Below are 56,800 nucleotides of genomic sequence, written 5' to 3' on the forward strand. Positions count from 1 at the left end.
TGTTTCGTGGTCAGACGTGGATGGACATCCGCGAAGGCGTATTCCACGTGATCCACGTGTCGATGCCGTCATTGGCGGTGTTGATCGTGGTCGGCATGATCGTCGGCGTCTGGATCGCGTCGGGCACGGTGCCTACGCTGATCTATTACGGGCTGACCTTGCTGACCCCGTCGATCTTTCTGGCAGCCGCGATGATCCTCTGTGCTGTGGTTTCCCTGTCGTTGGGGACCAGCTGGGGCACAGTCGGCACCATTGGTCTGGCGCTGATGGGGATCGGTGCGGGTTTCGGTATCCCGGCCTATTGGACCGCCGGTGCGGTCGTGTCGGGCGCGTTCTTTGGTGATAAAGTATCGCCGCTGTCGGACACCACGAACCTCGCGCCCGCGGTTACGGGCACGAATGTATTCGACCACATCAAGAACATGCTGCCCACGACCGTGCCTGCGATGATCATCGCGCTGGTGATCTATGTGGTCGTCGGCTTCATGCTGATCGAAGAGGGTGCAGGCGACGTCAGCAGCATCAATCAGATCACAACCGGTCTGGAGGAACGCTTTAGCCTCGGGATCATCCCGTTGACGCCTGCCTTGATCGTGATTGTGCTGGCGCTGATGAAAAAGCCGCCGCTGCCGTCGCTGTTTGCCGGTGTGCTGGCCGGTGGACTGGTGGCGATCTTCTGGCAGGGCGCGGGGCTGCATGACGTGTTCGCCTTTGCGCAGTCGGGCTATTCCATCGACACGGGCATCGCCGACATCGACAGCCTGCTGAACGCGGGCGGCATCCAGTCGATGATGTGGACCATTTCGCTGATGTTGATTGCCTTGGGCTTTGGCGGCGCGCTAGAGCGCACCGGCTGTCTGGAGGCGATCATTCTGGCGATCGTCAGCCGCGTGAAAAGCTTTGGCGCGGTACAAAGCTCGGCCATCGGGACGGCCTTTGCGACCAATATGGTTGCGGGTGATCCTTATATCTCTATCGCGCTGCCGGGCCGTATGTACGCGCCCTTGTACCGCGGGATGGGCTATTCGACCCTGAACCTCAGCCGCGCGGTGGAAGAGGGCGGCACGCTGATGAGCCCGCTGATCCCGTGGAACGCCGGTGGTGCCTTTGTGATCTCGGCCTTGGGGCTGGGGGTCATGGACGGTAATCTGACCAACCTGCTGTATATCCCGCTGGCATTTGCCTGCTGGACGGCACCGCTGATCGGTGTGTTCTATGCGGTGACCGGTCTGTTCTCGCCCAAAGCGACGGACGAAGATCGCGCCGAATGGGACAAATCCGGCGAAGACATCATGGACCTTGGCGACCATGAACTGGCCTACGCGCAACCGGCCGCGACCTGATCGCGCCTGAACCGACACAGATGAAAGCCGCAGCGCCAATGTGCGCTGCGGCTTTTTCATGCCCTCAGGCCTGCGCCTTCAGCCTGTCGCGAAGCGTGTTCTTGACGATCTTCCCATTGGCGTTGCGCGGCAGGGGATCGGGTTCGAACGTCGCGAAATCGGGGGCTTTGTAGTCCGCCATCTTTGTCCGTGCGAAAGCCTTGATCGCATCAAGATCCAGCGCGGTATCCGTGGTGTGGATGAACACGTGCATTTTCTCCCCCAGCACCGGATCAGGGCAGCCGATGGCGGCACATTCGATCACGGAGGGGTGGGCGGTCAGGGCGTTTTCGACCTCGGCGCTGTAGATGTTATAGCCGCCGCGAATGATCATATCCTTGCGGCGGTCGTGCAGACAGATGAACCCTTCGGCATCGCGTGACCCCATGTCGCCGCTTTTCCAGTAGCCATCGTGAAACTCGGAGGCAGTGCGGTCTGGGTTGTCCCAATAGCCGGGCACGGTCATCGCGCCCTTGATCCAAAGCTCCCCATGGGTGCCGTCGGGCACGTCGTTGCCCTGAGGATCGACAATGCGGATGTCGGCGCAAGGCACGGCGATGCCGATGCTATCCGCGCGTTTGGTGCCGAACCCCATCGGCAGGATCGTCACGGCAGAGGTAAGCTCCGTCGCGCCATAGGCGTTCATCAGGCAGAGGTTCGGCAGCTTTTCCGACAGTTCGGTGATGGTGGATTGCGGCATCGGCGCGCCGCCGTAGCCCCCGATCCGCCAGTGTTGCAGGTCGTAATCATCAACGTTGCAGCGCAGCAGGAACAGGTTGTACATTGCTGGCACCATCAGCGTCTGCGTGACCTTTTCGTCGGCGGTCAGCGACAGGAATTCATGGGCACCGAAGACCTCCATCATCACGGTGCAGCCTGCGGTTTGCAGCATAGTAAAGACGGTGGCGACCAGCCCGGTCACATGGCTTGCGGGTACGCACAGCAGCGACCGTTCACCGGCCCCCAGCTCCATACAAAGCTCGAAATGCATCGCGGAATGGACGATGTTCAGATGGGTCAGCGTCGCCCCTTTGGGCTGGCCTGTGGTGCCGGAGGTATAGAGGATCACCGCGATGTCATCCTCGTGCAGCGGCACGGCGTCGGTCAGCGGGGTCTGCGCGGGCAGCGTATCAAAAGCGTCGGCCCCCGCCACTGTGCCGCCAACGCAAAAGCGGTGGGTCAGCCCGGGCAGATCGGCGGGTGCGGGCAGGCGGTCGGCGACATCCATGCCATGCACGGCGATCTTGGCACCGCATTGACGCAGGATATACGCCAGCTCTGGCGTGCCTTCGCGGATGTTGATCGGCACGGCAATCGCGCCGAGCCGCAGACAGCCCATCATGGTCGCGATGAATTCCCAGCGGTTCGACAGCAGCAGCGCAACGCGGTCGCCCCTTTCGACCCCGCGGGCGCGCAGCCCTGCGGCGATGCGGCCCACGTGCTGGTCAAGCTCGGTATAGGTCAGTCTGGTCTCGCCGCTGACCACGGCCTCTTGATCGGGGGCGCGGGCAAGGGCCGCGGCGAGCATGGCGTTCAGGTCGGCGGGGCGATCCTTGAAGCATTTGATCTCGCGACCGTCAAAATGGGTTTCTGTTTGTATGCGATCCGTGATCGCCTGTGACCAATGTGGCATCTGCGCTCCTCCCGTAGCTTGGGGTAGTCATTGCGCAAACAATCAGGGGCTGCAACGGCCAAGCGCCGTGTTAGCGCCCGCATTATGCTCCACCTGTGGGGGGGCCGGTTCGCCCTGCGAAACAAGGCGAACCGGGGCGTTTATCCCAGCACGGTTTTTACCGCATCCGCGGTCGCGGCGACGACGGTATCGACCTCTGCGCGGGTGATGCAGAAGGGCGGGGCAAAGCCGGTGATGTCGCCTTGGGGCATGGCACGGGCGATCACGCCGCGTTCCAGCATCGCGGCAGAGATCGCGGCCCCCACCTTGGCATCAGGATCAAGCGGCGTGGCGTCTGCCTTGTCGGCCACATACTCAACCGCGCACAGCAGCCCTTCGCCACGGATGTCCCCCACATTCGGATGATCGCCAAGCGCCTCTTTCATCGAGGCATTCAGATATCCGCCCACCTCGGCCGCGTTGCTGACAAGGTTCAGGTCGTCGATGAGCTTGAGGTTCGCGACACCCGCCGCGGCACAGATCGGATGCGCCGAATAGGTCCAGCCGTGACCGATGGGGCCGTTCTCGTCCGTGCCCTGTTCCAGCACCTTCCACATCCGGTCCGATACGATCGACCCCGACAGCGGCGCATAGGCCGAGGTCAGACCCTTGGCGATGGTGATCAGATCGGGTTTCAGCCCATAGTGATCCGACCCGAACATCGTCCCCAGACGGCCAAAGCCGGTCACGACCTCATCCGCGATCAGCAGGATGTCGTGGCGGTTTAACACCTCTTGGATCGCGTCCCAATATCCGGCGGGCGGGGGCACGATGCCGCCGGTCCCCAATACGGGTTCCCCGATAAAGGCTGCGATGGTGTCCGGCCCTTCGGCTTGGATCAGCGCCTCAAGCGCGTTGGCGCATTGCGCGGTGAATTCGGCTTCGGACTGGGTGCGGTCCTTGCGACGGTAGTAATAGGGCGCGTCCGTGTGGATCACGGGGTTCATCGGCAGGTCGAATTTGTCGTGGAACAGCGACAGGCCGGTCAGCGATCCGGTCATCAGCCCCGACCCGTGGTAGCCGCGCCAGCGCGAGATGATTTTCTTTTTCTGCGGGCGACCAAGGATGTTGTTGTAGTACCAGACGAGCTTGATGTTCGTTTCGTTCGCGTCCGAGCCGGACAGACCGAAATAGACCTTGGACATATGCGCCGGTGCGCGGTCCATGATCATCTTTGCCAGCGTGATAGACGTCTCGGTGCCGTGGCCCACATAGGAATGGTAATAGGCCAGCTGATGCGCCTGTTCGGCAATGGCGTCGGCGACTTCGGTCCGGCCATAGCCTGCGTTCACGCAATAGAGCCCGGCAAAGGCGTCCAGCATCCGGTTGCCATCGCGGTCCTCGATATGGACGCCCGACGCCCCTGTGATCACCCGCGTCGCGGATTCACCCCGCGCATGCTGTGCTAAATGCGTAGAGGGATGGAAAAAGTTATCGCGGTCCCATGTGGCGAGTTGATCATCATTGCGAAGCATAGGTCAGGCTTTCTGTTTAGGAGAGTTTCAGTTGAGTTCGGTGGCCAGCACGGCAAGGCAATCGCCCGGCTGTGCCAGTCCGGGGTGATGGCGGGCGATCACGATGCCCCCCATCTGGGCGCGGATCTCACGCGGGGGCAGGCCCGTATGCTGGCTGTCCCAGAGACGCGCGATCAGCTCGCCTTCGGCCACTGTGTCGCCGAGGGTGACGTTGAAATCGACCAGCCCACCGTGGTTGGTGACGTGGAAACAACGGTCGTCGTCTTGCGACAGCATACGCGATGGCGCGGTGACGGGCTGGCCTTGCAGGATACCGGCGTGGATCAGCAGATTGCGCACGCCTTTGCGGGCGATCTGCGCGGTTTCAGGCGTGGCAGTGCCGCCGCCGCCCAATTCGGTGGTGATGAATGTCTTGCCCATCGTCTCTGCTGCGTCGTCATACATGCCAAGCGCGTCGATCTCGCGCATCTCGACACTGAAAGGCGCGTTGAACGCATCGCGCGCGGCGCGGCAGCGGGCCTGCTGGTCCGCATCCTCCAGCGTGTGACAGGCGGCGAAGGGCAGAAAATCCAGCGTCTTGCCGCCCGAATGGAAATCAAGCACGACATCCGCCATCGGCAGCAGCACCCGTTGAAAGTAATCCGCGATCTTCTGGGTAGGGGTGCCATCGGGGCGGCCGGGGAAGCTGCGGTTCATGTTCACCCCGTCCAACGGAGACACCCGCGTCCCCGCCATAAAGGCGGGGTGGTTCATGAAGGGGAGGATGATCGCGCGCCCCGTGACATCCTTGGCCTCCAAGGTCTGGGCAAGCTCGACCAAGGCCAGCGGCCCTTCGTATTCGTCGCCGTGGTTGCCCCCGGTCAGCAAGGCAGAGGGGCCGTCGCCGTTTTTCACTTGGGTCACCGGAATCTGGATCGCCCCCCAAGCGCTGTCATTGCGGCTATAGGGCAGGCGCAGATAGCCGTGCTGCACGCCGTCGCACTCGAAATCGATGGTGGCCGAGATAGGATTGTCCCGCATGGCGCTATTCCTTGATCACAAGCGCACGCGGGGTGGTGCACAGGCATTCGACACCGGTTTGCGTGATGACAATCGGCTCTGTGATCTCGATCCCGCCGTCGTCAAGCCAAAGGGCGGGCATAAAGTGGAAGGTCATGCCGGGTTCCAGCACGGTGGTATCCCCTGCGCGGAACGACATGGTGCGTTCGCCCCAGTCCGGAGGGTAGGACAGGCCGATCGCATAGCCGCAGCGGCTGTCTTTCTCGAACCCGCGATTGCGCAGGGTGGTGTTGAAGGCGCGGGCGATGTCTTCGCAGCGGTTGCCGGGTTTGGCCTGCTCCAGCCCGGCATCAATCGCTTCGAGCACGGCATTCTCTGCATGCAGATACTTCTGCGGAGGCTTGCCCAAGAACAAGGTACGCGACTGTGGACATTGATAGCGTCGGTGTGCGCCCGCGATTTCAAAGAATGTGCCTTCGTTGTTGCGCAGGGGAGCATCGTCCCATGTGATATGCGGCGCGGTTGCATCCAGACCCGAGGGCGTCATGGGCACGCAGGCGGGGTAGTCGCCCCAATGCCCTTCAGCCCCGCTGACGGAGGCGTGATAGATATCCGCGATCAGATCGTTCTTGCGCATCCCGACCTCGGCCTTTTCGCGGATCACCTCGTGCATCCGTTCCACGATCCGCGCGGCGCGGCGCATATATTCAAGCTCGGTCGGGGATTTCACCGCACGTTGCCAGTTCACCAGCGCCGTGGCGTTCTGGATATTGACGCCCGGCAGCCGCGTTTGCAGCGTCAGAAACGCCGAAGCGGTAAAGTAATAGTTGTCCAGCTCGAACCCGATGCGTGCATTCTCTAGACCGCGGTCCGCGATGAGACGGGCGAGATCCTCCATCGGGTGTTTGTCGGGGTTCTGGACGTAGGTGTCATCGTAGCCGACGATATTGTCATCATCCAGATAGGTGGTGCGCTGGGCACCGGCGCTGTCCATGGCGCGGCCCCACCAGACGGGCTGGCCTTCGTGGGTCAACAGCACGCCTTGATGCACGTAAAACGACCACCCGTCATAGCCCGCCAACCACGCCATATTGGACGGATCGGTGACAAACAGCGCGTCCAGCCCGCGGTTGGCCATTTCGGCGCGTGTTTTCGCCAGACGTGCTGCATATTCGTGCTGTGTAAAAGAATGGTCGATCATGTGGGGATTCCTGCCAGGGTATTGTGCGAGTTTAGCTTTTTCGCGCTGTGCATTTATGCGAATAATGCGGCTACGCGGGTAAAAGCTGCAAACTTTTGTAAGATATGGGGAATTTAGGATGATTGACGCGATAGACCGGAAAATCCTGCATCACGTGCAGCGCGACAATCTGCTTACCAGCGCGCGCCTTTCCGAACTGGTCGGGCTGTCGCAAACCTCGGTCCAGCGGCGCCTTGCGCGGTTGCGTGCGACCAAGGCGATCGAGGCCGATATCGCCGTCGTCTCGCCCGAGGCCGTGGGCCGTCCCCTGACCATGTTGATCGCGGTGGAACTGGCGCGGGAACGGTCCGATATCATCGACCGTTTCAAGCGAGCGGTGCGGGAGCGGGCAGAAGTGATGAGCGCCTACTACGTGACCGGAGAGACCGACTTTATGCTGATCGTCAGCGCCAAGGACATGCAGGATTACGAGGCGTTCACCCGCGATTTTTTCTACAACAACCCCGATATCAAAGGGTTCAAAACCACCGTGGTGATGGACCGGATCAAGGCGTCATTCACCTTGCCGGTCTGATCACCACAATGGGTTGATGAGCTAGGCGCTTTCCGCCTGCTTTTGCGACCATTCGGGTAGCGGAAAAAGCGTGTCGTAGATCAGGTTAAACACATAGGAATAAACGAGGTAGAATGCCGCCAGTGCGATATCCAGCACGAAGGCATCCCACAGGCTGATCGCCAGATACCACGCGATGAAGGGCAGCAGAACCATCAGCAGCCCCGCCTCGAACACCAGCGCGTGCAGCACCCGGACGATGCGCGATTTCAGGGTGGTTCCAGTCAGCCGTTGTAGGGCTAAGTCGAAAAGCACGTTATAGCCAAGGTTCCAAAGCGTCGCGAGCGTGGCGCTGACAATGCCCACGACACCAAAGTCATGTAGGGGCACGTCAAACAGGATCGCGCCAGCGGGGATCACAAGGATCAGCGCGATAACTTCAAAACTGATGGCGTGGCGAAGACGGTCAAATGCAGAGCGCATGTTATACCTCATTGAAGGGCCGGGTCGTCCCGACAGTTTTCCATTCAGGGGAGGTCGTCCTCACACTGCCATAGGTGGCAAAACCGCACGCGTTTTTCAAGAGCAATCGGGCCGCCGCCCCTTTACCGAACAGTCCCGCGGGGCATCCGGCACTCTGGCGTTCCATCGATACAAATCGATTTGCTTGAATATTCATCATTGAGTAAAATACGGCGGATACATGGGCCCACTGCTGGAGTAAGGGCACCGTAAGAGTATGATACGAGTGGGGTGCAAGTAATGGGCGATCGTACCACTGGGGCGGCGCAGAGGCGGCTGTCGACAGGGACGTCTGGTTTGGATGATGTGCTGTGTGGCGGGTTGACCCCGCATCGGCTGTATCTTGTCGAAGGGACGCCGGGGTCCGGCAAAACAACGCTCGCGTTGAAGTTCCTCATGAATGGTCGCGAAAATGGTGAGCACGGTCTTTATATCACGCTTTCCGAAACGGTTGATGAGCTCACGGCTGTCGCACAGTCCCACTCCTGGACGCTAGACGATATTGATCTGTACGAGCTGGTCGCGGAAGATGAGTACAGCTCTGATCGGGAGCAATCCTTGCTGCACCCAAGCGAAGTCGAACTTGGGGAGACCGTACGGGGTATCATTAATCTGGTGGAAGAGAATAATCCGACCCGTGTCGTTCTCGACAGCCTGTCAGAGCTGCGCTTGCTGGCGCAGAACCCGCTACGCTACCGTCGGCAAATCCTGGCGCTAAAGCATTTCTTTGCGCGGCGTAATTGCACGGTCTTGATGCTGGACGACCGCACGGCTGAACCGGGGGATCTACAGCTTCACTCTATCGCGCATGGCGTCGTCTCGCTTGAACAATTGGCCAATGATTTCGGGTCGGAACGGCGCCGGTTGCGTGTGATCAAGATGCGCGGCTTGAAGTATCACGGCGGCTACCACGATTTTACCATCGAAAAGGGCGGGTTGTGCGTCTACCCGCGCCTGATCGCGGCGGATCACGCGCGCGATTTTTCGGCTGATGCGGTGACAACGGGGCTGGACGCGCTCGACGCTTTGCTGGGCGGGGGGCTTGTGCCCGGCACCAATGCGCTGCTGGCCGGTCCTGCTGGCGTGGGCAAGACAACGACGGCGGTGCGCTGCATGCTGGCCGCGTTGAACCGAGGCGAGAAAGCCGCGTATTTCCTGTTCGACGAGCGACTGTCAACGTTGCTTACCCGCTCGCGGGCGCTTGGCATGGACGTGCAGCCGTTCATCGACAACGGGCAGTTGGAAATCCGGCAGATCGATCCGGCGGAACTGTCGCCCGGTGAATTCGCCAGCGCGGTGCGCACCTCGGTTGAAAAAGACGGGGTAAATGTTGTCGCGATCGACAGCCTCAACGCGTATTTGCACGCGATGCCAAGTGATAATTTCCTTGTGCTACAGATGCATGAGCTGCTCAGCTATCTCGCGCAGCAGGGCGTGGTGTCGCTGATGATCCTTGGGCAACATGGTGTCACAGGGGAACTGCGGACCGACATCGATATCAGCTATCTTGCCGATACCGTCATGATGCTGCGGTTTTTCGAGGCCGAAGGCGAAGTGCGCAAATCCATCGCGGTGATCAAGACCCGTACGTCTGACCATGAGCGCAGCATCCGTGAATTCAAGATCGACGCGACTGGTATCGTGATCGGCGAACCTATCCGCAGTTTCTCGGGCGTGTTGTCAGGGACGCCGGTGTTCACGCAGCGCACAGACGCGCTTTTGCAGCTCGACCCTCAAACCAGCGACGGTGCCAAGTGACACCACAAATGGCATCGTCATCCGAACCAGAGACCCCGGATGATGCGCTTTTGGTCTCTGTCGGTATTCTCGCGCCACGCGGACGGGATGCGGCTGTCGCCGGGCAGTTGCTCGACCAGCATGATATTGCATCGACATCCGTCGCCTCCCTTGGGGAACTTGCGGGCCTCGTCGGGCGGCAAATCGGCGCGATTCTGGTGACCGAAGAGGCGCTGGCAGGCGTCGGGGTCGATACCTTGCAAGAGGCGCTTGCCGCGCAGCCCCCGTGGTCGGATGTCCCGTTTATCGTGCTGGCCAATGGCACGTCCTCCAGCCGCAGCAACGACGCAGCTGCAAGGATTGACCAGCTGAGCAACGCGGTGCTCTTGTCGCGCCCTTTGCACGCAGAGGAACTGGTACGCTCGGTGCGCTCCGCGCTCAAGGCGCGGCGGCGGCAGCATGAGGCGCGCAAACATCTGGAGCAACTTGAACTGCGGGAACGTCAGCTGTTCGAGAGTGAGGCCAAGTTCCACGCGATTGCGAATTCGGTCGATCAGATGATCTGGTCCACTTTGCCGGACGGCTTTCACGATTATTACAACGACCGCTGGTATGAATTCACCGGTGTGCCCGAAGGATCGACCGACGGCGAGGGCTGGAACGGCATGTTCCACCCCGACGATCAGGAAAAAGCCTGGGCGCGTTGGGGTCACAGTCTTGAGACCGGCGAGCACTATGAAATCGAATATCGCCTGCGGCACCGCACGGGGCAGTATCGGTGGGTGCTGGGGCGTGCCCAGCCTGTGCGCGACGAGGCCGGACGGATCACGCGCTGGTACGGCACCTGCACGGATATACACGAGATCAAGGTCGCCGAAGAACAGCGGCAGCTGATGCTGGGCGAGATGAACCATCGGGTGAAAAATACCCTTGCGATGGTCAATGTCATGGTGTCGCAGACGCTGCGTCAGTCCGAAAACCTGAAGGATGCACAGGTCGCTATCCAGTCGCGTATCGGCATGATGGCGCAGGCGCATGACCGTTTGATCAAGGCCGCATGGGCACAGACCCGTATCCTCGAGGTGATCGAGGCCGCGTTGGCCCCTCATCGGACGGGTGAGGGACGGTTCGCGATAGAGGGGCCGGATGTGCCGATCGGGTCCAAACAGGCGCTGGCCTTGACGATGGCGCTGCACGAACTGTCGACCAACGCCACGAAATACGGCGCTTTGTCCGGTGACGGGGACGACGGCAAGATTGCGGTGCGGTGGAAGGTCGCTCGGGCAAGCGATAGCGCAGAGGTGTTTCACCTCAGCTGGACCGAAAGCGGCGGCCCATTGGTCACACCGCCAAGCCGCAAGGGCTTTGGCAGCCGGATGATAGAACAAGCGCTCGCCGGATATTTTAACGGATCGGCGGAACTAAATTACGCGCCAGAGGGTTTGAGCTTTATGCTACAAGCTCCACTGGCAGGTTTGACGATCTAAGAATGGTGCTCTGCAAGCCCATTGATCATTAATGAAAGCTGTCCAAACGTGGATTATCAGAACCTACCCGCCGTGCTGATCGTAGAAGATGAACCGCTGATCCGTATGGGGGCCGTCGATATGATCGAAGAGGCCGGCTTTAAGACCTATGAAGCCGGATCGGCCGACGAAGCCATCGAAGTGATGCAGACGCATTCTGATATTGGCATCCTATTTACCGATATTGATATGCCCGGCACCATGAACGGGCTCAAACTGGCGGCCTATGTGCGCACAACCTGGCCTCCGGTGGTGATCATGATCGCATCGGGCGTGATCGAGCTTGACGAAGCGGACGTGCCAAGCGGGGCTGCCTTTGTGCCCAAGCCCTATGCCACGAACCATGTGACCAAGATGTTGCACGAAGCCACAGGGCAGGTGGGGGCCTGATCTTGCGGTCAGGCGCGTCTGGCGGCACGAATTCCCCGGATCAAAACTGGTAGAATGCGATAGCTGCGCTAGCTCAGTCACAACACCGACATGTCACGTGATTTCGTGACGCCGGAATGGAGAGTGATTTGAGCAAACTACGATACCTCGCGGGTCTGATGGCCACCCTTTTGATCTTTGCGGCACCGCTTTGGGCGCAGGAGGAAGAGGAAGCCTGCGATACCGCCCGCTGGTATTGCGTCGAGGCATTGAACAGCGGTCTGCCCGCGGTCACGCCAGAAATCGACCGCGAAACACCCCGTGCGACGATGGAAAGCCTTGTGCGGGCCGTGCGCCGCGATGATTGGGTCGGTGCCGCGCATCTGCTTGACCTGTCCGATATCCAGCAGGATCGCCAGCAGGACGTGGGGACATCGCTGATCCGACAGCTTGAAACCGTGATCAGCCGGAAAACTGTGATCAACTGGGACAACCTGCTGGACCGGCCCGACGCGCTGGATGCGGCATCCACCTCTGACAAGGCGATGGCGGGCACGCCGCGCAAATCGCTGTTGCTGTGGACGCTTGATATGGACGACTACCCCGCGTCCATCCGCCTAAACCGGATCAAGCCCGAAGGGGGCGACCCTGTCTGGGTGTTCTCGCGCCACACGGTGCAGAATATTCCGCGGCTCTACACCCGCTACGGGCCCGGTCGGCTTGAAACCATGCTGCCCGATGTGCTGACAGAAAACACGGTCGTTGATCTTGCGCTGTGGGAACTCATCGGCCTGCCGGTGCTGATCGCGCTGGCGATCTACGTGGCGCGACTGGTCTGGTTGCTGACGGGGTGGATCGCGGAGCGTGTGCCGTCGCAGCTGGCACGGCAGATATTCCGATCGGTGCGCGGGCCCGCCTGCGTGGGCGTGTCGACCCTGTTCGTCATGGTGGTCGAGGCCAAGATTTTCTCTTTCTCGGCAGAGCTTACGACAGTGCTGGTCCCGACCGCATGGCTGGGGCTGATCGGGGCGGGGCTGTGGTTTGTGGTCAATTGCGTCGAGGTTATCCTGGATCACCTGACGCAGGTCGAGGAAACCGATCTGACCCTCAAAGAAGAGGTGCACAAACGTACCACCGCAACGCGCATCTCGGCGGCGCGTCGGGTCTTTGTTGTGGCTGTCGTGCTGGTTGGCGGCGGTATATTCCTGTCGCAGACCAATGTGTTTCAGAACCTCGGGCTGACATTGCTGGGGACGGCTGGGGCGGTCACCCTTGTCTTGGGCTTCGCCGCGCGCAGCATTTTAAGCAATATCATGTCGTCGTTGCAGATCGCCTTGAACGGATCAGCCAAGATCGGCGACCGTATCGTGTTCAACGACGCGCTATGCCACGTGGAGCGGATCCATTTCACCTATGTGCAACTACGCGACTGGGATGGCACGCGGCTGGTCGTGCCGGTGACCGAATTCGTCTCTACCCCGTTCAAGAACTGGACCATGCAGGAGCCGGAAATGTTGCGCATCGTTAAGATCAAACTGTCTCACACCGCAGATGTGGATGCGTTGCGCGACGCTTTCGACAAGGTGATCGACGCGCTGGACGAGAAATACGTGGGCAATCGAGATGACGTATGCGTGCGGGTCGCGGGGCAGGACGTACTGGGCAAGGACGTCTGGTTCCTCGTGCCCTGTGCCGATCCCAACACCTCGTGGGAGGCCGCCTGCGATGCGCGTGAAGGCATCATGGCAGAGATCCACAAGCTCGCCGAGAAAGAGGGGGTCGATTACTTCCCCCAAGCGACCGCGGCAGAGGCGAGTTAAGCCGCGTAACGTTTGCCGAGGTAGGCAGACATGAGAAAAGCCCCGCTGATCCAGCGGGGCTTTTGTACATTGGTTGGGGGCTACGCCCCAACTGTCGCAGACTCAGGCGGCGGCTTTGTTCACGCCACCTGTCGCGATATCAGTCATGCGGCGGTCACCGTCATAGGTCTGATCCAGACATTCCTGCAGGATGGCACCGTCTTCGTCTTTGCCCAGACGGTTGGCAAAGGCGACAAGGCAGCCGTATCCGGCCAGCGCGTAATGGACCATACGCTGGTACTGCGTGATGATCATGGCGTCGCGTACGTCGTCGTCTCCGAAGTCCTCTTCCAGCGCGTGGGCCTTCGCCTCGGCCACAAGCCCTTCCATCCCTTTGCAGTGTTCACCCGTGGGCGAAATACCGTGGGCGTTGCAAATCTCGGCAATCTTTTCCATGCCGTCGCTGATGCCGTTCGATCCGGCGATCAGGGCTTCGGAAAGCTCTTTATCCTTGGCGGCACGGCCTAGGGCGACGACCACATCCAGCGATTGTTTGTTCGCGCTGTACAGGTCTTGGAGTTGGTCATGGTACACGTCTTTAAGGCTGTTCATCGGCATATCGATCTCCTTTGCGATGTGATTTGTATTCCCTGTCCAACGCGGCGATGCGCCAATGCGTTCCACGCTGTCTGCGTGCGCGGCGGCTTCGCGCGTGCCTTTATATGCACCCCAAAATCACACCTGTTCCGACGCGAGTTTTATCGCCCCCAACGTCGGAAGCGGGGAACGAAATTCAACTCTGACGGTTGGGTCTTCAATAACAGGAACGTGACAAAAAAGGAGAAATTGAATGCATGGAATTTTCTACCTCATCGGCCTGATCGTGGTCGTTCTCGCCGTTCTCAACCTCATCGCCTAACAAAAGGAGCGCATCATGACTGATACAAAAAATAGCAATCCTGCCGGCGCGCAGGACCTGAATGAAAAAGTAAAAGCCACCGCCGCCTCCGCTACGGATGAAGCCAAAGCGCGGGCGAAAGACGTGGCCGACACCGTTGCCTCCGATGCTGCACGCTATGCAGACGAAGCCAAAGGTGCCGCCGCGAGTGAAGTCAGAGGCGTGGCCAGCGCATTGCGCACCGCCGCCGACGAACTGCGCAGCGGGTCGCCACAAGAACGCACCTTTAGCCAGCTTGCAGACGGGCTTGCGGATGCTTCTGACTCCATGCGCGACAAGGATCTGGGCGAGATGGTCGGCGCGGTATCTGACTTTGCCAAACGCAACCCCTTCGTCTTTCTGGGCGGGGCTGCCTTGGTCGGCTTTGCCGCGACACGGTTTGCCAAAGCGTCGAACACTGGCGCACGCGGCGAACGCTACGCCTACGAGGGGCGCGAGATGGAACGCCCCGTACCGGCAGAGCGCGCGCATAACCTTGATTCAGGTGATGTCGCCAGCCCCGCCGTAAACACCACACCGAAAGGGAGCACAGTATGACCACCGATCCCAATAAATCCACCGGCAGCCTGCTGAGCGATGCGCTGACCCACGTCAGTTCGCTGGTCCGCAGCGAGGTCGATCTGGCCCGTGCCGAAGTAAACGAAAATCTGAAATCTGCGGGTGCGGCCATCGGTCTGATCGTCGGCGCTGTCCTCGTTGCCCTGACCGCATTGAACGTGTTGTCCGCGGCATTGGTTGCAGCGCTCACCGAAGCAGGCATTCCTGCGGGGTGGTCGGCCCTGATCGTCGGCGTTGCCTTTGCACTGATCGCCTATGTGATGGTCAACAAAGGGACCAATGCGCTCAAGCTCAGCAGCTTGGCACCGACCCGCACCACCAAGAACGTAAAACGTGACGCGCAAGCCGTGAAGGAGGTTTACGATGACAAGTAATAACCGCAGCCCCGAAGAAATCGAACGCGAGATCGAGCGCGAGCGCGCCGGACTGACCAGCACGCTGGACGATCTGCAAGACAAGTTCTCGGTCGAAACCATTGCCCGCCAATTCTCGGATCAGTTCCGCGAGCACGGGGGCGACATTGGCCGCTCTGTCACCGATGCGGTAAAGCGCAATCCGATTGCGCTGGCGCTGACCGGTGTTGGCCTCGCGTGGTTGATGGCCGGCGACAAGATGCCAGGCCGCGACCGCTATGTTTCGCGCGATGATCGCGATTATCGCGACACCCGCGGGCATGCAAACTATTACGGTGTCCGTCACGACGACCACGACCTTCCGGTCAGTGCGCAGCAGCATGGCGTTGTTCCAGTGGGCCAGCGTCGTGATCTGGGGCCACAGCCCGGCGATCCGTCCAAGCCATATTACTCGGGCGATGTTGCGCGGACGGGTGATGTGCCAACTTGGGCGCTTACCGAAGATGATGATCAAGCCGGTATCGCACAGCGTGCAGGCGACGCGGCATCGCGCGCCGGTGACCGTGTCTCGGGCGCGGCGTCCAGCGTAGCGGGGTCCGCACAAAACGCGGGCTCTGCCGTGGCAGACAAAGCCAAGGGCGCAGCAGGTGCGGTATCGGATGCTGGTCATTCCGTCGCATCGGGGGCGCGCGACTTTGCATCCTCCGCTTCCGAGCGCGCAGCGCAGTTGCGCCGCCGTCTGGCCGAGGGCACCGAAGACCTGTCAGAGCAAGCCCGCGAGCGCGTCATCGCCGCCCGTGAAAGCGCCGTTCGTGCCCGTGCGACAGCCGCCTCCTATGGCCGCGAAGGTCGGGATCGTGCCGTCGATATGTACGAAGAACAGCCCCTGATCGCCGGTGCGCTTGCGCTCGCCGTTGGGGCCGCCATCGGCGCCGCACTGCCCCGCAGCCGGACAGAGGACCGCTACATGGGTCAGCATAGCGACCAGTTGATGGCCGACGCTGAACGTATCTTCGCCGAAGAAAAGGCAAAGCTCGGCAAGGTTGCTCAGGCGGCCTCTGACGAGGCGAAGAAGGTGTTGCGCGAAACCAAAGAGGACGCGGACGCTGCGGCCCCGGGTGATACAGCAGCAGATGCGATTGTCGAGAAGGCCAAAGCCTCCGGCCAACGTGTTGTCGACGCTGCCGAAGCCGAGGCGGATAAACAGGGTGTCGGAGACGTCAAGAAGTCCTGATAACGCCGATATAGCTGATAAAAGCCCGCGCTTCATCGTGCGGGCTTTTTTGTGTCGTGTCGCCAGCGGTAAGGGCGAAGGGTACCACAACCGCCCCACGGGTCGGGATTGGTCGATGCGCCACCCCCGTGCCGGATCTCCTGCCGGGAAATGGCCAAACATAGACAAAAGCCCACAAAAAAACCGGCGCAAGCTTACGCCGCGCCGGTTGCTTTGTTTGCGGATGCCGCCGGTTACATCTCTGGCAAACCTGACAGGATCTTGTCCATCGTCGCGGGCAGGTCACGTACCCGCACACCGCAAGCGTCGTAGATCGCGTTGATGATGGATGCGCCTGCGCCGCAGATACCCAGCTCTCCGATGCCTTTGGCCTGCATTGGGTTCGCCCAAGGGTCACGTTCCTGCACGAAGTTCACGGTCAGCTGTGGCACATCAAGGTTTACCGGCACGTGGTATTCAGCCAGATCGTTGTTCACCAGATGGCCGTCGCGTTTGTCGAACATCAGCTCTTCGGTCAGCGCCATGCCGATGCCAAAGGTCATGCCGCCCAGACATTGCGAGCGCGCTGTCTTGGCGTTCAGGATGCGACCGGCGGCGAAGCTGCCGTGCATCCGGCGCACGCGTGTCTCGCCGGTCACGCTGTTCACGCCAACCTCGGCAAAGAAAGCACCGAAAGTGGCTTGGCGGCGGTCGGTCTGGGTGTCACCCTTTTTGATCGTGCCCTTGACCGTGAGCGGGCCATCCTTGGTGAATTCCGGCAAATCGGCGCGACGGTTGTTGGCGGTGGCGACGCCATCTTGCAGGGTCAGGTCGCGTTCCTCTACGCCCATAGCTTCGGCGATCTTTTTGCGCAGGGCTTCGCAGGCGACAAAAACCGACCCGCCCGAGGATGCGGCCCCCCAGCTGCCACCGGATCCGGCGGCTTTGGGCAGGCTGCTGTCGCCCAAACGCACGGTCACACGGTCCGAAGGAATGCCCAGCATCTCGCCCGCAATCTGGGTGAGGATCGCATAGGTGCCCGTGCCGATGTCGGTCATATCGGTTTCAACCAGCAGGCTACCGTCCTGATTCAGCGTCACGCGGGCGTGGCTTTCGCCAAGCATATTGACGCGAGTGGCAGAGGCCATGCCGTAGCCGACCAGCCATTCACCGTCCGTCTTGCCGACCTCGCGGCTGTCCCAGCCAAAGGTCTTCGCACCATCATCCAACGCCTCGGCAAGTTTGTGGGACGAGAATGCGCGCCCGTCTGACGGGTCAACATCCGGAATGTTGCGTTTGCGCAATTCGACAGGGTCGATGCCACTTGCGACCGCGAGTTCGTCCATCGCGATTTCAAGCGCGGTGATCCCGACCGCTTCCCCCGGCGCGCGGACAGAGCCTGCACACATGCGGTTGATCCGCTTGATGTGCATCCCGATCTCGCGGTTCTCACCACGGTAAAGAAATGGCGTGGCCTGGGCTACCGGCTCTGCAAAGCTTTCGTCCATCAGTTGCGACACGGTGGAATCGTGCCCGATGCCGGTCATGCGCCCGTCTGCATCCGCGGCGAGCTTGATGTGCTGCACGGTCTCGGATCGACGCATTGTCGCCTCTAGCACCTGCTGGCGCGTCAATACGACAGCCACCGGTGCCCCCAGCTCGCGCGCGGCGAGCGCCGCGGCCACAGCCTCGTGGCTGATCCCCAGTTTGGAGCCGAAGCCACCCCCCACGAACGGTGCCAGAAGATGCACATTCTCTGGGTCGATCCCAAGGGCGTCGGCCAGTTCATTCACATTGTATTTGAGCATCTGGTACGACCCGCGCAGGGTCAGCTTTTCGCCGTCCCATTGCGCGATTGCGGCGTGGGGTTCCATCGCCGACGAACTATGCCCGCCGGTGCGATAGGTTTCGTCCACGGTATAGGCGGCTTGCGACAGGGCGGCGTCCAGATCACCTTGGGACGATTGCTTTTCCTTCGGTGTCTCGATCTCTGCCGTTTCCAGGTCGGTGACCGCATCGTCGGGCGTGATCTGAAGCTCGACCATATGGGCCGCATGGCGGGCCTGCTCGAACGTATCGGCAACCACCAAACCCACGGGCTGACCGACATAGGAGATCTTGCCGTCCGGCTGCACCGGTGCTTCGTTCGCGGTGCCTTGGGCGGGATTACGCAGGAAAGTCTTGCCGTGGAACACACCGCGCACCCCATCCAGCTTGCGGATCGCCTCGGCGTTCAGGCCGGTGACCTGACCGCCCGCGACAGGGGCGCGCACCAAAACGCCGGTCATCATGCCCGTGGGCTGATCCTCATGCGCATAGGTGGCGCGGCCTGATACTTTCAGCGGGCCGTCAGGGCGGTCCATGCCAGTGTGGATCAACCCCTGAACCGTGGCATCCAGCCGGTTGCGGTCATCGGGTTCATCCATCGTCAGTTCGGCGGTCGAAATATTGCTACCGTCGGTCATTGCTGTACCCCCGTGAGTTCCTTGAGTGTGGCGATAAGCGTGCGTCGGGCCAGCGGCACCTTGAACGCATTGCCTTCTTTCGGTGCGGCCTCCGCGACCAGAATATCAGCGGCTTTGCCAAACACCTCGCGCGCGGGTTCGTGCCCGATCAACGCGTCCTCGACCGCCGGATCGCGCCAAGGCATTGAGCCGATACCGCCGCAGGCAATCGCGGCTTGGGTGATCTTGCCATCCGTCACCTTGATCCGCGCCGCGACCGATACCATCGCAAAGGCGTAGGACGCGCGGTCGCGTACCTTGCGGTAGGTCTGGCGACCCTCGGCGGGGGCGGGGAGGATCACGGCGGTGATCAACTCTCCCGGTTGCAAGACGGTTTCGACGGCGGGGTCGGTGGGGATCAGATAGAAGTCGGACAGCGGCACGGTGCGGGTCACACCATCGGTGGTCTCGATCTCGACCTCGGCCCCTAACATCTGCATGGCCACCGCCATATCGCTGGGGTGGCTGGCGATACATCTGTCGGTCACACCAAGGATCGCGTGCAGACGGTTCGCCCCCTCCATCGCACCACAGCCTGAGCCGGGGTCGCGTTTGTTACAGGGCTGATCGGTGTCGTAGAAATAGTAGCAACGGGTGCGTTGCAGAAGGTTGCCACCCGTGGTCGCCTTGTTGCGCAACTGACCGGACGCGCCCGCCAGCAGGGCGGAGGAGAGTGCGGCATAATCCGACCGTACGGTCATATCCGCCGCCAGATCAGAGTTGGTGACCAAAGCACCGATGCGTAGCCCGCCATCGCGGGTTGGGGTGATCTGTTTGAGGTCCAATCGCGAGATGTCGACCAGCCGGTCGGGGGTCATCACCTCTAGTTTCATAAGGTCCAGTAGATTGGTGCCCCCGGCGATAATCGTGGCATCTGGGGTGCCGGTGACATCGCTATTGGCGCCGGCGCGGATGTAATCGAACTGTTTCATGACTGCCCCTTCGCCGTTTCGCGGATCGCATCGACAATGTTGGGGTAGGCGGCACAGCGACAGATATTGCCGGACATCCGCTCTGATATCTCGTCGTCGGTCAGCTCGGGCGAGGCGGTCAGGCTGCCGGATACGTTAGAAGGCCAGCCGGCTTTGAACTCTTCGAGCATGGCGGTGGCTGAGCAGATCTGACCCGGTGTGCAATAGCCGCACTGGAAACCGTCGTGTTTGACAAAGTTCTGCTGCATGTCGGACAGGTTGCGTTCGTCGCCCAGACCCTCGATCGTGGTGATCTCGTCGCTGTCGTGCATACAGGCGAGCGTCAGGCAGGAATTGATGCGGCGGCCGTTGACCATGACGGTGCAGGCACCGCATTGGCCGTGGTCGCAGCCCTTTTTGGTGCCGGTGAGGTTCAGGTGATTGCGCAGCGCATCCAGCAGCGACGTGCGGGTGTCGGCGTCTAGACTATAGTCTTCGCCGTTAACGGTCAGTGTCGTCTTCATGAGAAGGGGGCCCTTTGTCTTGTGACATCTATGAAGAAGAACCCCCGCCAGCGGGTCAGGGTTCCGCTATGGGAAGGTTGCTTTCGTCGTTTGGGGTTAGGGCGGCCTCTGCCACGTCGTCGCGGGCGCGGCCCAGTAGCCAGTCGCGGACATGGGCGGCACCGCTTGGGGAGCCTTGCCGTGGGGACAAAAGGTAAAACCCGCTACCACCGCTCAATGCGCCTTCGATCGGTTGCACCAGCCGTTTCGCACGCAGATCACGCTGGACAAGAAACCGGTTGGCAAGGGCGATCCCCTGACCGGCAAGCGCCGCATCAAGGCTAAGCGTCGTTTGGTTGAACCGCAGACCGCGCGCCGTCGGGAGATCGCGCCCAAACACCGTTTTGATGAACTGCGGCCAAAGATCGTGCGTGTCATGCAGCAGTGTCGCCTCCGCGATACCTGCCGCGTCCATCGGCGTGTTCAGCGCTTCTGCCAAATGGGGGGCGCAGACGGCGACGATCTGCTGCTCGAACAACAGATCAGCGCGCAGGCTCGCCCCGAACGGCGGATTGCCCTGCCGCACGGCAAGGTCGATCCCATCCGCGTGGAAGCTGGACACTCTTTCGGTCGCGGTGATGCGCAGATCGATGCCGGGGTGGGCTTGGGTAAAGGCTGCCAGTCGGGGGATCAGCCATTTCGACGCAAAGGTGGGGGTGACACTGATCGTGACGTGGGACGGGGCCGTGCGCAGCGCATCTGTTGCCTCGGCCATTTGATCGAAGGCGCGGGAAATCGCGATGTGATAGGCGCGCCCTTCTTCGGTAAAGGCCAACCCGCGCGGCTCTCTGAGGAAGAGACGCAGGTTCAGGTGGTCTTCTAGCCCGCGCACCTGTTGGGCCACGGCACCTTGGGTCACGCCCAATTCATCAGCTGCGGCGCGAAAGGTAAGATGGCGGCCCGCCGCTGCAAAGGCGCGCAGCCCGTTCAGAGGGGGGATGTCGTTCGAGGTCGGCACAGTAGAAATCCTATGGTCATGCAGCAGTATGTCTGGCTGGTCGAAGCGTTGCAAAGCGCTTACCTGCGTTGAAGCAGACGCGATAGCGCTGTTTAACACATAAAGGAGGCAAACGTCATGAGTGTAGAAAAAGTAGCGTTAATCACAGCGGGCGGTAGCGGCATGGGGGCAGGGGCTGCCAAAAAGCTTGCCGCCGATGGGTTCAAGGTCGCGATCCTGTCGTCCTCTGGCAAAGGCGAAGCACTGGCCAAAGAGCTTGGCGGCTTCGGTGTCACCGGCACCAACCAGTCGGTTGATGATCTGGCGCGATTGGTCGATGGCGCTATGGAGCGATGGGGGCGCGTGGATGTGCTGGTGAACTCGGCCGGTCACGGACCCAAGGGCGACATTTTGGAGATGACGGATGACGACTGGCATCAGGGCATGGACGTTTACCTGATGAACGTGATCCGCCCCACGCGACTGGTGACCCCGATCATGGCAGCACAGGGCGGCGGCGCGATCATCAACATCTCTACCTTCGCGGCGTTCGAGCCCGACCCTCTGTTCCCCACATCAGGGATTTTCCGCGCGGGGCTTGCAGGGTTCGCCAAGCTTTACGCCGATCAATACGCAGACAAGAACATCCGCATGAACAACGTCCTGCCGGGGTTCATCGACAGCCTGCCCGAAACAGACGACCGCCGCGCGCGCATCCCCATGGGCCGGTATGGCACCGAGGCAGAGGTCTCCTCCCTCATCGGGTGGTTGGCGTCCGACCAAGGCGGCTATGTCACCGGTCAGAACTGGCGCATCGACGGAGGGCTGACCCGTGCCGTCTGATCTGATTGCCTTGCGCAGCAGCACCCGACTTGCGTTCTGGATCAAATGGGCCGCATCGATCGTGCAGATCCTCGGCTACGCCGCAACGGGATTCGGCTGGACGCCGTGGAACCTCTATTTGTTTATCGTCGGCGTCATCGGTTGGTTCATCGTAGGCACCCTGTGGAATGACAGGGCGATCATGCTGATCCACCTTGTGGCACTGGGGTCGATGATGGTTGGCATGGCCAGCCAATAGCGCGTTTGGCATCGCCCCTGCTGCCGCATCGCCACCTGAGTATGTGAAGCCGTTTGGGCCATCCCAGCTACACAGACTTCAGACCCCTCCCCCAGGGTTCTTTATGCTGCCGCTCGGCCACCTTGGGTGGCTGGGTACGGCAGGGTCCTCGAGGGGGGCAGGTGCCCCTGATCTCTCTCGGATGCCTTATCGCGACCAATGCCTATCCCCGGCAGCTCTCATCACCTCTGTCTCCGGTCGAGAACCAAGATTAGCCTGCTTGAGTATCGATCACGCTGGGGCGGAAACGGGGGCAATAATACCGCCACCGGATGGGGCGGGTGCTTACGCTATTCATCTAAAGTGAAGGGGCTGGGATGGCAGGATGTTCTAACATAATATCAGTGCCTTGATAAAATTTGAAAGTTTGTCCGGTTTGTTTTCTTGAGAATAGGTTTGAGTCGAATGTGTGTCACAGTCAAGCATGTTGGCCGTCATCCGCTATCACTCTCGTTGTTAACGGGGTGTTAGATATGCGGTGACGGCGGAACGCTCGAAGTCTGCGTCAGCGAAACCGAGCCTCTCAGGGGGAAAAAGTTTAACAATCTCGGGTAGCGGTTCTCATGAGAAGTGCAATTCTGCCAAACACGATACGCTAAAGTGGGCTTGCCGTATCGCTCAAGGAACCAAGTCAGATATCGCATCATAACAGTAGTCTGAAATAGTACCGCTTGTCGTCAGCCATATCTGGTCTTGGTGCGAAGCGATATGAGACAGTGCCCGGCGTAAGTGTCTAAGCCTATAGGGCTGTCCGACCAAATAGGGATGCAAAGCGATGCCCATGACAAGTGGTTGCCGCGAAGACTGTTCAAGCATTTCGTCGACGTTATCGATGATCATATTCGCGAATTCGGCCGCACCATCCTTGCGTGCGACGATAGAGGGAATGTCGTTGACCTCTTGCGGATAGGGGATCGACAAGAGACGTCCGTGGCGTGTTTTCATCCAAACAGGTTGATCGTCCATGCACCAGTTTAGCGTGTATTTGTACCCGTTCTCTGAAAGTAGATCTGGCGTATTCAAGCTTTCCGAGATCCATGGAGATAGCCAGCCCTTTGGCTGTTTACCTTCGGCATCGTGGAGGACTTTCGTAGCTTCGGAGATCAGCTCGGCTTCTCTCTCCGTCGTCAGGTCGCTTTGACGTTCGGAATTCGTTCGCCCGTGCCCGACGATCTCGTCACCGCGCGCGCTGAAAGAGGCCATGAGGTCTGGTGCGTATTCATACATTTCACTGTTGGCGAGCACACTGGCAGGCAGCCCTAATGCATCAAACAACTCTAACAGCCGCCATGCACCAACGCGGTTGCCATAGTCGCGCCAAGCGTAGTTTAGGACATCTGGTTGCGGGCCCCCAGGTGCCAGTTCGGCACCAAGTCCAGAGCCAAAGGCAAAATGTTCGAGATTGAGTCCTATGTAGACTGCAAGCCGTTTGCCTTCAGGCCAGCTGTAGTCGGCGCGTTTAGAGATTGGAGAGTAGTCGTATCTACCATGATGAGGGAGCATAATTCAGAGTTCCGCTTCCGCTAAGCCAGCCTTGTGCAATATTATCTCGGCACTGTCGTTCCAGACGTCGGTGCTGACAATCTTGCCGTGGCGAACAACGAACTTATCCAAATACCGGTTCGTTTCGAATGTGGTCCCATCCTTCCACGCCCCGTAAAGATAGCCGGTGTTGTAGACATGGACGTCCCCTGTCGCCTCGTCGAGTGCGGCATCGGTGCGTAAGAACTTCTTCTTGACCCAGTCATATCGTTTTGCGTTGAAGGCGGCGCTCTCTGCGGGGCCGGCGAAGATGCGTCCCCCGGTAAACACCAATTTGAAATCGTCACTGACATAGGCTGCGGCCCCTTCAGGATCTGGCACCATCGACCGTTCAAGATAGCTTTCCACAATTGCTTTTGCTGTGGCTACAGGGTCTGTTTGCTGGGTCATGGCGGTAACTTTCATCTTAATTGGGGTAGGGGAGCGCGCAGGTCGCGCGGCAGAAGCTTTGCACGACAGCGGATGCTGCTGCGTTCACTAAACGTGTTTGAGCGTTTGTCTCATCCAGCCGTGTAGCGGCATCCGCGGCGCGTTTAGTAAGGCTTGGTTCGTTGAGGGTCAGCACGCGGTCATTGGCGAATACATACTCACCCGCAATCATCACTTCACGCAAGCCAGCACCGTTTTCTGCAAACACAATCTGGTCGAGCGGGGTACGCAGTGGCGTATAGTGGCAATAGCCCGCATCCAAGAACAGCATGTCCGCGGCCCATCCTTCGGCGATCATACCAACATTCTTGAGCCCCATAATCCGCGCGCTGCCTGTCGTTGCCATGGCAAAAGCATCACGGGTGGATATCCATTCTTCGCTGTTGCTTGTCTGTGACCGACTTAGCGTCGCCGCAAGGCGCATGGATTCGAAATTGGATTGGCCATCACACGTATTCGACGCATCCGTTCCGACCCCCAGGGTCACACCGCTGTCCATAAGCAATCTTACGGGTGCAATGCCAGAACCGAGCCTAAGGTTACTAAGGGGGTTGTGGCAGATACAGGCGTCGTGGGCCGCAAGGAGGTCGGCCTCTGATTGCGATAGCCACACGCCATGCGCGCCGCTGAATTGCGGGCTTAGCATCTGTAGATGATCCAGATGTGCGGTGAGGCTGGTACCATATTTCTGATGTGCGATGACCTGTTGCAGTCGCGTTTCAGCCAAATGGGTTTGCAGCGGTATTTCATGCTGTGCGGCAACGTCTGCGCACGAGGTAAGAAAAGCATCTGAACAGTGCAGCGGGATCGTTGGTCCTATCCCGGGTCGGACACGTCCATCTGGTATGGGCCAAGTCGCGAAAGCCTCATTGCATACTGCGATAATGTCTTGCCAGTCCGGCATCGACAAGGCGACAACGATGTCACGCAGGGGCTGGTCAAATTGCTCCAGCAGCCCGGGCAAGGCCTGATAGATGGTCTTGTCTGCGATCATAGGGGCAACGACTGCGCGTAAGCCTGCACCTTGATACGCCTCGGCAACCGCATGGATACCTTCAACTGTCGGGCCTGATAGTTCTATGAACAGGTCAAAGCAACTTGTGCAGCCTTTGCGGATCAACTCAGCTGCCGAAAGTTCTGCTGCGAGGCGCAGATCATCGGTACTTCGTGACGCATTCAGCCAAGCTGATCCCGCAAGGAACGGTTCAAGCGTCATGTTACCAGCGACGCCACCACGCCCAAGCGCACCGTGTGAGTGGGTGTGGCCGTTCACGAGACCGGGAATAATAAGGCGGTCGCTGACATCAATGCGCTTCGCATCTTCCGGGGCGTCGCCGTCTGCGAGTAGGGCCGTAATTATGCCATCCGTCACAAGGATCGAAACGCGCTCGAAGGTTTCATTCTTAACAAGAACGAGCCCACCACTGAGCAATAACCGATGCTTGGACATATAGAGTTCCGCGAACAAGTTGGTGGGAGAAATTTTCAGGTTACCTCACTGCGGCAGGCGATCACCTGCCGCAGTGAGGCTAAGCGTTAGTTAATGGTTGTCTCGAAGCGGCGCTCATCAACCGGAGGAAGGAAGGACCGGTCAAAAATCTCTGAAGCTTCTGGCAGACGCTCCAGATCGTAGCCCTTCGCGACGATCTCGATCGAGCGGGTCAGACGCTCGTCTACAAGATCACCCATGCCGATGTCCGTGACTTCAGGGGCGTTCATCAGATTAGTCAGCGCAAATTCCAACCGCGCGCGTTCCAGGTCGGCATCCACCAGATTGTCATATGCCATGATCGCCTCGACCGAACTGTCTTGATTGGCGGACACCTCCATCGTAGCTTTGTTCACCGCGCGCACCAGCCCTGCAACGGCTTCGGGGTTTTCGGCCAGAAGTTCACGCGACACCATCATGCCGTTGGAATACAGGTCCATGCCGTAGTCTTCGAAGTTGAACCAGTTGTAGTCATTTGCCGGGTCTTGGCGGTTTGCAATCAGGTTGAACCAGCTTGTCGAAGTGAACACGAACGCGCCATCGATATCCCCGCGGATCATCATCGGTTCCTGCAGGTTAGGTGCCATGTTTTCTTGGGCGACTTTATCAAGGTCAATGCCGTTGATTTCGGCGAAAACAGGGAAGAGCCGTGTCGTCGGCGTGCCCTGAGCGCCCCCAAGTGTCTTGCCTTCGAAATCTTCAGGATTTTCGATGCCTGCCGTCTTAGGTGTCACAATCGCGAAAGGGGGACGATTCCACAGTTGATAGACCATGACAGGTGCCTCACCCGGGCGTGCCGCAGCATTCTGAATGATTGCGTTGATGTCGCCAAAACCTGCGTCATAGGCACCACCCATGATCCGCGTCACGGTCGCAGCCGAGCCTTCGCCCTGGTCAATGGACACATTCAGCCCTTCGTCTTCAAAGTAACCCTTGTCCAGCGCCAGAAGGAAAGGCGCATCAGAGCCCTGCGTTTTCCAGCCCAGGGTGAACCGGATGTCGGTCATTTCGGCAAACACTGGGGCTGCGCCAGCCATTAGCGCGAAGGTGGCACCCACGAGAACATTCTTCATTTTCAGCTTTCCTTATTTCGATGAGGGGAGGGTTGATTAGGGCATTGCGATGTCATTGCCGCGGGTTGCCCATCCTGTGACGCGCCTTTCGAGAAGCGAAAACAGCGAGTAGAGGGCCACACCAAGCAGAGCGAGAATGATCAGCCCTGCGAAAACAAGCGACACTTGGAAGTTCGATGAGGCGGTCATCATCACGTTCCCGATCCCGCGGTTGGAGGCCACGGTTTCGGACAGTACAGCACCAACAAAGGACAGCGTGATCGCAACCTTCAGCGCCGCAAAGAAGTAGGGCATGGTGCGCGGCAGCCCGACATTCCACAGAATTTCTCGCTTTGACGCGCCAAGCGTTTTCAGCACGTCTTCAAGGTCGGGTTCTGTTGTCGCAAGCCCAGTGGCGATATTGACCACAATCGGGAAGACGCAAATGACCATTGCGGTTAGTACCGCTGGTGTCGTGCCCGATCCGAACCAGAGCACAAAAATCGGGACTACTGCGACCTTAGGAATGGATGAAAATCCAACCAGCAGTGGCGAAGCGACGGCGTAGGCGACTTTGGATGTACCCACCATGACACCCAAGGCTGTTCCAATCGCGACACCAAGAACAAAACCGGTAAGCGTTGAATACAATGTCTGGAGGATGTGGGGCACCAAAATCGGGAACTTGATCCACAGCGTCACGAGGATCTCGGACGGACGCGGCAGAACAAGGTCAGAGACATCCAGCAATACGCAAAGAACCTCCCATATCAGAAAGAAGCCGAAGATCAGGGAAAAGGACAGCATTCTGATGCGATTTTTCTCGGTCATAGCACTTATCCTATTTACGGACCTGTGCGATCAGCTCGCGCAGGCCTTGGGTCATTTCGACAAATTCGGGGCTGTAGATCATGCCAATGTCCCGGGGCTGCGGGATGTTGACGGGTTCGTCTGATATGACGCGGCCAGGTCGTGCACTCATCACGCAGATACGTTTTGCCAGAAAGCCGGCTTCGCGAAGATCATGTGTGACCAGTAACACCGTCGGTTTGCGGTCCAGATACAGGTCCTGAAGGATTTGCCAAAGTTCTTCGCGCGTGAACTGGTCCAGCGCTCCGAAGGGTTCATCAAGCAGCAACAGATCGGGTTCGTGGATGAGGGCGCGACAGAGGTTTGATCGTTGCAACATTCCGCCGGACAACTGCCATGGATAGTGATTAGCAAAATCCTGAAGGCCGACCTGTTTTAGCAAACGATGTACGCGGTCTCGGTAAGCCCCTTTACGATCCTTGTGGAATGTCGCCTTGAATGGAGCCACGATCTTGAGCGGCAGCATCACGTTCTGCTCGATCGTTAGCCACGGCAGCATCGTGGGGTTCTGGAACGCCATACCGATGCGCAGTTGTTTGGCTGACGCTTCTCGCCCGCCAACAAGGACTACACCAGACGACGGCTGTATCAGATCGCTGACCAAGCGTAGGATAGTAGACTTGCCGCAACCAGACGGGCCGACAAGCGCCACGAAATCACCTGCGTCCATTTTCAGAGAGGTCGGTGACAGTGCTGTAACAGCAGCATCTCCCTTGCCGAAAACAACAGACGCCGTCTGTAGTTCCACTGCGTAGCGATATGGCATTGACCCTGCTTGAAGGGGGGTGCCGGTGCTTTGTTCATGATGATTTAATATGTTCATGCAGTCATCAAACTGCAGAGCCGTGAGCCTATAAATGAAATTAAGTAAAAAATTTTAGAATTAAATTACTCCGCTCAAGAAAGAGGCGCGGTTTTGGTCGCTGGCGCGAAAAGACAGCACTCAATGTTCCCTTAATGGGGGAATTTAGGCTTCACTCTCGTTTGATTAACGCCACGCGCCGTTTTTACAGGACAACAGCGCTAATGATTCTGGATGCCGAGGTAGCTCAGAATGACGTCCTTGGCGTGTTGCCGACGTTCTTCTTGCCACGCGTCGTCATGTAGGTTCTGGCCGACAACAATGCCAAGAGTGGCAGCGTTGTTCAGGTGGTGGGCTGAAAGGGCGACAATACTAAGATAAAGCTGGGCGGGATCAGGCTTTCGACTGAACACTCCGCTTGAATATCCACGCTCTACGAGATTCCGAATTGCTACGATGAGAGGCTCCGACATGTCACGCATCACCGCTGAACGCGCGATGTACATCCCGTTCAAGGCGTTTTCATTGCGCGTCATTTTGCGGAAATCGGCGTTATTTTTAAAGTAATCGAAGGTGAATTCCACCAATTCCTTCAACTTCGTGACTGGATCCCCTACGCTAAAATTTAGCTGCGCTTCTTGGTCACGGATCTGTTGAAAAATGTCTTCAAGAGCCGCGATATAAAGCTGCTCTTTCCCACCAAAATAATGGTAGATCATACGCGAGTTGCACTTGGCAGCCTTTGTGATGCGATCAATCCGTGCGCCGTGGAAACCGTGTTCGGCAAATTCGTCTATAGCGACAGCCAATATTTCGGCTTGTGTCCGCGTCGCATCGCGACTTCTGAATTTAGGGGATTTTGTTGGGGCGTTAGGACTACCACCACATTTTGCCGCCATAATTTCCCCGTATCGACCGTTGTTCTTATCTACCACATCTTCTCAGGCCATCTAATCGGTTCGAAACCGGATGGTAAAGCTGGCGTGAAAGTCCCTTAAGCTGACGGTGAGCCCGATGAGAGGCGGTAAATTGAAGAGATAATTTGGGGTTCAGATACTGTAAGCCGCCGATATTTTTGCATGCTGAACCCAGTAGATCGCAAAAAATTATTAAAATCCCAAAGCCATTCCGTCTTTTCTTGAATCACTCCCACCTGTCAGCAAACCTGTATCTGGGTCGATATAGATTGCCTGGCTCCCACCTATCGGGGATTCTTGTAAGGCCAGCACGTGCCCGCGCGCCGTCAAATCTTCGCGCACCTCCAAGGCAACACTTGGTTCAATATCCAGCACCCCATCATGCGCAAAGCTGCGCGGTGCATCCATTGCTTCTTGTATGTCCATTCCCAAGTCCAGCACGCCAGACAGAAAGGCAGCGTGGCCAGCCGCTTGATAGTGCCCGCCCATGACGCCGAAGGGCATCACGGCGACACCATCTTTGCAAAGCATGCCAGGGATGATCGTGTGCATGGGGCGTTTGCGTGGCGCAATGGCATTGGGATGGCCTTCATTAAGCCGGAACGACGCACCCCGAGAGTGAAAAAGAACACCTGTGGTTGGATCTAAGCGCGTCGAGCCAAAACCGTGGAAGATTGAATTGATGAAAGACAGCGCATTTCCCTGTGCGTCAACGACGCTGAGATAGATCGTATCTTTATGCTCTGGCTCATTCCAAAGCGTAGGGGGCATAGCGCGGCGCATGTCGATCCGCGCGGCCAGTGCGTCTACGACCTCGTCAGACAAGAGTGTTTCGACAACATCTGGGCAGTCTGCAGGATCTGCGATCAAAGCATCGCGGTGATGGTATCCAAGCTTAGTTGCCTCAGCGTGCAGATGGATGCGGTCAGCGTCGGAGAGGCCCTTACCCATGTCAAAGCGCGACAGGATGCGTAAAATGAGAAGGGCCGCCAAACCTTGGCCGTTCGGTGGACATTCAAAGACGTCATGATCTCCGTAGCGCGATGAAATCGGTTCAACCCAGTGCGCTTGATCCCGACCTTCGTGGAAATCCGCTTCGGTGTGCAGCCCACCAAGAGATTGCAGATGTGCGGCCATTTTCGCTGCCACGTCACCCTCATAGAATCCTGCAGCGCCTTCTTTTGCTATGATGCGCAGACTTTCGGCGAGCAAGGGGTGGGCGTGCATGTCGCCCGCTTTCGGCGCTTTACCGTTGGGCAGAAACAGCTTTGCTGCATGTTCGTCGCCTGCAACTAAATCTGCGTTCGCAGCCCAATCCATCGCGACGCGCGGTGTTACAGGGTAGCCGTTTTCGGCGTATTTTATCGCGCGTGCGAATAACTGGTCCATTGGCAAAGAGCCATGATCCTTGTGCAACAGGCACCACCCCGAAATGGCACCTGGGATCGTGACCGAATGTGGACTTGTTTGGGGGATCTCATCCGTGAGACCTGCATTTCTTAGAGCTTCGACCGTTGCAGCAGCTGGCGCGCGTCCCGACCCATTCAGGGCCTTCACCTTACCGCCTATTGGCGCATAAAGCGCAAAGCAGTCTCCACCTATACCCGTCATCAAAGGGTCGACGACACACTGCACAGCCACTGCAGCAATCGCCGCATCTACTGCATTGCCCCCTTTGGTCAGGATCTCATGGCCGGCTGAGGTTGATAATGGGTGAGAGGTTGCGATCATCGCTGAAGACGCAAGCGTACTGGGGCGGCGAGCAGAGAAGAAGTCAAACATTTCGGGTTTCCTGTAGTTAGCACCACTTGCCATGGGCTCGCGATGATCTTGTGTTAGCTGAAGAGGAACGACTATTTTGATACCAGTGGATGCAGACACGCGACTGCGCGTTGAGTGCTGAGCTTTCCCAACTGCGGATCCTTCAGTCGGCAATCGTTCTGCGCGCTTGGGCAACGTGTCGAAAAACGGCACCCTTCTGGCAAGTTGAGAGGGCTTGGGATCTCCCCGGGCAATGGTTCTGAAAGCGGCTCAAAAAATTTGGGTGCAGCGGCACGAAGAGCCGCAGAGTAGGGATGAGATGGCGCATTAAGAACAGCGTCGGTCGGGCCAGTTTCGACGATACGGCCAAGATACATGATCGCGATTTCTTCGCAAAGGAAGCTCGCGACTCCAAGGTCGTGCGTAATGAAGATGAGCGTCAGGCCCATGTCTCGCTGTAACGACTGCAGTAGAATTAATAGCTGTGCTTGCGTCGACACGTCGAGCCCTGAAACAGCTTCGTCTGCAACCAGCACTGTAGGCTCCGATGCCAATGCGCGTGCGATAGCCACGCGTCGCACCTGTCCTCCTGACAACCCCGATGGATAGCGCTCAGCAGCGTCTGCAGGCAATCCGACCCTATCAAGCAGTTGCGCAACACGTGAGGCTTCGTCTTCGCGCGATACGATATTGAAGTGCCGAAGCGGTTCTGCAATCAGCGCGCCAATCGTTATACGAGGGTCGAGTGACCCACGCGCATCTTGATAGACCATCGCAACATCGCGTGCAAAGTCGATACCAGTCGCGCGTCCTTCCAGAATGGGTTTGCTGTTATAAAGCGCACGCCCCCCGCTTGGTCGGTCCAGCCCCAGCAGGACCCGAAGCAGGGTAGACTTACCCGAACCGCTTTCTCCGACGACTGCAAGGGACGTGCCTTTGCGAATATTAAGCCTAACCCCATCCAAAGCACGAAGACCTACCGTTTCGCGGCTAAAGATGGAGCGCCCTGGTTTGGGGACTTCGAACACCTGCTCAACCTCGATCAGCTCGAAGATGGGTTGCTCGGGGACAGTCGTATTGGTTTCGGCTAAGGTTTGCACAATCATTCGGGGTTCCAACACGCAATATGGTGATCAAGCGAGCCTGTCGCGGTCTGCTGGGCTGGCACAAGAGGGGGTGCTTCGTCCGCGCATCGCGTCACTGCGCGTGGACAGCGCGTGCAAAACCGGCAGCCGTTAGGCATTTGCCCGTGAGACGGCACAGTTCCTTCGGGAACAGGTAAGTCTTTGGTACCGATTTCGAGCACACAGGATTTTAGTTGCTTAGTGTAGGGATGGCGATGTCGTTCAAGTACATCGCGTGCTGGGCCGCTTTCGACGACTTGTCCCGCATAGAGCACCGCGATCCTATCACAAGCCTGACTGGCAAGGGCCAGATCGTGCAGCACAAACACACAACTTGCGCCACGTTCACGGGTCAGTTGCAGGATCAGTCGGACAATTTGTGCTTGAATCGTGACATCCAGAGCCGAAGTCGGCTCGTCAGCCAAAAGCAAATCCGGACTACCTGCCAATGCGATAGCAACCATGACCCGTTGCTGCATGCCTCCTGATAATTGGTGCGGGAAGGCAGACATTCTGCCTTCGGGGTCATTGATGCCAACAGAGGCAAATAGCGCAACCGCTTGTTCTCGGGCGTCAGCCTTTGACAGCCCGTGGATGCGTTGCAAGGTCGTGCTCAGCTGACGTCCGACTGTGTATGACGGGTTCAACGCAGTACCTGCATCTTGGAAGATCATAGACAAACGTCGGCCGCGTAGCTTCACCATCTTTCGCTCAGATAGCGTGAGAAGGTCACCTTCGCCAACCAAGGTAGCGCTTCCGCTGACCCTCGCGTTTTCAAGCAAGCGCATGATCGCAGTGGCGATAGTCGATTTCCCAGCACCGCTTTCGCCGACCAAAGCCATTGTCTCTCCCTGTCCAAGGGCAAGCGTGACACGATCCAAGATTTTAGCGGCACCGCGAAAGACGGTGAGGTCCTTGATCGACAAGACATGATTCACGGTCATATCGCTCATGACTCTCTCCGTAGTTTTGGATCGAATTCTTCGCGCACTCCGTCGCCGACTATCGACAGGGCGATCAGCAAAAGAGCCAGAGCAAAACCTGGCATCGCAGACATCCAAGGTGCAAAGCTGACAAAATCGCGTCCTTCAGCGATCATGAGGCCCCAATCAGGTGTCGGGGGCGTGACGCCGATGCCCAGAAACGAAAGGGACGAGGAAACCAGAATGGCCTCTGAGACGCGTATTGTGACCTGAACGGCGAGCGGGAAAATTACATTTGGTAAAACATGACGTAAAATCACACGGAGGTATGAAATGGACATCAGTTGCGCAGCTTCGATGAAAAGCTGAACGCGTACCTGCATCACATCACTGCGCACCGTTCGCGCAAAGGGCCCTATCATGGAAAGGCCAACTGCGATGACGACCTTGTCTACACCTTGCCCCAGGATCGCGATGAATGCGACGGCGAGGATCAGCGACGGCAATGCAAGGATGGCGTCGATCAACCGCATTAGGACCCATTCTGCCCATCCACCCGAAAGACCTGCGGCAAGCCCAATGATCAGCCCGCCAACGGCACCAATCATGACAGAGAAAATGCCGATAATAAGCGCATATCGTGCGCCGTATATGACCCGCGAAAAAATATCTTGGCCGTAGCTATCTGTGCCCATCCAATGCACCACAGTGGGTGCTTTCATCATGACGTTAAAGTCCTGGTTAACGGGATCGAACGGGGCGACATAGGGCGCGAAAATCGCGGCCAGCACATAAGTCGCTGCAACAAGCAAAGCTGCGGTGAAGAAAGGCCGCCGTATGAAAACAGATCGACGGGATTTCGCAGCGGGTGAAGGGGTGTCCACAATCGGAACCGCGGCGACGCCCTTGGTCATTTGAACGCTCATTTGCTGGTCCTCAGTCGTGGATCAAGGAAGGGGTAGGACAGATCGACCAGCAGGTTGACGCCGATGAACAAAACTGCCGTCATCATAACGCCGGCCTGAACCACGAGGTACTCACGACCCAGAACGGCAGAGGTCAGCATCTGGCCAACGCCAGGTAGGTTGAAAACTGTTTCTGTAAGGACAGTCCCTTGCAGCAACACACCCAGTTGCAAACCAAGAATTGTAACGAGCGGCATGGCGATGTTGCGTACACCGTGCACCCAGACGACGCGCCAATTGGGTTCACCGCGTGCGCGAGCAGCTGCAATATAAGGTTGCACCAGCACTTCAATCAGTGTCGCGCGGGTAAGGCGGGTAATCATCGCAATGAAATAGGTCGAAAGCGTAAGACCAGGCAGGATCATGTGGTAAATGCCCTGCCAGAAGTTCTCCCACGGGGAGACGTAGCCCATGACGGGAAAAAGTTGGAGCTTCACCGCAAAGAACCAGATCAGCAAGATGCCCAGAAGAAACGAAGGAAACGCCGTGCCTGTCAGGGCCAGTACAGCCGACCCGGCGTCAAATATCGTGTCCTTCTTTATGGCTGACAATACGCCTAGAGGAACACCAACAAGAATTGCGAAAAGAAGAGAGAAGGAGGCGAGGGTCAGCGTGACAGGCAACGCCTCCTTAAAGGCATAGGTGAAAATCTCTGCGCGCGCGACATAGGATGTTCCCCAATCGCCCTGCACAAACTGGATCGCCCAATTCGCGTATTGGACAAGGAATGGTTGATCCAACCCCAGTTCGGCTCTTAGTGAATCGTAGCTCGCTTGAGAGAACTCTGACCCGAGCATGATCTGAATTGGATCGCCCGGTGCCAGCTTCAAAAGTCCGAAGCTGGCGACCGACACGACGAATAGGACAACGAATGTCTGCGCGATTTTCCCCAGTGCCTTAACGAGCATTAGCCAATACTCACAGTGTGTAGGTTCACAAGGTCAGCTGGGATATATTGGAACCCCTTAACTTTGGTAGAGAAGACTTTGTAAATCGGCATGTGGGCCATGACAGCGATGCCGGCTTCGTCCATTAGCAAGTCTTCTGCCTTGTTGTACAAAGCGCGTCGTGCTGCTGGATCCAACTCGACCTGAGCTTGTGCGCAAAGGTCGTCAAAGTCGGTGTTCACCCAACCGCCAAAGTTCCATGCCCCGTCCGATTTAAATTCGGGATAAAGCGTTTCATCGGGGTCAAGATCAGCAACCCATTCAAAGTCATAGAGGTCAAAATCGGAGGCGTTGCGGCGCTTCACCCAAGTTGCAGGCTCCACAAGTTCCAGCTTTGCTTTAATGCCGATTTCGGCCAGCATCGGGGCGACAGTTTGAGCCACTCGTGTCCCAACAGGACCGCGTTCTGCCATCATATAGACGGCTTCCACCTCACCTTGGTTAGCCGCCTTGGCGCGGAAGGACTTGGCCTTTTCCAGATCATACCACTGACCGCGGCCGCTGGACGCAATGTCAGGATCAAAGAAGTCGGTCATCGGAGGCGAAATAGGGGTATACGCTTTCTGCGCACGACCAAAGTACGCCTGTTTCACGAGGGTATCTCGATCCAGAGCCCAAGCAACAGCGCGACGCAGGTTAACGTCGTCAAATGGACCGCGTTTGCAGTTCATCCCGACAAAAGTGTAGTTACCCTCGATCTCTCCGTACAGGTTCGCATTCGGAAAAGCTTCGACCTGATCGACGAGCTGCATCGGGCAATCGGTCATGCCGTCGATTTGGCCGGACATTAACGCCGCAAGCGCAGTCGAGGCCTCGTTCATCAGAACAAATGTCGCACGCTCAAGCTTTGGCAATCCTGGTTCGAAATAATCGGGGTTTGCTTCCAGTTCGATTGCGTCGTTTTCTTTCCAGGAAACAAACTTGAACGGGCCTGTTCCAACAGGATTCCGCCCATAGTCGGCACCATACTTCTGCACTGCGGCGGGGCTAACGATCGTGCCCGCACGTCCGGTCGAACCGTTCAGCGCTACGGGCAAGAAAGCGTATGGTTGCGAGAATGTTAGCTTCACGGTCAGCGGGTCGACGACCTCAATATTGTCCAGCAGAGCTAATTTCCACGCGTGTGGAGACTTGGGTTCCCCTTCTTTGACACGCAGTAGCGAGAATTTGACGGCTTCGGCATCACAGGGTGTCCCATCGTGGAACTTGACGCCGTCACGCAGCTTGAAGACGTGAACTTTGTCATCCTCGATGTCCCAGCTCTCTGCCAAGTCGGGTTCGAACGTGACGTTCTTGCCATCATAGGCGATTTTGAGAAGACCGTTGTGGATATTATTGATGATCTGAATGGACGACAGAAACCCAGTGAAGTGGGGATCCAAGGTATCAATGACCTTGATGGACGCGATTTTGATGTGACCGCTTTGTTGTGCACGTACAAGAGACGGTGCGCCGGCGGTTGCAGCTGTTAGCATGCCTGCGCCAAGGCCCTTAAGTACTGTTCTACGTCCGAAACGTGCGGACAGACGTTCGGCAAGAACTTTTTTGTGATCGATCGGTTTCATATTGTGTTTTCCCTGTTGGCATTGTCTCCTCCCTTGATCGTTTTGACCGACAAGTATTTGCGCCGGGTTTGTCCCAGTTCGCCGGCCTCGCGTCGGTTTTGAGGCATTCTGCTACCGAACTCTCCGAGTTGTTCGGCATCATGTGATTAAAGCTTGCAAGCACATGTATACAAATGGAAGCTAAAAGAGCGCAAAGCGACGGGATTGGATGGCTGATGATTATTCGTGCAGCAGATTGCATCTTTGAAAGCCTGATAGAGACTATCATGGTCGGCGAATTGGCCGCGGGCGAACCACTTGTCGAAAAGTCACTGGCCGAAAAATTCGGTGTATCGCGTACTCCGGTAAGGGAAGCCTTGCATCGGCTGGCCCAAGCAGGCCTCGCCGAGCGTGGATCCCGGCGCGCCTACTTTGTACGCGAGATGGCACCCGAAGACCTTTCTGAACTATTCGAAGCCACTGGAGAGATAGAGAGCGCTCTTGCCGCTCTCGCAGCCAAACGTATGAGTGAAATCGAGCGCCGTCATCTTATGTTGATTGTTGACAGTGGCGATGCCTGCGACGACCCGACTGCATACAGCGATATCAACAGGCAATTTCACGAGGCTATAAAGTCGGGTGCTCGGAACTCAACACTCGCTTCTACCTTGGACGAGCTCAGCATGCGAACCTTTGCATGGCGAGCTGCCAATTTCCGAGAGGACAGTACGCGACTGGCGTCTTCTCGAAGCGAGCATCGTCAGATCGCTGACGCGATACTTAACTTAGATGTAGAAATGACGCGCAGACTGGTTTGCAGTCACGTCGCGTCTTCGTATCTTGTGTCGTCCGACATCCTTGCGCGCCGCAAGATGGAGTTACCGGTTAAACCGAACGCGTAGAGCCAAGTTTGTCCGGCGCGCAATTCTTTATAGTCGAGTAGCTCTGTGAGCTACTCCCTGAAAATCGGACACTGACATAAGCTACGATTTGCAGTCTGCTGATCTTCGACGAGAAGGAGATCAGAAATGTCGAAACGCAAGCAGCACGCGCCCGAGTTCAAGGCGAAGGTCGCGCTGGAAGCCCTGAAGGGGGAGGAGACGGCGGCCGAACTGGCAAGCCGCTTCGGAGTGCATCCGACGATGATCCATCAATGGAAGCGCGCCCTGCTCGAAGGCGCGTCCGGCGTGTTCGAACGCGGAGGCCGCAAGAGACTTGAGGTCGACGAGGAGCAGGTGAAGGAGCTGCACGCCAAGATTGGGGAGCTGGCCGTAGCCAACTCTTTTTTGGAACGAAAGCTGAAGCCCTGGGGCGGGAAGTGAGGCGTGGTATGATCGAGCCTAACCATCCCCAGCTGTCCATCGGTCAGCAGTGGACCTGTCGCGCTTTCGTGCCCCCCAGGTGCTCGTTAGGCCACCTTGCGTTCTAAAGCGACAGGGCTTTTCCAACCCAATGCTGAGTGTCGGCGTCGCGGATTGTAGAAGCCGTTGATGTACTCAAAGATCGCTATCTCAGCTTGCCTGCGCGTTTCCCATGACTGCCGCCATATCAGCTCGGCTTTTATGGTTTTGAAGAAGGTCTCGACGGCGGCATTATCATAGCAATTTCCCTTGCCAGACATCGACACCTTGAACCCGTGCTGGCGCAGGATCTTCTGGTAGTCGTGCGAACAATATTGCGACCCACGATCCGTGTGATGGATGCAGTCCTTGGGCGGCTGACGGAACGCGATGGCCATCTTCAAAGCCCTGATCGCAAGGTCGCGTTTCATCCGGTTCGAGACCGCCCAGCCAACTACACGCCGTGAATGCAAGTCCAATATCACAGCCAAGTACAGCCACCCCTCGCGCGTCCAAATATAACTGATATCGCCTGCCCACTTTTGGTTGGGCGCATCAGCGTTAAAGTCACGACCCAGCAGGTTTGGCGCGATATTGAACTTATGATTACTGTCCGTTGTCGCCTTGTATTTACGAGTTCTTACGACCGATATGCCGTTCTGACGCATCAGCCTGCCTACGCGGCGGTGCCCTACATTCAGACCAATTTCCTTCAGCTCTTCGGTCATACGCGGCCTGCCACTCTCGGGACATTGCTGCGCAATACCCTGCCGTGCAGTGCATAACTGCCCAAACTGAGACGGGATTGTTCTTTGATATGGGCCAGCGTGACCAAATCAGACCGCTGCCTGCGGCTGGCTGGACGGCTACGATGCGCCCGCAAACCACGCGGGCTGACTGCCATAACCCGGCACATCAGATTGATGGAAAATGTTGTTCGGTGTTCTTCAATGAACTTAAACCTCACGGCTTTTGGCTCGCAAAGAACACCGTGGCCATTTTTAACACTTCCCGCTCCTCCTTGAGAATGCGGTTCTCACGACGCAAACGGTCATTCTCTTCGGCAAGGCTAAGATCCTCTTTTGACACCACATCCGTGTCTCGATGTGCAGTGATCCATTTGTTCAGCGTCGACATGCCGACGCCCAGATCGTCAGCCACCTGTTTGCGCGTCAGTCCACTGGTTAGCGCGATACGCACCGCATCAGCGCGGAATTCATCTGTGCGTTTCAGTCCCATAGTTAGTCTCCTTTGTTGCAGTAGATGCTATCAAAGGAGCGGCATCAAACCGCGACAGGTCCACAGTGCAGGCTGCTGTCGATTGCGCGCTTGTCCTATTACTACGAGCCGAAGGGCGAGACCGAACAGAACCACGGCCTGATGCGGCAGATCGATGAGCAGTTCCTGGAGACGCCGTTCTTCGGTGTCCGGCAGCCTCTCGGGACATTACCTACGGCAATACCCTGACGGCCAGTGGATGACCTGGCACTTGCGGAATGACGGGCATCTCGTGAACGAGAAGCGGATACGCTGGCTAATGCGCCTCATGGGGCTGATGCCGATTTACCAGAAGCCCAACACGAGCAGGCCGGCGAAGGGTCACAAGACCTATCCCTACCTGCTGCGAGGTCTGCGGGTGGATCGCCCGAACCAGGTCTGGTGTTCGGACATCACCTATCTGCCTATGCGCCGAGGGTTCCTCTATCTGGTGGCGATCATGGACTGGCACACTCGAAAGGTTCTGTCCTGGCGGATCTCGAACACCCTGGAGGCCGACTTCTGCGTCGAAGCGCTGAACGAGGCCATTCATAAGTTCGGCCCGCCCGAGATCATGAACACAGATCAGGGATCCCAGTTCACGTCCTTCGCGTGGACGGATCGGCTTCGGCGTTCCGGGGTGCGGATCTCGATGGATGGGAAAGGCAGGTTCCTCGACAATATCTTCATTGAGAGGTTGTGGCGCACCCTGAAATACGAGTGCGTCTACCTGCATGCCTGGGAGACCGGATCAGAGACAAAAGCAGCCATTCGGAAATGGATGACCTTCTACAACCACCAGCATCCTCACTCAGCCCTCGGCCGCAAGCCACCGGCGCTGGTCTATTGGCAGAGAAATGATATCAATCAACCCGATCGGCAGGGGCAGAGAGTAGCTTAAATTACGCCAGATCCTGTCCAACAGATAGGGAGTAGCTCACATCGCTTCGTTTGAGCAATAGGATCTTTTCAATTCGAGATCCTATTGTCAAAACTATCAGCGGCACCCAATAATCTGCGTCGCGAATGATGAGCTTTCCGCGCTGCCAGCGACGGTGTTCTGATGCGCAACCACTGTAGATTGGGCACGATAGAAGTTTCGAAATCCTTTCCTCCGTCCAAGGCATGCGGATCTTTGGTTTCGTGACACGGATATAAAGCTCGTCCTCCGGCGCGAGAGATCTGATGTGATGTTCCAATTTCGAATATGAAATAGCTTCTGGCGCATCGGCACCCAGTTCCAATGCCGATTTGAACATGCGATTCATGGCGTGAAGAGTAAGCATCCGGCGTAGGCCACAGGTGGGTTATCGGTCGCGATCACGGTCCATTTCGATGAGCTCTTGCAGGTTTTCGATCCCGAATGGAGTGAATGCGATGACACCGTCGTCGCCGGGGCCGTAGACCCAGATCACACCATCTTCGGTTTCCATACCGATGGCGAGATCAAAGATCCGATCAACGGTTTCGCCCAGTTCGACAGCGACGCGGTCGATTGTCTTGACCGAATACACCTTGTTCAGCTGCATGGTTACGCTGCTTGTGGAAGGGATAGAGCTTTCCAGTTCCAAGGCAGAAGCTCATGCACGCGCGAGACGGGCAAGTCGGGCAGCCGGGCGAGAACATCGGCGAGCCAGGCCTGCGGATCGATGTCGTTCATTTTGGCGGTGACGATAAGGGTATACATGGCGGCAGCCCGTTCACCGCCGCGCTCGGACCCTGCAAAGAGCCATGACTTTCTGCCCAAAGCTATGCCACGTAAGGCGCGTTCGGCCGCATTATTTGTCAGACAGATACGCCCGTCATCGAGGAATGCCGTGAAGGCCTGCCAACGGCCATGCTTCTCAAACATGTAGTTGATCGCCTTGGCCACCTTGTTGTGTCTGGACAGTTTCGCGCGCTCTTCCTGCAGCCAGTCGTGGAGGCCGTTTACCAGGGGACGGGACAGGTTCTGGCGGGCGACGAGCCGGGCATCAGCATCCAGCCCATTGATCTCGCGCTCGATGTCGAAGATGGCGTCGATCCGTTTTACCGCTTCCAGGGCGACCGGCGAGATCTGATGGGCGGGTTTGCCCTTGCGGACGTTGCCCGCGATGTCAGCCAGCTCGAAGAACTTCCGGCGCGCATGCGACCAACACAGCGCGCTGGTCACGGGCCCCGCGTCTCGGTCCTCTCGATAGAGGTCGTTGTATCCACCATAGGCGTCCGCTTGCAGCACCCCTTGCCATTCTGCCAAATGCTGATTGGGATTGGTTGCGCCACGATCTCGGGAGAAGCGGAAGAACGCGGCCGGCGGTGCTCCGCCATTCCAGGGGCGGTCATCACGGACATAGGTCCAGAGCCGGGCCTTTTTTGCACCGCCCCGCGCCAGAAGCGGCACGGTGGTATCATCGCCATGTAGGCGGTGACCGGCACGCACGTGGGCCTCGATCGGCGCATGGATCGGCTGCAGGGCGAAAGTCGCGTGCCCGACCAGGTCTGCCAGGGTGGAGAGGCTCAGATCAACGCCTTCACGGGCAAAGCGCTCTGCCTGCCGGTTCAGGGGTTGGTGCTGTCCGTATTTTTCGAAGACGAGCATGGCGATCAGGCTGGGTCCGGCCCATCCGCGCGGGATCGCATGGAACGGGGCCGGCGGCTGGCTGATCTTCTCGCAGGCCCGGCAAGTGAACTTCTCACGCACAGTCTGGATCACCTTCCACTGACGCGGGATCACCTCCAGCGTCTCGGTGACATCTTCACCCATCTTTACGATCCGGTCCGAGCCACAGCAGGTGCAAACGGCAGGTGCTTCGACGACAACCCGCTCGCGCGGCAAGTGATCGGGGAACGGCTTTCGCCCGAAATGGCGGCGTGTGCAGGCGCGCACAGTGCTGGCTTTCTCGCTTGCTTGATCTGCGACTAAGGCATCCTCGGTAGCCGCCGCTTCCATCTCTTCAAGCTGCAGCTCCAGTTGATCGATCAGCCGGGCGCGTCGTTCTGACGAGATACCGTATTTGTCACGGCGCAGTTTGGCGATCTCAAGCTTGAGCTCTTGGATCATCGCCTCGGAGCAGGAGACAACCGCGCGGGCCTGCGCCAGCTCGCTTTCCGCCACATCTGCACGGGCCTCTGCGGCGGCCAGGGCAGCGCGTAATTTAGCGAGTTCAGAGGCGGCGTCAGACATGACCAATATTTACCAGCCGAAGCCGCGAAGCACCAATAAAAACAGGCTTTATGGCGCGAATTAACCAGCCTTTGCAGGACGTTGTGTCCAGCGTGGGTTACGCCAGTCGATGCCCTCCAGAAGATAACCCAACTGCGCCGCCGAGATCTGCACCGCTTCGCCCGACCGGCTCACCGGCCAGATGAACTTACCTGCCTCCAAACGCTTCAAATAGAGCGACATACCCACCCCATCATGCCATAGGATCTTGACCAGATCGCCTTTACGGCCCCGGAAGCAAAATATCTCACCCGTATGGGGATCACGGTCGAGCCCTTCTTGCACCTGTAGTGCCAGCGTGTTCATGCCCCGCCTCATATCGGTGACGCCGCCTGCGATCCACACCTTCACACCCGCCGGGAACGCAATCATTGCCCGTCCACCACTGCCAAAATCCGGGCAAGGGCTTCGGTCTCGACGTCCACCGGCACGATGAGCCGACGCCCATTCGGAAGGGCAATCTCAACCTGACAGTCCGAAGGTGAACAGGAGTTGACTGGATTAGCTCGTGACACGGGCGTTTCCTTCGACACAGTCACCGGCGCGAAAGATACCGGACGAGAAGACCCAAGCTCTCCGTTACGAAACTGCCGCCGCCAAGTGGTCAGCAGCGACCGGCAAATGCCATGCCGCCGCGCCGTGGCTGTCGCTTGGCGGTGGCCAATGAAGCTTTCTTCCACAATGCGCAGTTTGTCATCATCCGACCAATGCCGGCGGCGTTCACCATCGGCTGCGGAAAGTACTTCGATTTGAGGACAATTGATAAAGTCGGACATAAGGTCGGACTTACCATCGGATTGAGCCTGAGATCAGACGGCCGCCGCCGGAGGTTTACCGTGAAGATATTTTCTAAGCGTATTGATGGTCACGCGCGGAACAAGACGATCCGCCAATAGCGCTCGCTTTTCGGCATCTGAAATGCCTTCAATCGATCGAATTTCTTCTAAGCAAAGCAGATCTTCTGCATCGGCTTTCGAGATTTCTTCTGCCTTGGTTACAGTTTTTCCGGCCTGCCCATAGCGGTTCCTGCCATGGCTCCTGCCTTGAGTTCTTGGCAACCGCGAAGCCCATCCCAGAAATTCCTTCTGTTTTTCCTTCGTCAATATTGAGATGGGACTGTTCCCAAAGAATTCTTCCAGAAGTCGGTGAACCCCTGCCGTAATCCGCTTCATGTCTTTTGACGGGTAAAGCTCATCGGTTTTGGCCTTTGCTTCGGACAAGAGGATAGGAGCCTTAATGAAAGCATCGAAATCCGCGACGCCATGGCCTGCCAAAAGGTCTCGACTGGCTGTTCGCACGTCATCGCCTTCATCCATAGCGATTCTTACATCGTTGAGACTTCGCTTTAGCGTAATTGCACGTTGACCCAGATCGTTAGGGATGGGCTCCTGGAGACTTACGGAAACCAGAGCACTGGCCTCTTTCAGAAGAACCAGTACGTCTCCCCATTCCTTTTTGCGGGCTGCTCGCCGCAAGCGCTGCAAGCCTTTGATCAATATCTGCATCAGATACCTGATCGGCCTGTCTTTCTTCAGCGACCATCTTGATCAGTTCGCCACGCATTGCCTCCAACAGTATCGCTTTAAAGGTATCGGGGCAGAATTTTTGTTCGGTCATTGCGTCCACGAAGTCTATCTCCTTTTTCTCGTAGACCGTGAGCAGCCTGGCGGCACGCTTCACGGCGTCGAGCGGGAGGTGGGTTCGCAACGAAAGACAGATAAATTGGTTTGAACCAAATTTTGATATGCCTGCAGGCAGACGTTTACGGAAATAAAACATCCGGCCTCTACGCATCAGGTAGGTGCCGGCTCGATATTTAGGTTTTTGTCGGTGGTTTCGACGGGCTGAAACGCGATGCTGTTGGGCATAGCGCGCAAGGCCCTGTGTCACACTCTGTGTTACAGTCTCAGAATGCCGTGACACACACGTCGTACCAGACTTGGTTAAGTCTTTGTTATTTCGAGTGTGAGAAAGAAAGTTGGCTGGGATGGTAGGAAACCTCGCGTATCATTGTTTTGAATCGCCTTTTTTGCCCGAACAACAAAACCGGGGCAAAAGGTGGGGCGGTTTAAGCTCTAGCTCCCCCTGACAACTACACTAGAGCCCCCCGCTCTCAGGTTGGTAGCGGTGTGCTCATGATCTCCGTCACGTCTTTTGAGTTAACACCTCTGTTCAACAGGAAGTAGGCATATCCCCCGACGATTACGATCGAGATCAGACCTACGGCAATTGCCACCTCTCGGGCTACGGGGACACCTGCGATTACGATCAACGCCCCCTTCGATACCCCTGCGTTGACTGCGAGAGCCTCGATCACCGGTAGCCCTGCGATCTTAGCTACTAGAGCGCTGTTCATCGCACCAGCTCCTGACCCTACCGCTGAAAACGCAGATACCAACCCCGGGCTAACAGCAGCGGCTGTCTCAGAAACAACAATCAGCGCCCCGCTAGCCGTCTTCATTGCGAGGAAGGTAGACGTGGTGGCCGTGCCCAGCAGAGTTCCGGTGAAAGCTCCAACAGTTGCACCAGCAGCCCCTACTATGCCTGTAGCGATTGACGAAGCTGTACCCGAAATGATTAACGCTCCACCGTAAGCCCCCGCAGCCAGTGTAGTTCCTGCACCAACAACGGCAGCACCTGCTATCTTGGCCCCAACCACCGCATCCATATAGTCGATCTTCCCGTCACCATTGGCATCGAAGGTAGCTTTAGACGGGATCGCCTTGCTTCCCACCATCCTCGCTCCGTCGATGAAGTCTCGGTAATTGACCTTACCGTCGCCGTTCAAGTCGAACGCGCCTTTCGAAAAGGTCAGAGCGCCCCGAACTTTCTTAAAAACCATAATTTAATACCTACGCTATGAATATTAAGAGAACGATAGCGGGCGATCAGTCGAAAAACCTAAATAAAAAAGAAAAGTACGACAACCTCGGCCAGCACGAAGTCAGCCGACGGGTGAACTAACACCCGCGCCAAACTCGATCTGCATCAGTCAGCCACGGCTGCTGACGTCACTCGGGATACAGGCTCCGAGGGGAGGCTAGCTGAGGTTGCTAAACCCCGGAAGTTTGCTGTTTTCTGAATTAAGAACTGCTCTACTGGACTAAGGGGCCGTTCGCGGTTTTGATTGCATTTACTTATAGGTCTAATCTGCAATCTCGGGTTGACTCCAATTGGTGGGTTGGGCTTTGTTTCATTATGGCGCGAAGCCTAGGTGGGGCGCGACCTACCCGGCTCTTATGGAGTCGACGGCGTCCTTTTTGGGAAACTGAATTGGTGACGGTGGTTCGAAAGACCTACCGGATGGTGCGGCTTACTTCGGTGGTCGTATCCCCTTACTCTATGCGCCCCACCGATAAATTAGAGTAGGTGGTTATGCGTAACGAACTGAGGCTAGAAATCAAAAGGCTAAGCAAGAAGACTTTTGATGAAGAGCGATCAAAAGCTGATCAGAAAGCGAAGTACCGAGAAAAGTTTACACGCCGTACCAATGTCGACGCATCACTTCCGTCAGTTAGAGGCCAAACACCTCTGCACCGTCATTTTGACCCAAGGCACTGCAAGCGTAACGCAAACGTAATCGCTACAGCCATCTGGCATAAGGTTCTTCGAGAAGAATATGAACCCGAACCTGCATTACACTTCCTGATACCAAAGGCAGATGGAACGAGCAGAGAGATTACTGCTTTCGGTATTCCTGACGCGGCTTTGGCCAACGTACTTCTTCGGCGGACTTTGAATAGAAATAGAAAGCGGCTCTCACCTCATTCGTATGCATATCACCCTGATAAAAACGTATTTGATGCGATCTTGGCTTTAAGAGACTTTGATAAGGATGGGAAGTTATTTGCCGTTCAGATCGACTTTGAAAAATACTTCGATAACATCCCCGCCAACTACCTTAAAAAGAAAATCGCGGATCGATCTGCCGTGAGTTTGACGCCCCATGAACGCCATATTTTCAAGTCGTTTCTTCACCACCGCTTCGGTAATGTAGAGGCGCATCGAATTCAACAGTTTCGTCGCAAGGTCAAGGGAACACCCCAAGGCTCATCTTCCTCACTCTTTCTTGCCAATCTCGCCAACCACGACCTTGATCGAAAATTATCGGCGGAGTCAGGAAAGTTCGTTCGATTTGCCGATGATGTCGTCGCCATCTGCGGGAGCTATGAAGAAGCCCAGCGCCTTGAGCGCTGCTTTGATCGGCATTGCTCGGAAAGTGGATTAATTATCAATAGGCAGAAGTCGCCTGGAATCGCCGTGATATCCGATCACCAGCATGAAATCCGTACGATTAATGATTTCACATATTTGGGTTACGGTTTCAGCGACAAGGGGCTGATACTCCCTCAAAAAACAAAGAAAAAGCTAGAGCAGAAGGTGTCCCGATTGATCAATATTTACTTGATCAACGCGCTAAAACACGGGTTCAATCCTAAAAGAGCTCATAGAGCAGAGGGCTATGATTGGGACTTGCTGGGTTTGATCTACGAACTTAGGCGTGGATTTTACGGAGGGCTTAAGGAAAGCGAAATCCAAGACTTCATTTACGGTGGCAAGCGACTCTCAAAAATGCGAGGACTCATGGGGTTCTACTGCCTGATCGAAGACCCCTCCGTTCTGAGGGCGCTCGATGGCTGGACTGTCAATATGGTTCGTCGAGCTTGTGTTGAACGTCACCGCATCCTGAAAGCCAAATATCGAAGCGACTGTCCAACGCCATCCAATCAAGGGCTGATCTCGGGGAATTGGATTGCACCAACCGCTTGGCGGGATCACTTTGATTCAAATAATGATGTTGAAACTGGGTTCCCGAGTTTGGTTCGCGGTTGGCGGGCAGCAAGAAAGCACTTTTTTACCTTCGGACTCGAGGAGGTTCAGGCTCCAGGATACAACTCTTCATTTGATGTCTCATCTCTTTTTGATGTTCTTGAATATTGACGTCCAAGAGAAGCATTCCCAGCGCGTTTCCCTCCCAAAAAAACTATCGCAGCTAGTTCGTTCCCGATTACCGCCAACCAGATAAAAAAAGAAAAGTAAGAGTGTCCCCGTCCAGCAAGAGCCAGATGGGGACAATTATTCGGGTTCGGCGCTTTGATCGAAAGCGTCTTTCAGCATCTGCATATTATAGTCCCAGCCGAGTTTCATAGTTTCAGCCGTGTCCTTAGTCACTCCCCATACGGACCCTCCGCTATTCTTAGCCGTTTCCCACGCGCCTGCGAATGACGCCTGAGGAAATTGCCAGTCTTCAAGATCTGGCGCATAGCTCTTAGCCGTTTCCCATGCGACCGCTGGCGATGTTGAGGCACTGGTCCAAATCTCGTCCTTCGTCGGCACCTGCATGCCGCAAACTTCTTTCACGTCAGCAGCGTAGGCCAGAGACGGGTTGATCGACACCTCCAGTTCACGGAGGTCTTTCAAGTTATCGCAGCTGTCTTTCAACTCGTAACCCGTGACAGCGACAGCCACCCCCACGCCTAGTAGCGGGATACTTTCGCCAAAAATCGCGGCTACGTTCCTCTTCGCTCCAAGGGCTGTTCGCTTTGATATTCGCCCTACCGTATCTTCAACCGCGTGACCGAGCGGCTTTATCTCTTTTCGGTAGGTCACGTTGGGATTCTTAATCGTGGCCGAAAGACTGGCAATGCGTCGATCACGACCTGCGAGGTCATCAGTGAGCGAGGCGATGCGTTTCCTGTCTTTCGTCAATTCACCGCTTAGCTTTGCTGCCCTTTTGTCTTTAAGGTCTAGGTCAGCGTTCAGATCTTTGATTTGCTTCTCATTGACCGCGTTTTTTCTTCGAAGCTCAGATGCTACTGCTGACGCTCCGGTAACAGCTTCAAATACTGCCGACAGAGCCATCGCTATGGTGCTAAATGCAACCGTCGCGACATTCAGCGCCAGTGACGATACCAAAGCTAAGGTAAGAGCCAGATATTTTAACTTTTTCAAATCATAGGACCTTTTCTTTGAAGTTCCCCGGCCAGTGTTGACCAGCCGGGGTTTTGCTTACGAATAGCTTCGTTTTACGACGTAGTCAGCGAGCCATTGCCAGTAGTAGTTCGCGCTGATGAACCCTTGATCTTGCGCGGCCACATCTTCTGCCTCTCGACGGGACAACCCACCATCAAACTCAGCTATAGCAGCCCTTTCCTCAAACTCCTCAATGTTTGGTGGCACCATCATTGCGGCAACCTTATCTGGTCAACGATGGACCGCTTTTGCTCGTCTGAGATACCTGCGGAGTAGATGCCATAGGTGATCCCGTTCTCGGATCTAGCTGACTTGTGCCCAACCAGTGATGCCGTCCAATGCTCCGGAACTCCCGTCCTTTCGCACTGAGTGATGAACCACTTACGCGTTGAGTGGAAGACTAGCCTGTCTAGGGTTAACCACTCCCGTACCCTCGCAAACCGCTTGGTGACGAGATTAACGGTCAAGTCTGGGAACAGCGGCCCCTCAGCGGGCAGATGTTGGAACACTGCGTCCAGAGCGGAATGCAGCGGTATCATACGCTCCGCAGCATCGGTTTTCAGAAGCCGTACCTCGTTGGGTCTAATGTGGATGAACGACCCTAGGTTAGCCTTATTCACCAGATCTTGCCTTAGCAGGCCGACAGCTTCTCCCGCACGCATACCCGTAAGAAGACACGTCAGCAGAACAGGTTGGAGCACTGGATCGTTGTGACCCAGTAGACGGCGCACCTCTTCATCAGTTGGAACGGCGTAAGGTTGCTGGCGTACCTTAGGTTCGAAGCGGACCGAAAGAAACGGGTTAACCTCAAGATGACCTTCGTAGACCAGCCAGTCGATGAAGTGGTTGACCTGAGACCAGATACGCCGCTGGGTTCTCGGCGTGATCGTTACGTTGGCTTGGTTGGAGAAGAGAACCAGCTGGGTAAGCGTCAGCCCCCGGGTCGTTTCGGACTTCCCGATGATTGGCGATAGCTGAGCAACCAGCCCAAGGAACTCCCGCCCAACATCGCGGTTCAGGTCGGTCACTGGCAGTCGACCATACTTGCTGAGGAATAACCCGACTGAATAGCGAACACTCTTGAACCCACTAGGCCTGAGTTGATTGCTTCTCAGGTCCAGATAGGTACGACCCACTTCTCTTACGGAAGGCACGGGTCGCCGCATCTTGGCCTCAAACTTAACGCTACCAGAGGCCTCCAGAGCAGCCCGTAGGTGACCTATAGCGTTGGCGGACGACTGTGCCCATGGCAGCATCTCCGCGGCGCTCTCTGGGGCAACTCCGATACACTCGGTCACCGATCGGGCTTGAGATACTGTCTTTTCGAACTGGGCATTCAGTTCAGCGGCCCGCGCCCTCGCAGCAGTCGGATCGCCAGTTTTTAGGGATTGTTTCAAGACGGGGTGTCCAAGAACCAGAGCAACGTCCTTTGGGTAGTGGCGACGGTAGAGCCACGTGTGACCCTTCAAGTACGCATACTTAATCTGAGCAGACATGCGTCTCCTCCTTTTCAGTTTTGATTTGGGGGAAAGGGCCTAGCCCTCGTGAACCTTCAGGATTAGGTCGAATGACGGTTCGCCGTATTCGCCCGCTAGTGGTCCGGTGATTGAGTAGCCGCCAACGCAGTCTTCATGGACTTCCGAGATGCGAAACAGGTGCTCTGGGATGTCGTCAAAGGCGTAGATAACTACTACGGTGCCTTCTTGCAGTTCCATGGCTCAATCGAACCAACAAGCGAAGATGAGCAAGAAGAGCAGGGCCAGTAAATCGCGACCCCACGATATGTTTTCTTTGGGGAACTTCGGTAGACTAAAGGGTTGGGAAAGCATCAGAAACCTCCATCGATTGCTATCGATTTAGATACGTCGCTTCCCTCAGTTTGATGGAGTATTCCAATCGCTTAGGGCAGTGTGTGGACTAAAGTTGTCCTCCCTGTACACTGCGGCGAAGGTCTGGTTGGATACCACTAAGATCGTTGTCGTCACATCAGAAGTTGCTAAGCTGCATTATGCCCAAATATTCGATCCGACACGACAAGACTGAAGCTAAGAGCCATTTACTGGGTGACGGCAAACTCGCTCTAGGGTTCACTTTGGGAAGTTTAGCGATCGTCCTCGCTTATATCGCATATGAGGTTTTTGGTCCTACGCAGGACTTCTCAGAGTATTTGACAATCGCCCCTCTCATTATTTCATTGCTCGTTGCGATGGGATCGACCTACTTTGCAGCCAATGCTTTACTTGAACAACGCACAATGCGTGAGGCGGGTACCGATCCAGTATTAGTTGCGCATCTAGGACAAAGAGAGGACGCACGTGAGCTGATTACATTCAAAGTCTCCAATGTTGGGGCGGGGGCGGCTTTGAATGTTCAACTCGACGTGGAGCGTCCAGATGATGAAGCGGATGATTGGAAAAAAAGAAGTTTTTTGCAGAACATTTTTTTGCCCCGCCAACCTTTTGCGGTAATTCTTCAGGGACATTCGATAGAGTTTAGCCTTTCATTAGGTTGGCATTTACTGGGTCAAGATTCCACCCAGCAAGTCGATCAGAACTTGCCGCTCAACGCATTGCCACCCTTCAAAGCTAAGCTAACGTATGAAGATTTGGCTGGAGGGAAATACGATGCGGAATTTACTATCGATGTGAATGAACTGCAGGGCCTAGGAGCAAACAAATCGCCTCAGATGAGAATGGTTGCAGCATTGGAAGCAATTGCAAAAAAGAACTGAGTGATCGATGCAATCAAAACCGCGAACGGCCCCTTAGTCCAGTAGAGCAGTTCTTAATTCAGAAAACAGCAAACTTCCGGGGTTTAGCAACCTCAGCTAGCCTCCCCTCGGAGCCTGTATCCCGAGTGACGTCAGCAGCCGTGGCTGACTGATGCAGATCGAGTTTGGCGCGGGTGTTAGTTCACCCGTCGGCTGACTTCGTGCTGGCCGAGGTTGTCGTACTTTTCTTTTTTATTTAGGTTTTTCGACTGATCGCCCGCTATCGTTCTCTTAATATTCATAGCGTAGGTATTAAATTATGGTTTTTAAGAAAGTTCGGGGCGCTCTGACCTTTTCGAAAGGCGCGTTCGACTTGAACGGCGACGGTAAGGTCAATTACCGAGACTTCATCGACGGAGCGAGGATGGTGGGAAGCAAGGCGATCCCGTCTAAAGCTACCTTCGATGCCAATGGTGACGGGAAGATCGACTATATGGATGCGGTGGTTGGGGCCAAGATAGCAGGTGCTGCCGTTGTTGGTGCAGGAACTACACTGGCTGCGGGGGCTTACGGTGGAGCGTTAATCATTTCGGGTACAGCTTCGTCAATCGCTACAGGCATAGTAGGGGCTGCTGGTGCAACTGTTGGAGCTTTCACCGGAACTCTGCTGGGCACGGCCACCACGTCTACCTTCCTCGCAATGAAGACGGCTAGCGGGGCGCTGATTGTTGTTTCTGAGACAGCCGCTGCTGTTAGCCCGGGGTTGGTATCTGCGTTTTCAGCGGTAGGGTCAGGAGCTGGTGCGATGAACAGCGCTCTAGTAGCTAAGATCGCAGGGCTACCGGTGATCGAGGCTCTCGCAGTCAACGCAGGGGTATCGAAGGGGGCGTTGATCGTAATCGCAGGTGTCCCCGTAGCCCGAGAGGTGGCAATTGCCGTAGGTCTGATCTCGATCGTAATCGTCGGGGGATATGCCTACTTCCTGTTGAACAGAGGTGTTAACTCAAAAGACGTGACGGAGATCATGAGCACACCGCTACCAACCTGAGAGCGGGGGGCTCTAGTGTAGTTGTCAGGGGGAGCTAGAGCTTAAACCGCCCCACCTTTTGCCCCGGTTTTGTTGTTCGGGCAAAAAAGGCGATTCAAAACAATGATACGCGAGGTTTCCTACCATCCCAGCCAACTTTCTTTAGATGAATAGCGTAAGCACCCGGCCCATCCGGTCGCGGTATTGTTGCCCCCGTTTCCGCCCCAGCGTGATCGATACTCAAGCAGGCTAATCCTCTCCTTCGATCTGGGGGGAGACGGGGATATCTAGGGCTAAGGGGAATAGGTATAAGTAATGAATAGGAACCTAGGGAAGAGAAGGGTAACCTTACCCCTCATAACCCCTTCCCTTACACCCCTTAGACCACCTGAGGTAACCAATGGCAGACATCGAGAACCCGTGGCACAGCCGCCCCATAGACGTACACCGCTGGTCCGACCATCCAGAGGTCGTGGGACTGGCTGACGCGGTCTGGGAAGAGTATGTCGCTATCGCGTCGCTCAATAAACGTCTTTCATGCGGAAGCTGATGTCATAGGGAACGACCTCGACGCCTGTCCGTTTTTCATGCTCAGCTAGCCTTTCGAGATAGCCCGGTGACCGAGCTGTTTGACGATAAATGATATAGTCTCGAAAATGATCGGAAGTTCGTTCGCCTTGCTCATCTAGACCGAAAAACTTGTTCGAGGTAGGTAACGGCACGCCGACAACTTGTTCGGATGCTGCTGCCATAACCTCTTTCAGCTCAGCGATCCTAGTGTAGTCGATTATATAGCTATCATGTACCGACAAAACAGGAACTCCCTGCTCCGTGAAATGCTCGTGGATGATAGCTGTGATCTGACTGTCTAGATTCATTAACCTGATACCTTGATCTGCAAACAGGCTTGCTTCGAGATGCGGTGAGTTGGTGATGAAGGCCCTGAGTATGCCTTCAAGTTCGGCGTTGGTCAGACCCTTTGCAAAATGATTTGCAGGATAACCATCTCTGAACGCTCGGTAGGCAGCATCCTTTGACCCTGCGTTAATCGCAGTCAAGACCAACCTCTTCACCATCGACCTTTCGAGTACAGCAGGAACTCCGCTAATCAAGTCACCGCCAAGATCATAGGGATCCCCGCCCAAGGGAAGGCCGCCCTCCACTGTGAGAATCGAGACATGTAAACCTTGGAAGTCTACTTCGACGACTGGGGTATCGTTGATGAATATCTTGGAACGCCAACCGCTGCTGATTTGTTGCCACCAGCCACCGTGAAAGCGGCCATTGAAGCTCCAGTCTGATCGACTAAAGATGCGGCGAGTACTGCAATGATGATGATCCGTCGGTATGTCGTCGACCTCGGGGTCTTCAAGAAGCGGGATATCGATGAAGGCTCCTGAGATAACCTCATTGTAGCGCTTCAATTGGTTTCGCATCTGGTTCGTTTGGTCGGTGTCATCATATTCGACTGGTTGCCCACCGTTAGATCCTCGAAGAATAATCAGTTCTTCGTTTTCAACGCGGCCTACGTCATCGCGCTGAATCTTTGCTTCATCGAACATTTTCTGAAGTCGTTCAGACGCTCTGATCCGTGTTGTTCTGTTTCCTGGGATATTTGGAGCAGTATAACTGCCCTTGGCTAGGTCCAGCAGACCGTTGTCATGTAGCGCTTGGATGATAGGGATGATCTTTTTTGAAATGTGAATAGCGTTATACCGCGATGACGTGTCCCAATAGTTAGACGACATCGAAACCCCGATGCTGAGTGTCGGGTCTGTTAGCCATGCGACGTAGAGGTCTAGTAGAAGAACCCTTAGCTGGTGGCGAAAGGCTGTCTTTGGTTTAGGCCCCGACTTCTGAGCAATAGCGACATACTCTTCCCAGACCGCGTCAGCCAGTCCCACGACCTCTGGATGGTCGGACCAGCGGTGTACGTCTATGGGGCGGCTGTGCCACGGGTTCTCGATGTCTGCCATTGGTTACCTCAGGTGGTCTAAGGGGTGTAAGGGAAGGGGTTATGAGGGGTAAGGTTACCCTTCTCTTCCCTAGGTTCCTATTCATTACTTATACCTATTCCCCTTAGCCCTAGATATCCCCGTCTCCCCCCAGATCGAAGGAGAGGATTAGCCTGCTTGAGTATCGATCACGCTGGGGCGGAAACGGGGGCAACAATACCGCGACCGGATGGGCCGGGTGCTTACGTTATTCATCTAAAGTGAAGTGGCTGGGATGGTAGGATTCGAACCTACGGTACACTGTACCAAAAACAGTTGCCTTACCACTTGGCTACATCCCAACGTGTGGGCGTAATTAGTCCGGAGTGCGGGGGGGTGCAATACCTTTCTGGAGAAAAAGTGGGGAGAATCTCGGAATTTATTCTTGAGCCGTGTTTGGGGCAGAGCAGGCTGTGTTCTATTGGGGAGGATCAGCGGGGTCGCTCGGCCGCAGGGGGCCTATTGCCGCCGTATGTCTTGCTGCTGATATCCTGCGGCCGAGCGAACACGTGATCGCGCGTAAGGGGGGCGTGGGGGCGCACCGCCGCCGTCCCCCTCGCTTCAAGGGTGCAGTATATGTCGCGTGCGAGGGCTGTCAGCCTTCGCAGTTGATCAAGATCGCACCGGCGCGGGCACCGGCTTCGACGGCTTCATGGGCTTTGACCGTGTCTGAGAGCGCGAATGTCTGCTCGACCGGGCAGTGCAGCGCCCCTTCGGCCAAGGCTTGATGGGTTTTCTTGATCGCGAGGGCACGTTCGGCCTCGGTCAGCAGGTAGACGAGGATGATGTCGATGGTGACCGCCTTAAAGAGCAGGGGCAGGAAGGGGAGCGTCGGTTCCATCACCTTGGCAGAGCCATAGGCCGCGATGCGCCTGTTGGGTTTGATCACTTCGGCATCCAGCGCGATATTGGCCCCGAATTCGACCTCGATGATCTGGTCGACGGGGGCACCACCGTTGGCGTCCAGCACCTGTTGCGCCAGATCGGAGGCGCTATAGTCCAGCACGACCTGTGCGCCTGCGGATTTTGCGCGCTCGGCCCCACTGGCTCCGGTAGTGGCGATAACGCGCGCCCCTGCCCAGGCGGCGAATTGCACGGCGAGATAGCCGACGGTGCCCGCGCCCCCCTGGATCAGCAGCGTTTGCCCCGCGACATCACCGCCGTTGAACACGGCGTGGGCCGCGGTCAGCCCGGGGATGCCAAGACTGGCGGCAGTGTCAAAGCTCACGTCATCGGGCAGCGGGACGGCCTGCGCTTGCGGCAGGGCGATATGGGTAGCGGCAGTGCCGAAGGGGCGCTGCCATTGCCCGTTCCAGATCCAGACGCGCTGGCCCACGCGGGCGTGGTCCACACCGTCGCCCACGGCCTCGATCACGCCGGCACCATCGCTATGTGGGATCACTGTCTCGAAGGGGGGATGGGTCATGCCGGGGCGCCCGCGTCGGGATTTCACATCGGACGGGTTGACGCCCGATACCGCCAGCCGCACCAGCACCTCGCCCGCAGCGGGGGCAGGGGTTGGCATCTCGGTCAGGGTCAGCACGTCGCGTGCTTCGCCAAGGGTGGAATAGGTGACTGCGCGCATGAGAGCTCCTGATCATGGGGACGGTGTTGTGTCACCTAAACCCAAGACCGCGGCATGTGCAATTGCGCGGTCAGTCGCGTAGCTCTTTCGGGCCCACGCCCCAGAGCCGCGCTTTGGGGGCCCAGCCTTTATAGCCGCCGACCCGCAGGAAACACCATTCAAGGTCGCAGGCTCCGAGCCGCGCGATCACGCCCAGTTCAAGCTCTGCCTCGACGGGGGCTTTGGGGTCGGGGCGGACAAGCAGCTGCAAACGGTCTTGTTCCACCAGAACAGTGCGCGTGCCCGACAAAAGCGAATAATGCACCCAGCCGCCCATACCGTCGCGGTCTTCGACGCGGCGCCAATGGCCATGCTCTGCCGTGATGCGCAGGGGGAGGTCGCGATGTTTGAACACCCAATCGATCCGGTGTGTCAGCGACGGCCCGCGCCGCACGTTCCCCTCGCTCGCTTTCATGGACACGAAACGGGGCACCGGCAGGTTGGTCACCTGGCCGACCTCTTGCGCGAAAACCGGGGTGGTGCACAGGTGAACGGCTGCAAGGGCGCCCAAAAGGACGGAACGTAACATCGGTTTCATGACTGCCTGTCTGGTCTGTTGCCGTTGATTTAATGCAGTTTTGCCCTGCGAGGTTCTTGTGCCTCGTCTCTGCTTGGGACACCATGCCACCAAGCACAGTGCAAAGCCATATTTGGGAGGCCCACAATGTCAAAGCAACCGCTAAGTGTTGTAGTCACGCGACGGTTGCCGGAAGTCGTCGAAAAGCGATTGACGGAACTGTTTCATGTGACGTTGCGCGCGGATGACACGCCGATGACCCGCTCTGAACTGGGCGAGGCGATGAAAACTGCGGATATCCTGGTGCCCACCGTGACCGATGAAATCGACGCGGCGCTGATCGGGCAGGCGGGGGACCGGCTGAAACTGATCGCGAACTACGGGGCGGGGGTCGATCATATTGACGTGATGACAGCGCGGCAGCGCGGGATTCTGGTGT

At 57.0% G+C, this 56,800-nt stretch carries 53 protein-coding genes, 1 tRNA gene and 2 pseudogenes (2 of these 56 running past the window's edge); 18 read left to right on the forward strand and 38 right to left on the reverse strand.

The window, feature by feature from the left end:
* Positions 1-1,343, forward strand: the 3' portion of a protein-coding gene (nhaC, locus tag AADW22_RS05390; protein WP_037954620.1) for a Na+/H+ antiporter NhaC. The gene continues 151 nt to the left of window position 1, outside the view; only the last 1,343 of its 1,494 coding nucleotides appear in the window; the start codon falls outside the window, past its left edge; the stop codon is at positions 1,341-1,343.
* Between the two features lie 64 nt (positions 1,344-1,407).
* Here nhaC and AADW22_RS05395 read toward each other — a convergent pair whose 3' ends face one another.
* The 4 genes from AADW22_RS05395 to doeA form a co-directional block, all read right to left on the reverse strand.
* The gene (locus AADW22_RS05395; protein ID WP_407474402.1) at positions 1,408-3,015 is read right to left on the reverse strand and encodes a class I adenylate-forming enzyme family protein; all 1,608 of its coding nucleotides are present in this window, start codon (positions 3,013-3,015) and stop codon (positions 1,408-1,410) included.
* 140 nt (positions 3,016-3,155) lie between these two features.
* Entirely contained in the window at positions 3,156-4,529 is a 1,374-nt protein-coding gene (locus tag AADW22_RS05400) for an aspartate aminotransferase family protein (RefSeq protein ID WP_168592818.1), read from the reverse strand.
* 27 nt (positions 4,530-4,556) lie between these two features.
* Complete coding sequence (gene doeB / locus AADW22_RS05405; protein WP_407474403.1) at positions 4,557-5,549, reverse strand: N(2)-acetyl-L-2,4-diaminobutanoate deacetylase DoeB; 993 nt, start codon at positions 5,547-5,549, stop codon at positions 4,557-4,559.
* 4 nt (positions 5,550-5,553) lie between these two features.
* A complete protein-coding gene (gene doeA / locus AADW22_RS05410) occupies positions 5,554-6,729 on the reverse strand; it encodes an ectoine hydrolase DoeA (RefSeq protein WP_005852001.1) in 1,176 nt (391 codons plus the stop codon).
* Positions 6,730-6,847: 118 nt separating this feature from the next.
* Here doeA and AADW22_RS05415 point away from each other — a divergent pair, with 118 nt between their 5' ends.
* A complete protein-coding gene (locus AADW22_RS05415; protein WP_005852003.1) occupies positions 6,848-7,303 on the forward strand; it encodes an Lrp/AsnC family transcriptional regulator in 456 nt (151 codons plus the stop codon).
* Between the two features lie 21 nt (positions 7,304-7,324).
* Here AADW22_RS05415 and AADW22_RS05420 read toward each other — a convergent pair whose 3' ends face one another.
* On the reverse strand, positions 7,325-7,765 hold the full coding sequence (locus AADW22_RS05420) for a PACE efflux transporter (protein WP_407474404.1): 441 nt from the start codon (positions 7,763-7,765) through the stop codon (positions 7,325-7,327).
* 279 nt (positions 7,766-8,044) lie between these two features.
* Between AADW22_RS05420 and AADW22_RS05425 the strand changes: the two genes are divergently transcribed.
* The 4 genes from AADW22_RS05425 (at position 8,045) to AADW22_RS05440 (ending at position 13,256) form a co-directional block, all read left to right on the forward strand.
* A complete protein-coding gene (locus tag AADW22_RS05425; protein ID WP_037943619.1) occupies positions 8,045-9,562 on the forward strand; it encodes an ATPase domain-containing protein in 1,518 nt (505 codons plus the stop codon).
* Between the two features lie 8 nt (positions 9,563-9,570).
* Positions 9,571-11,028, forward strand: a complete 1,458-nt coding sequence (locus tag AADW22_RS05430; RefSeq protein WP_407474405.1) for a sensor histidine kinase — start codon at positions 9,571-9,573, stop codon at positions 11,026-11,028.
* 48 nt (positions 11,029-11,076) lie between these two features.
* Complete coding sequence (locus AADW22_RS05435) at positions 11,077-11,457, forward strand: response regulator (RefSeq protein ID WP_037954204.1); 381 nt, start codon at positions 11,077-11,079, stop codon at positions 11,455-11,457.
* A gap of 128 nt (positions 11,458-11,585) precedes the next feature.
* Positions 11,586-13,256, forward strand: a complete 1,671-nt coding sequence (locus tag AADW22_RS05440) for a mechanosensitive ion channel family protein (RefSeq protein WP_240790794.1) — start codon at positions 11,586-11,588, stop codon at positions 13,254-13,256.
* Between the two features lie 102 nt (positions 13,257-13,358).
* On the opposite strand, the gene AADW22_RS05445 is transcribed toward AADW22_RS05440, so the two are convergent.
* Complete coding sequence (locus tag AADW22_RS05445) at positions 13,359-13,853, reverse strand: ferritin-like domain-containing protein (protein ID WP_005852015.1); 495 nt, start codon at positions 13,851-13,853, stop codon at positions 13,359-13,361.
* 316 nt (positions 13,854-14,169) lie between these two features.
* Here AADW22_RS05445 and AADW22_RS05450 point away from each other — a divergent pair, with 316 nt between their 5' ends.
* Genes AADW22_RS05450 through AADW22_RS05460 form a run of 3 tightly spaced genes read left to right on the forward strand, consistent with a single transcriptional unit; the run spans position 14,170 to position 16,338 of the window.
* Positions 14,170-14,730 (forward strand): hypothetical protein, encoded by a 561-nt coding sequence (locus AADW22_RS05450; RefSeq protein WP_407474406.1) that lies wholly within the window; start codon positions 14,170-14,172, stop codon positions 14,728-14,730.
* On the forward strand, positions 14,727-15,125 hold the full coding sequence (locus AADW22_RS05455) for a phage holin family protein (RefSeq protein ID WP_304950958.1): 399 nt from the start codon (positions 14,727-14,729) through the stop codon (positions 15,123-15,125). The genes AADW22_RS05450 and AADW22_RS05455 overlap by 4 nt, the downstream gene beginning before the upstream one ends.
* Positions 15,115-16,338 carry a DUF3618 domain-containing protein gene (locus AADW22_RS05460; RefSeq protein ID WP_407474407.1) on the forward strand — a complete coding sequence of 408 codons (1,224 nt, stop codon included), beginning with the start codon at positions 15,115-15,117 and terminating at the stop codon, positions 16,336-16,338. Before AADW22_RS05455 ends, AADW22_RS05460 begins: the two co-directional genes overlap by 11 nt.
* Positions 16,339-16,571: 233 nt before the next feature.
* Here AADW22_RS05460 and AADW22_RS05465 read toward each other — a convergent pair whose 3' ends face one another.
* From AADW22_RS05465 to AADW22_RS05480, 4 genes are read right to left on the reverse strand one after another with little or no spacing between them, the layout of a single operon-like run.
* Positions 16,572-18,782 carry a xanthine dehydrogenase family protein molybdopterin-binding subunit gene (locus AADW22_RS05465; RefSeq protein WP_407474408.1) on the reverse strand — a complete coding sequence of 737 codons (2,211 nt, stop codon included), beginning with the start codon at positions 18,780-18,782 and terminating at the stop codon, positions 16,572-16,574.
* Entirely contained in the window at positions 18,779-19,753 is a 975-nt protein-coding gene (locus AADW22_RS05470; RefSeq protein WP_407474409.1) for an FAD binding domain-containing protein, read from the reverse strand. The genes AADW22_RS05465 and AADW22_RS05470 overlap by 4 nt, the downstream gene beginning before the upstream one ends.
* Complete coding sequence (locus tag AADW22_RS05475) at positions 19,750-20,256, reverse strand: 2Fe-2S iron-sulfur cluster-binding protein (RefSeq protein ID WP_278375531.1); 507 nt, start codon at positions 20,254-20,256, stop codon at positions 19,750-19,752. Before AADW22_RS05475 ends, AADW22_RS05470 begins: the two co-directional genes overlap by 4 nt.
* 55 nt (positions 20,257-20,311) lie before the next feature.
* Positions 20,312-21,253 carry a LysR substrate-binding domain-containing protein gene (locus AADW22_RS05480; RefSeq protein ID WP_407474578.1) on the reverse strand — a complete coding sequence of 314 codons (942 nt, stop codon included), beginning with the start codon at positions 21,251-21,253 and terminating at the stop codon, positions 20,312-20,314.
* Positions 21,254-21,370: 117 nt separating this feature from the next.
* Between AADW22_RS05480 and AADW22_RS05485 the strand changes: the two genes are divergently transcribed.
* Both AADW22_RS05485 and AADW22_RS05490 read left to right on the forward strand, forming a co-directional pair.
* On the forward strand, positions 21,371-22,075 hold the full coding sequence (locus AADW22_RS05485) for an SDR family oxidoreductase (RefSeq protein ID WP_289080334.1): 705 nt from the start codon (positions 21,371-21,373) through the stop codon (positions 22,073-22,075).
* The gene (locus AADW22_RS05490; RefSeq protein WP_009826291.1) at positions 22,065-22,313 is read left to right on the forward strand and encodes a DUF6552 family protein; all 249 of its coding nucleotides are present in this window, start codon (positions 22,065-22,067) and stop codon (positions 22,311-22,313) included. The genes AADW22_RS05485 and AADW22_RS05490 overlap by 11 nt, the downstream gene beginning before the upstream one ends.
* 657 nt (positions 22,314-22,970) lie before the next feature.
* On the opposite strand, the gene AADW22_RS05495 is transcribed toward AADW22_RS05490, so the two are convergent.
* From AADW22_RS05495 to AADW22_RS05555, 13 genes are all read right to left on the reverse strand, one after another.
* Positions 22,971-23,855 (reverse strand): polysaccharide deacetylase family protein, encoded by an 885-nt coding sequence (locus tag AADW22_RS05495; RefSeq protein WP_407474410.1) that lies wholly within the window; start codon positions 23,853-23,855, stop codon positions 22,971-22,973.
* A gap of 3 nt (positions 23,856-23,858) precedes the next feature.
* Positions 23,859-24,284: a hypothetical protein gene (locus AADW22_RS05500; protein WP_037954208.1), complete on the reverse strand. Its 426-nt coding sequence runs from the start codon at positions 24,282-24,284 to the stop codon at positions 23,859-23,861.
* A gap of 16 nt (positions 24,285-24,300) precedes the next feature.
* Positions 24,301-25,773: an amidohydrolase family protein gene (locus AADW22_RS05505; RefSeq protein WP_407474411.1), complete on the reverse strand. Its 1,473-nt coding sequence runs from the start codon at positions 25,771-25,773 to the stop codon at positions 24,301-24,303.
* 86 nt (positions 25,774-25,859) lie between these two features.
* Positions 25,860-26,885 carry an ABC transporter substrate-binding protein gene (locus AADW22_RS05510; protein ID WP_278425134.1) on the reverse strand — a complete coding sequence of 342 codons (1,026 nt, stop codon included), beginning with the start codon at positions 26,883-26,885 and terminating at the stop codon, positions 25,860-25,862.
* Between the two features lie 36 nt (positions 26,886-26,921).
* Entirely contained in the window at positions 26,922-27,695 is a 774-nt protein-coding gene (locus tag AADW22_RS05515) for an ABC transporter permease (RefSeq protein ID WP_386173106.1), read from the reverse strand.
* A 10-nt stretch (positions 27,696-27,705) separates the two neighbouring features.
* Positions 27,706-28,500, reverse strand: coding sequence for an ABC transporter ATP-binding protein (locus AADW22_RS05520; protein ID WP_288396943.1), 795 nt, complete (start codon positions 28,498-28,500; stop codon positions 27,706-27,708).
* A gap of 257 nt (positions 28,501-28,757) precedes the next feature.
* Positions 28,758-29,471 (reverse strand): TetR/AcrR family transcriptional regulator, encoded by a 714-nt coding sequence (locus AADW22_RS05525; RefSeq protein WP_254655151.1) that lies wholly within the window; start codon positions 29,469-29,471, stop codon positions 28,758-28,760.
* 174 nt (positions 29,472-29,645) lie between these two features.
* Positions 29,646-31,235 (reverse strand): gamma-glutamyltransferase, encoded by a 1,590-nt coding sequence (gene ggt / locus AADW22_RS05530; RefSeq protein WP_407474412.1) that lies wholly within the window; start codon positions 31,233-31,235, stop codon positions 29,646-29,648.
* A gap of 71 nt (positions 31,236-31,306) precedes the next feature.
* Positions 31,307-32,320, reverse strand: a complete 1,014-nt coding sequence (locus AADW22_RS05535) for an ABC transporter ATP-binding protein (RefSeq protein WP_407474413.1) — start codon at positions 32,318-32,320, stop codon at positions 31,307-31,309.
* Complete coding sequence (locus AADW22_RS05540; protein ID WP_407474414.1) at positions 32,317-33,291, reverse strand: ABC transporter ATP-binding protein; 975 nt, start codon at positions 33,289-33,291, stop codon at positions 32,317-32,319. The genes AADW22_RS05535 and AADW22_RS05540 overlap by 4 nt, the downstream gene beginning before the upstream one ends.
* Positions 33,288-34,187 carry an ABC transporter permease gene (locus AADW22_RS05545; protein ID WP_407474415.1) on the reverse strand — a complete coding sequence of 300 codons (900 nt, stop codon included), beginning with the start codon at positions 34,185-34,187 and terminating at the stop codon, positions 33,288-33,290. The genes AADW22_RS05540 and AADW22_RS05545 overlap by 4 nt, the downstream gene beginning before the upstream one ends.
* Positions 34,184-35,134, reverse strand: a complete 951-nt coding sequence (locus tag AADW22_RS05550) for an ABC transporter permease (RefSeq protein WP_407474416.1) — start codon at positions 35,132-35,134, stop codon at positions 34,184-34,186. The genes AADW22_RS05545 and AADW22_RS05550 overlap by 4 nt, the downstream gene beginning before the upstream one ends.
* Positions 35,134-36,738, reverse strand: coding sequence for an ABC transporter substrate-binding protein (locus AADW22_RS05555; protein ID WP_407474417.1), 1,605 nt, complete (start codon positions 36,736-36,738; stop codon positions 35,134-35,136). Before AADW22_RS05555 ends, AADW22_RS05550 begins: the two co-directional genes overlap by 1 nt.
* 215 nt (positions 36,739-36,953) lie before the next feature.
* On the opposite strand from AADW22_RS05555, the gene AADW22_RS05560 reads away from it, so the two are divergent.
* Positions 36,954-37,619 carry a GntR family transcriptional regulator gene (locus AADW22_RS05560; RefSeq protein ID WP_386173117.1) on the forward strand — a complete coding sequence of 222 codons (666 nt, stop codon included), beginning with the start codon at positions 36,954-36,956 and terminating at the stop codon, positions 37,617-37,619.
* Between the two features lie 126 nt (positions 37,620-37,745).
* Complete coding sequence (locus tag AADW22_RS05565; protein ID WP_407474418.1) at positions 37,746-38,039, forward strand: transposase; 294 nt, start codon at positions 37,746-37,748, stop codon at positions 38,037-38,039.
* An 86-nt stretch (positions 38,040-38,125) separates the two neighbouring features.
* On the opposite strand, the pseudogene AADW22_RS05570 reads toward AADW22_RS05565, so the two are convergent.
* Positions 38,126-39,296: pseudogene (locus AADW22_RS05570) on the reverse strand (IS3 family transposase).
* A 63-nt stretch (positions 39,297-39,359) separates the two neighbouring features.
* On the opposite strand from AADW22_RS05570, the pseudogene AADW22_RS05575 reads away from it, so the two are divergent.
* A pseudogene (locus AADW22_RS05575) lies at positions 39,360-40,215 on the forward strand (IS3 family transposase); the annotation flags it as partial.
* 406 nt (positions 40,216-40,621) lie between these two features.
* On the opposite strand, the gene AADW22_RS05580 reads toward AADW22_RS05575, so the two are convergent.
* The 7 genes from AADW22_RS05580 to AADW22_RS05610 all read right to left on the reverse strand — a co-directional run bounded on the left by AADW22_RS05580 (position 40,622) and on the right by AADW22_RS05610 (position 45,358).
* Entirely contained in the window at positions 40,622-40,843 is a 222-nt protein-coding gene (locus AADW22_RS05580) for a hypothetical protein (RefSeq protein WP_407473997.1), read from the reverse strand.
* A gap of 2 nt (positions 40,844-40,845) precedes the next feature.
* Positions 40,846-42,477 (reverse strand): IS66 family transposase, encoded by a 1,632-nt coding sequence (tnpC, locus tag AADW22_RS05585; RefSeq protein ID WP_407473998.1) that lies wholly within the window; start codon positions 42,475-42,477, stop codon positions 40,846-40,848.
* 60 nt (positions 42,478-42,537) lie between these two features.
* Positions 42,538-42,888: an IS66 family insertion sequence element accessory protein TnpB gene (tnpB, locus tag AADW22_RS05590; RefSeq protein WP_407473999.1), complete on the reverse strand. Its 351-nt coding sequence runs from the start codon at positions 42,886-42,888 to the stop codon at positions 42,538-42,540.
* Positions 42,885-43,292 (reverse strand): IS66-like element accessory protein TnpA, encoded by a 408-nt coding sequence (tnpA, locus tag AADW22_RS05595; RefSeq protein ID WP_407474000.1) that lies wholly within the window; start codon positions 43,290-43,292, stop codon positions 42,885-42,887. The genes tnpB and tnpA overlap by 4 nt, the downstream gene beginning before the upstream one ends.
* 33 nt (positions 43,293-43,325) lie before the next feature.
* Positions 43,326-43,832, reverse strand: coding sequence for a hypothetical protein (locus AADW22_RS05600; protein WP_407474419.1), 507 nt, complete (start codon positions 43,830-43,832; stop codon positions 43,326-43,328).
* Positions 43,833-43,890: 58 nt separating this feature from the next.
* Positions 43,891-44,295: a hypothetical protein gene (locus AADW22_RS05605; protein ID WP_407474420.1), complete on the reverse strand. Its 405-nt coding sequence runs from the start codon at positions 44,293-44,295 to the stop codon at positions 43,891-43,893.
* Positions 44,296-44,629: 334 nt separating this feature from the next.
* The gene (locus AADW22_RS05610) at positions 44,630-45,358 is read right to left on the reverse strand and encodes an EF-hand domain-containing protein (protein ID WP_407474421.1); all 729 of its coding nucleotides are present in this window, start codon (positions 45,356-45,358) and stop codon (positions 44,630-44,632) included.
* A 533-nt stretch (positions 45,359-45,891) separates the two neighbouring features.
* Here AADW22_RS05610 and AADW22_RS05615 point away from each other — a divergent pair.
* Positions 45,892-47,457 (forward strand): reverse transcriptase domain-containing protein, encoded by a 1,566-nt coding sequence (locus AADW22_RS05615; RefSeq protein WP_407474422.1) that lies wholly within the window; start codon positions 45,892-45,894, stop codon positions 47,455-47,457.
* Between the two features lie 135 nt (positions 47,458-47,592).
* On the opposite strand, the gene AADW22_RS05620 is transcribed toward AADW22_RS05615, so the two are convergent.
* The 3 genes from AADW22_RS05620 to AADW22_RS05630 are packed head-to-tail and all read right to left on the reverse strand — an operon-like array spanning position 47,593 to position 49,985.
* The gene (locus AADW22_RS05620; RefSeq protein ID WP_340264006.1) at positions 47,593-48,468 is read right to left on the reverse strand and encodes a hypothetical protein; all 876 of its coding nucleotides are present in this window, start codon (positions 48,466-48,468) and stop codon (positions 47,593-47,595) included.
* Positions 48,469-48,525: 57 nt separating this feature from the next.
* Positions 48,526-48,702 (reverse strand): hypothetical protein, encoded by a 177-nt coding sequence (locus tag AADW22_RS05625; RefSeq protein WP_340264005.1) that lies wholly within the window; start codon positions 48,700-48,702, stop codon positions 48,526-48,528.
* Positions 48,699-49,985: a DUF6538 domain-containing protein gene (locus tag AADW22_RS05630; RefSeq protein ID WP_340264004.1), complete on the reverse strand. Its 1,287-nt coding sequence runs from the start codon at positions 49,983-49,985 to the stop codon at positions 48,699-48,701. Before AADW22_RS05630 ends, AADW22_RS05625 begins: the two co-directional genes overlap by 4 nt.
* A 512-nt stretch (positions 49,986-50,497) precedes the next feature.
* Between AADW22_RS05630 and AADW22_RS05635 the strand changes: the two genes are divergently transcribed.
* The gene (locus tag AADW22_RS05635; protein ID WP_340264002.1) at positions 50,498-51,220 is read left to right on the forward strand and encodes a hypothetical protein; all 723 of its coding nucleotides are present in this window, start codon (positions 50,498-50,500) and stop codon (positions 51,218-51,220) included.
* A 298-nt stretch (positions 51,221-51,518) separates the two neighbouring features.
* Positions 51,519-52,247 carry an EF-hand domain-containing protein gene (locus AADW22_RS05640; RefSeq protein ID WP_407474421.1) on the forward strand — a complete coding sequence of 243 codons (729 nt, stop codon included), beginning with the start codon at positions 51,519-51,521 and terminating at the stop codon, positions 52,245-52,247.
* A 500-nt stretch (positions 52,248-52,747) separates the two neighbouring features.
* Here AADW22_RS05640 and AADW22_RS05645 read toward each other — a convergent pair whose 3' ends face one another.
* From AADW22_RS05645 to AADW22_RS05660, 4 genes are all read right to left on the reverse strand, one after another.
* Positions 52,748-54,202 carry a hypothetical protein gene (locus tag AADW22_RS05645; RefSeq protein WP_407474423.1) on the reverse strand — a complete coding sequence of 485 codons (1,455 nt, stop codon included), beginning with the start codon at positions 54,200-54,202 and terminating at the stop codon, positions 52,748-52,750.
* A gap of 245 nt (positions 54,203-54,447) precedes the next feature.
* Positions 54,448-54,522: transfer RNA gene (locus AADW22_RS05650), tRNA-Gln, on the reverse strand.
* A gap of 293 nt (positions 54,523-54,815) precedes the next feature.
* On the reverse strand, positions 54,816-55,805 hold the full coding sequence (locus AADW22_RS05655) for an NADPH:quinone reductase (RefSeq protein ID WP_407474424.1): 990 nt from the start codon (positions 55,803-55,805) through the stop codon (positions 54,816-54,818).
* Between the two features lie 70 nt (positions 55,806-55,875).
* Positions 55,876-56,382: an SH3 domain-containing protein gene (locus AADW22_RS05660; RefSeq protein WP_005852039.1), complete on the reverse strand. Its 507-nt coding sequence runs from the start codon at positions 56,380-56,382 to the stop codon at positions 55,876-55,878.
* Between the two features lie 126 nt (positions 56,383-56,508).
* Between AADW22_RS05660 and AADW22_RS05665 the strand changes: the two genes are divergently transcribed.
* Positions 56,509-56,800: the 5' end (the start) of a D-glycerate dehydrogenase gene (locus AADW22_RS05665; RefSeq protein WP_037954222.1), read on the forward strand. The gene runs 695 nt beyond the window's last position; only the first 292 of its 987 coding nucleotides appear in the window; the start codon lies at positions 56,509-56,511; its stop codon lies beyond the right edge, outside the window.

It is taken from the genome of Sulfitobacter sp. PM12 (genome assembly GCF_045586035.1).
In the GTDB taxonomy this organism is placed as follows: Bacteria; Pseudomonadota; Alphaproteobacteria; order Rhodobacterales; family Rhodobacteraceae; genus Sulfitobacter; species Sulfitobacter pontiacus.

Excerpts from the sequence above, each read along its gene's own strand:
- AADW22_RS05395 (WP_407474402.1), bottom strand. The coding sequence starts at position 3,015 with ATGCCACATTGGTCACAGGCGATCACGGATCGCATACAAACAGAAACC.
- AADW22_RS05400 (WP_168592818.1), bottom strand. The coding sequence starts at position 4,529 with ATGCTTCGCAATGATGATCAACTCGCCACATGGGACCGCGATAACTTT.
- doeB (WP_407474403.1), bottom strand. The coding sequence starts at position 5,549 with ATGCGGGACAATCCTATCTCGGCCACCATCGATTTCGAGTGCGACGGC.
- doeA (WP_005852001.1), bottom strand. The coding sequence starts at position 6,729 with ATGATCGACCATTCTTTTACACAGCACGAATATGCAGCACGTCTGGCG.
- AADW22_RS05415 (WP_005852003.1), top strand. The coding sequence starts at position 6,848 with ATGATTGACGCGATAGACCGGAAAATCCTGCATCACGTGCAGCGCGAC.
- AADW22_RS05420 (WP_407474404.1), bottom strand. The coding sequence starts at position 7,765 with ATGCGCTCTGCATTTGACCGTCTTCGCCACGCCATCAGTTTTGAAGTT.
- AADW22_RS05425 (WP_037943619.1), top strand. The coding sequence starts at position 8,045 with ATGGGCGATCGTACCACTGGGGCGGCGCAGAGGCGGCTGTCGACAGGG.
- AADW22_RS05430 (WP_407474405.1), top strand. The coding sequence starts at position 9,571 with ATGGCATCGTCATCCGAACCAGAGACCCCGGATGATGCGCTTTTGGTC.
- AADW22_RS05445 (WP_005852015.1), bottom strand. The coding sequence starts at position 13,853 with ATGCCGATGAACAGCCTTAAAGACGTGTACCATGACCAACTCCAAGAC.
- AADW22_RS05450 (WP_407474406.1), top strand. The coding sequence starts at position 14,170 with ATGACTGATACAAAAAATAGCAATCCTGCCGGCGCGCAGGACCTGAAT.
- AADW22_RS05455 (WP_304950958.1), top strand. The coding sequence starts at position 14,727 with ATGACCACCGATCCCAATAAATCCACCGGCAGCCTGCTGAGCGATGCG.
- AADW22_RS05460 (WP_407474407.1), top strand. The coding sequence starts at position 15,115 with ATGACAAGTAATAACCGCAGCCCCGAAGAAATCGAACGCGAGATCGAG.
- AADW22_RS05465 (WP_407474408.1), bottom strand. The coding sequence starts at position 18,782 with ATGACCGACGGTAGCAATATTTCGACCGCCGAACTGACGATGGATGAA.
- AADW22_RS05470 (WP_407474409.1), bottom strand. The coding sequence starts at position 19,753 with ATGAAACAGTTCGATTACATCCGCGCCGGCGCCAATAGCGATGTCACC.
- AADW22_RS05475 (WP_278375531.1), bottom strand. The coding sequence starts at position 20,256 with ATGAAGACGACACTGACCGTTAACGGCGAAGACTATAGTCTAGACGCC.
- AADW22_RS05485 (WP_289080334.1), top strand. The coding sequence starts at position 21,371 with ATGAGTGTAGAAAAAGTAGCGTTAATCACAGCGGGCGGTAGCGGCATG.
- AADW22_RS05495 (WP_407474410.1), bottom strand. The coding sequence starts at position 23,855 with ATGCTCCCTCATCATGGTAGATACGACTACTCTCCAATCTCTAAACGC.
- AADW22_RS05500 (WP_037954208.1), bottom strand. The coding sequence starts at position 24,284 with ATGACCCAGCAAACAGACCCTGTAGCCACAGCAAAAGCAATTGTGGAA.
- AADW22_RS05505 (WP_407474411.1), bottom strand. The coding sequence starts at position 25,773 with ATGTCCAAGCATCGGTTATTGCTCAGTGGTGGGCTCGTTCTTGTTAAG.
- AADW22_RS05510 (WP_278425134.1), bottom strand. The coding sequence starts at position 26,885 with ATGAAGAATGTTCTCGTGGGTGCCACCTTCGCGCTAATGGCTGGCGCA.
- AADW22_RS05515 (WP_386173106.1), bottom strand. The coding sequence starts at position 27,695 with ATGACCGAGAAAAATCGCATCAGAATGCTGTCCTTTTCCCTGATCTTC.
- AADW22_RS05520 (WP_288396943.1), bottom strand. The coding sequence starts at position 28,500 with ATGCCATATCGCTACGCAGTGGAACTACAGACGGCGTCTGTTGTTTTC.
- ggt (WP_407474412.1), bottom strand. The coding sequence starts at position 31,235 with ATGTTTGACTTCTTCTCTGCTCGCCGCCCCAGTACGCTTGCGTCTTCA.
- AADW22_RS05535 (WP_407474413.1), bottom strand. The coding sequence starts at position 32,320 with ATGATTGTGCAAACCTTAGCCGAAACCAATACGACTGTCCCCGAGCAA.
- AADW22_RS05540 (WP_407474414.1), bottom strand. The coding sequence starts at position 33,291 with ATGAGCGATATGACCGTGAATCATGTCTTGTCGATCAAGGACCTCACC.
- AADW22_RS05545 (WP_407474415.1), bottom strand. The coding sequence starts at position 34,187 with ATGAGCGTTCAAATGACCAAGGGCGTCGCCGCGGTTCCGATTGTGGAC.
- AADW22_RS05550 (WP_407474416.1), bottom strand. The coding sequence starts at position 35,134 with ATGCTCGTTAAGGCACTGGGGAAAATCGCGCAGACATTCGTTGTCCTA.
- AADW22_RS05555 (WP_407474417.1), bottom strand. The coding sequence starts at position 36,738 with ATGAAACCGATCGATCACAAAAAAGTTCTTGCCGAACGTCTGTCCGCA.
- AADW22_RS05560 (WP_386173117.1), top strand. The coding sequence starts at position 36,954 with ATGATTATTCGTGCAGCAGATTGCATCTTTGAAAGCCTGATAGAGACT.
- AADW22_RS05565 (WP_407474418.1), top strand. The coding sequence starts at position 37,746 with ATGTCGAAACGCAAGCAGCACGCGCCCGAGTTCAAGGCGAAGGTCGCG.
- AADW22_RS05580 (WP_407473997.1), bottom strand. The coding sequence starts at position 40,843 with ATGCAGCTGAACAAGGTGTATTCGGTCAAGACAATCGACCGCGTCGCT.
- tnpC (WP_407473998.1), bottom strand. The coding sequence starts at position 42,477 with ATGTCTGACGCCGCCTCTGAACTCGCTAAATTACGCGCTGCCCTGGCC.
- tnpB (WP_407473999.1), bottom strand. The coding sequence starts at position 42,888 with ATGATTGCGTTCCCGGCGGGTGTGAAGGTGTGGATCGCAGGCGGCGTC.
- tnpA (WP_407474000.1), bottom strand. The coding sequence starts at position 43,292 with ATGTCCGACTTTATCAATTGTCCTCAAATCGAAGTACTTTCCGCAGCC.
- AADW22_RS05600 (WP_407474419.1), bottom strand. The coding sequence starts at position 43,832 with ATGGATGAAGGCGATGACGTGCGAACAGCCAGTCGAGACCTTTTGGCA.
- AADW22_RS05605 (WP_407474420.1), bottom strand. The coding sequence starts at position 44,295 with ATGTTTTATTTCCGTAAACGTCTGCCTGCAGGCATATCAAAATTTGGT.
- AADW22_RS05610 (WP_407474421.1), bottom strand. The coding sequence starts at position 45,358 with ATGGTTTTTAAGAAAGTTCGGGGCGCTCTGACCTTTTCGAAAGGCGCG.
- AADW22_RS05615 (WP_407474422.1), top strand. The coding sequence starts at position 45,892 with ATGCGTAACGAACTGAGGCTAGAAATCAAAAGGCTAAGCAAGAAGACT.
- AADW22_RS05625 (WP_340264005.1), bottom strand. The coding sequence starts at position 48,702 with ATGATGGTGCCACCAAACATTGAGGAGTTTGAGGAAAGGGCTGCTATA.
- AADW22_RS05630 (WP_340264004.1), bottom strand. The coding sequence starts at position 49,985 with ATGTCTGCTCAGATTAAGTATGCGTACTTGAAGGGTCACACGTGGCTC.
- AADW22_RS05635 (WP_340264002.1), top strand. The coding sequence starts at position 50,498 with ATGCCCAAATATTCGATCCGACACGACAAGACTGAAGCTAAGAGCCAT.
- AADW22_RS05640 (WP_407474421.1), top strand. The coding sequence starts at position 51,519 with ATGGTTTTTAAGAAAGTTCGGGGCGCTCTGACCTTTTCGAAAGGCGCG.
- AADW22_RS05645 (WP_407474423.1), bottom strand. The coding sequence starts at position 54,202 with ATGGCAGACATCGAGAACCCGTGGCACAGCCGCCCCATAGACGTACAC.
- AADW22_RS05655 (WP_407474424.1), bottom strand. The coding sequence starts at position 55,805 with ATGCGCGCAGTCACCTATTCCACCCTTGGCGAAGCACGCGACGTGCTG.
- AADW22_RS05660 (WP_005852039.1), bottom strand. The coding sequence starts at position 56,382 with ATGAAACCGATGTTACGTTCCGTCCTTTTGGGCGCCCTTGCAGCCGTT.